The sequence below is a fragment of the Microbacterium sp. sgz311019 genome (assembly GCF_056135325.1).
Map to the genome: position 1 here is coordinate 284075 of NZ_JBWAXO010000001.1, position 56908 is coordinate 340982.

52 protein-coding genes and 4 tRNA genes are annotated in these 56908 nt (G+C 68.9%); 24 read left to right on the forward strand and 32 right to left on the reverse strand.

Annotated features, from left to right (window positions below):
• The first annotated feature begins 595 nt into the window (after positions 1-595).
• Positions 596-742, forward strand: coding sequence for a hypothetical protein (locus AC0NZN_RS01370; RefSeq protein WP_474590475.1), 147 nt, complete (start codon positions 596-598; stop codon positions 740-742).
• 56 nt (positions 743-798) lie between these two features.
• Positions 799-1008 carry a hypothetical protein gene (locus AC0NZN_RS01375; protein WP_474590476.1) on the forward strand — a complete coding sequence of 70 codons (210 nt, stop codon included), beginning with the start codon at positions 799-801 and terminating at the stop codon, positions 1006-1008.
• Positions 1009-1081: 73 nt separating this feature from the next.
• Here AC0NZN_RS01375 and AC0NZN_RS01380 read toward each other — a convergent pair.
• The 3 genes from AC0NZN_RS01380 to AC0NZN_RS01390 form a co-directional block, all read right to left on the reverse strand.
• Positions 1082-1156: transfer RNA gene (locus AC0NZN_RS01380), tRNA-Val, on the reverse strand.
• A gap of 38 nt (positions 1157-1194) precedes the next feature.
• Positions 1195-1268 (reverse strand) — tRNA-Cys (locus tag AC0NZN_RS01385).
• 51 nt (positions 1269-1319) lie between these two features.
• Positions 1320-1392: transfer RNA gene (locus AC0NZN_RS01390), tRNA-Gly, on the reverse strand.
• A gap of 151 nt (positions 1393-1543) precedes the next feature.
• Here AC0NZN_RS01390 and AC0NZN_RS01395 point away from each other — a divergent pair.
• The 4 genes from AC0NZN_RS01395 (at position 1544) to AC0NZN_RS01410 (ending at position 4001) form a co-directional block, all read left to right on the forward strand.
• Positions 1544-1619 (forward strand) — tRNA-Val (locus AC0NZN_RS01395).
• 122 nt (positions 1620-1741) lie between these two features.
• Entirely contained in the window at positions 1742-2146 is a 405-nt protein-coding gene (locus AC0NZN_RS01400; RefSeq protein ID WP_474590477.1) for a hypothetical protein, read from the forward strand.
• Positions 2143-3375 (forward strand): sensor histidine kinase, encoded by a 1233-nt coding sequence (locus AC0NZN_RS01405; RefSeq protein ID WP_474590478.1) that lies wholly within the window; start codon positions 2143-2145, stop codon positions 3373-3375. The genes AC0NZN_RS01400 and AC0NZN_RS01405 overlap by 4 nt, the downstream gene beginning before the upstream one ends.
• Positions 3372-4001 carry a response regulator gene (locus AC0NZN_RS01410; RefSeq protein ID WP_474590479.1) on the forward strand — a complete coding sequence of 210 codons (630 nt, stop codon included), beginning with the start codon at positions 3372-3374 and terminating at the stop codon, positions 3999-4001. Before AC0NZN_RS01405 ends, AC0NZN_RS01410 begins: the two co-directional genes overlap by 4 nt.
• A gap of 1 nt (position 4002) precedes the next feature.
• On the opposite strand, the gene AC0NZN_RS01415 is transcribed toward AC0NZN_RS01410, so the two are convergent.
• The 3 genes from AC0NZN_RS01415 to zapE form a co-directional block, all read right to left on the reverse strand.
• Positions 4003-4530 carry a type II toxin-antitoxin system PemK/MazF family toxin gene (locus tag AC0NZN_RS01415; RefSeq protein WP_474590480.1) on the reverse strand — a complete coding sequence of 176 codons (528 nt, stop codon included), beginning with the start codon at positions 4528-4530 and terminating at the stop codon, positions 4003-4005.
• A 92-nt stretch (positions 4531-4622) separates the two neighbouring features.
• A complete protein-coding gene (locus AC0NZN_RS01420; RefSeq protein WP_474590481.1) occupies positions 4623-5891 on the reverse strand; it encodes an ammonium transporter in 1269 nt (422 codons plus the stop codon).
• A gap of 166 nt (positions 5892-6057) precedes the next feature.
• The gene (zapE, locus tag AC0NZN_RS01425) at positions 6058-7101 is read right to left on the reverse strand and encodes a cell division protein ZapE (protein ID WP_474590482.1); all 1044 of its coding nucleotides are present in this window, start codon (positions 7099-7101) and stop codon (positions 6058-6060) included.
• Positions 7102-7216: 115 nt separating this feature from the next.
• Here zapE and AC0NZN_RS01430 point away from each other — a divergent pair, with 115 nt between their 5' ends.
• Positions 7217-8122, forward strand: coding sequence for a sulfurtransferase (locus tag AC0NZN_RS01430; protein ID WP_474590483.1), 906 nt, complete (start codon positions 7217-7219; stop codon positions 8120-8122).
• A gap of 39 nt (positions 8123-8161) precedes the next feature.
• Positions 8162-8605, forward strand: coding sequence for a SufE family protein (locus AC0NZN_RS01435; RefSeq protein WP_474590484.1), 444 nt, complete (start codon positions 8162-8164; stop codon positions 8603-8605).
• A gap of 22 nt (positions 8606-8627) precedes the next feature.
• Here the strand turns inward: AC0NZN_RS01435 and AC0NZN_RS01440 are convergent, their stop codons facing one another.
• The gene (locus AC0NZN_RS01440; protein ID WP_474590485.1) at positions 8628-9839 is read right to left on the reverse strand and encodes an alpha/beta hydrolase family protein; all 1212 of its coding nucleotides are present in this window, start codon (positions 9837-9839) and stop codon (positions 8628-8630) included.
• Between the two features lie 25 nt (positions 9840-9864).
• Between AC0NZN_RS01440 and AC0NZN_RS01445 the strand changes: the two genes are divergently transcribed.
• The 4 genes from AC0NZN_RS01445 (at position 9865) to AC0NZN_RS01460 (ending at position 15086) form a co-directional block, all read left to right on the forward strand.
• The gene (locus AC0NZN_RS01445; protein WP_474590486.1) at positions 9865-10446 is read left to right on the forward strand and encodes a DUF3000 domain-containing protein; all 582 of its coding nucleotides are present in this window, start codon (positions 9865-9867) and stop codon (positions 10444-10446) included.
• Complete coding sequence (locus AC0NZN_RS01450) at positions 10439-11635, forward strand: ribonuclease D (protein WP_474590487.1); 1197 nt, start codon at positions 10439-10441, stop codon at positions 11633-11635. The genes AC0NZN_RS01445 and AC0NZN_RS01450 overlap by 8 nt, the downstream gene beginning before the upstream one ends.
• Before the next feature lie 72 nt (positions 11636-11707).
• Entirely contained in the window at positions 11708-12913 is a 1206-nt protein-coding gene (locus tag AC0NZN_RS01455) for a thiolase family protein (protein ID WP_474590488.1), read from the forward strand.
• A 10-nt stretch (positions 12914-12923) separates the two neighbouring features.
• Positions 12924-15086: a 3-hydroxyacyl-CoA dehydrogenase NAD-binding domain-containing protein gene (locus AC0NZN_RS01460; RefSeq protein WP_474590489.1), complete on the forward strand. Its 2163-nt coding sequence runs from the start codon at positions 12924-12926 to the stop codon at positions 15084-15086.
• Between the two features lie 51 nt (positions 15087-15137).
• Here the strand turns inward: AC0NZN_RS01460 and dxs are convergent, their stop codons facing one another.
• From dxs to dut, 5 genes are all read right to left on the reverse strand, one after another.
• Positions 15138-17090, reverse strand: a complete 1953-nt coding sequence (gene dxs, locus AC0NZN_RS01465; protein WP_474590490.1) for a 1-deoxy-D-xylulose-5-phosphate synthase — start codon at positions 17088-17090, stop codon at positions 15138-15140.
• Positions 17091-17251: 161 nt separating this feature from the next.
• On the reverse strand, positions 17252-20062 hold the full coding sequence (gene acnA / locus AC0NZN_RS01470; RefSeq protein ID WP_474590491.1) for an aconitate hydratase AcnA: 2811 nt from the start codon (positions 20060-20062) through the stop codon (positions 17252-17254).
• A 139-nt stretch (positions 20063-20201) separates the two neighbouring features.
• Positions 20202-20945 (reverse strand): DUF3159 domain-containing protein, encoded by a 744-nt coding sequence (locus AC0NZN_RS01475; protein ID WP_474590492.1) that lies wholly within the window; start codon positions 20943-20945, stop codon positions 20202-20204.
• A complete protein-coding gene (locus tag AC0NZN_RS01480) occupies positions 20942-21541 on the reverse strand; it encodes a DUF3710 domain-containing protein (RefSeq protein ID WP_474590493.1) in 600 nt (199 codons plus the stop codon). The genes AC0NZN_RS01475 and AC0NZN_RS01480 overlap by 4 nt, the downstream gene beginning before the upstream one ends.
• Positions 21538-21993, reverse strand: coding sequence for a dUTP diphosphatase (dut, locus tag AC0NZN_RS01485; protein WP_474590494.1), 456 nt, complete (start codon positions 21991-21993; stop codon positions 21538-21540). The genes AC0NZN_RS01480 and dut overlap by 4 nt, the downstream gene beginning before the upstream one ends.
• Before the next feature lie 24 nt (positions 21994-22017).
• Between dut and AC0NZN_RS01490 the strand changes: the two genes are divergently transcribed.
• On the forward strand, positions 22018-22503 hold the full coding sequence (locus tag AC0NZN_RS01490; protein WP_474590495.1) for a DUF3093 domain-containing protein: 486 nt from the start codon (positions 22018-22020) through the stop codon (positions 22501-22503).
• Here the strand turns inward: AC0NZN_RS01490 and AC0NZN_RS01495 are convergent.
• The gene (locus tag AC0NZN_RS01495) at positions 22478-22771 is read right to left on the reverse strand and encodes a DUF4193 domain-containing protein (RefSeq protein WP_474590496.1); all 294 of its coding nucleotides are present in this window, start codon (positions 22769-22771) and stop codon (positions 22478-22480) included. The two genes, AC0NZN_RS01490 and AC0NZN_RS01495, sit on opposite strands and share 26 nt — an antisense overlap.
• A gap of 233 nt (positions 22772-23004) precedes the next feature.
• On the opposite strand from AC0NZN_RS01495, the gene sepH reads away from it, so the two are divergent.
• Positions 23005-24111 carry a septation protein SepH gene (sepH, locus tag AC0NZN_RS01500; protein ID WP_474590497.1) on the forward strand — a complete coding sequence of 369 codons (1107 nt, stop codon included), beginning with the start codon at positions 23005-23007 and terminating at the stop codon, positions 24109-24111.
• A 6-nt stretch (positions 24112-24117) separates the two neighbouring features.
• On the opposite strand, the gene AC0NZN_RS01505 is transcribed toward sepH, so the two are convergent.
• Positions 24118-25251: an alkaline phosphatase family protein gene (locus AC0NZN_RS01505; protein ID WP_474590498.1), complete on the reverse strand. Its 1134-nt coding sequence runs from the start codon at positions 25249-25251 to the stop codon at positions 24118-24120.
• Between the two features lie 61 nt (positions 25252-25312).
• On the opposite strand from AC0NZN_RS01505, the gene AC0NZN_RS01510 reads away from it, so the two are divergent.
• Positions 25313-27778 (forward strand): DNA gyrase/topoisomerase IV subunit A, encoded by a 2466-nt coding sequence (locus AC0NZN_RS01510; protein ID WP_474590499.1) that lies wholly within the window; start codon positions 25313-25315, stop codon positions 27776-27778.
• Between the two features lie 7 nt (positions 27779-27785).
• Here the strand turns inward: AC0NZN_RS01510 and AC0NZN_RS01515 are convergent, their stop codons facing one another.
• Positions 27786-28253, reverse strand: coding sequence for a GNAT family N-acetyltransferase (locus AC0NZN_RS01515; protein ID WP_474590500.1), 468 nt, complete (start codon positions 28251-28253; stop codon positions 27786-27788).
• Positions 28250-30322: a DNA gyrase/topoisomerase IV subunit B gene (locus tag AC0NZN_RS01520; protein WP_474590743.1), complete on the reverse strand. Its 2073-nt coding sequence runs from the start codon at positions 30320-30322 to the stop codon at positions 28250-28252. Before AC0NZN_RS01520 ends, AC0NZN_RS01515 begins: the two co-directional genes overlap by 4 nt.
• Before the next feature lie 165 nt (positions 30323-30487).
• Between AC0NZN_RS01520 and AC0NZN_RS01525 the strand changes: the two genes are divergently transcribed.
• Complete coding sequence (locus AC0NZN_RS01525; protein ID WP_320940705.1) at positions 30488-30712, forward strand: DUF7455 domain-containing protein; 225 nt, start codon at positions 30488-30490, stop codon at positions 30710-30712.
• A gap of 1 nt (position 30713) precedes the next feature.
• Here AC0NZN_RS01525 and AC0NZN_RS01530 read toward each other — a convergent pair whose 3' ends face one another.
• Entirely contained in the window at positions 30714-31751 is a 1038-nt protein-coding gene (locus AC0NZN_RS01530; protein ID WP_474590501.1) for an alanine racemase, read from the reverse strand.
• Positions 31748-32440, reverse strand: coding sequence for an alanine racemase (locus AC0NZN_RS01535; protein ID WP_474590502.1), 693 nt, complete (start codon positions 32438-32440; stop codon positions 31748-31750). The genes AC0NZN_RS01530 and AC0NZN_RS01535 overlap by 4 nt, the downstream gene beginning before the upstream one ends.
• A 47-nt stretch (positions 32441-32487) precedes the next feature.
• On the opposite strand from AC0NZN_RS01535, the gene AC0NZN_RS01540 reads away from it, so the two are divergent.
• On the forward strand, positions 32488-33510 hold the full coding sequence (locus AC0NZN_RS01540; RefSeq protein WP_474590503.1) for a sugar-transfer associated ATP-grasp domain-containing protein: 1023 nt from the start codon (positions 32488-32490) through the stop codon (positions 33508-33510).
• 46 nt (positions 33511-33556) lie between these two features.
• On the opposite strand, the gene AC0NZN_RS01545 is transcribed toward AC0NZN_RS01540, so the two are convergent.
• The 3 genes from AC0NZN_RS01545 to AC0NZN_RS01555 all read right to left on the reverse strand — a co-directional run bounded on the left by AC0NZN_RS01545 (position 33557) and on the right by AC0NZN_RS01555 (position 36730).
• Positions 33557-34255 carry a coenzyme F420-0:L-glutamate ligase gene (locus AC0NZN_RS01545; protein WP_474590504.1) on the reverse strand — a complete coding sequence of 233 codons (699 nt, stop codon included), beginning with the start codon at positions 34253-34255 and terminating at the stop codon, positions 33557-33559.
• A complete protein-coding gene (locus AC0NZN_RS01550) occupies positions 34252-35586 on the reverse strand; it encodes an RNA polymerase sigma factor (RefSeq protein WP_474590505.1) in 1335 nt (444 codons plus the stop codon). Before AC0NZN_RS01550 ends, AC0NZN_RS01545 begins: the two co-directional genes overlap by 4 nt.
• A 226-nt stretch (positions 35587-35812) precedes the next feature.
• Positions 35813-36730 (reverse strand): proteasome assembly chaperone family protein, encoded by a 918-nt coding sequence (locus tag AC0NZN_RS01555; RefSeq protein WP_474590506.1) that lies wholly within the window; start codon positions 36728-36730, stop codon positions 35813-35815.
• Positions 36731-36817: 87 nt separating this feature from the next.
• On the opposite strand from AC0NZN_RS01555, the gene AC0NZN_RS01560 reads away from it, so the two are divergent.
• Positions 36818-38311: a leucyl aminopeptidase gene (locus tag AC0NZN_RS01560; RefSeq protein ID WP_474590507.1), complete on the forward strand. Its 1494-nt coding sequence runs from the start codon at positions 36818-36820 to the stop codon at positions 38309-38311.
• Positions 38308-39681 carry a dihydrolipoyl dehydrogenase gene (gene lpdA / locus AC0NZN_RS01565; protein ID WP_474590508.1) on the forward strand — a complete coding sequence of 458 codons (1374 nt, stop codon included), beginning with the start codon at positions 38308-38310 and terminating at the stop codon, positions 39679-39681. The genes AC0NZN_RS01560 and lpdA overlap by 4 nt, the downstream gene beginning before the upstream one ends.
• Positions 39682-39783: 102 nt before the next feature.
• On the opposite strand, the gene AC0NZN_RS01570 is transcribed toward lpdA, so the two are convergent.
• The 9 genes from AC0NZN_RS01570 to AC0NZN_RS01610 all read right to left on the reverse strand — a co-directional run bounded on the left by AC0NZN_RS01570 (position 39784) and on the right by AC0NZN_RS01610 (position 49566).
• Complete coding sequence (locus AC0NZN_RS01570) at positions 39784-41226, reverse strand: aldehyde dehydrogenase (NADP(+)) (RefSeq protein WP_474590509.1); 1443 nt, start codon at positions 41224-41226, stop codon at positions 39784-39786.
• Positions 41227-41262: 36 nt separating this feature from the next.
• Positions 41263-42159, reverse strand: a complete 897-nt coding sequence (locus AC0NZN_RS01575; protein ID WP_474590510.1) for a fumarylacetoacetate hydrolase family protein — start codon at positions 42157-42159, stop codon at positions 41263-41265.
• A 38-nt stretch (positions 42160-42197) separates the two neighbouring features.
• A complete protein-coding gene (locus AC0NZN_RS01580; protein ID WP_474590511.1) occupies positions 42198-43055 on the reverse strand; it encodes an SMP-30/gluconolactonase/LRE family protein in 858 nt (285 codons plus the stop codon).
• Positions 43052-44116: a zinc-dependent alcohol dehydrogenase gene (locus tag AC0NZN_RS01585; protein ID WP_474590512.1), complete on the reverse strand. Its 1065-nt coding sequence runs from the start codon at positions 44114-44116 to the stop codon at positions 43052-43054. Before AC0NZN_RS01585 ends, AC0NZN_RS01580 begins: the two co-directional genes overlap by 4 nt.
• Entirely contained in the window at positions 44113-45315 is a 1203-nt protein-coding gene (locus tag AC0NZN_RS01590; protein ID WP_474590513.1) for a mandelate racemase/muconate lactonizing enzyme family protein, read from the reverse strand. Before AC0NZN_RS01590 ends, AC0NZN_RS01585 begins: the two co-directional genes overlap by 4 nt.
• 87 nt (positions 45316-45402) lie before the next feature.
• Positions 45403-46473, reverse strand: a complete 1071-nt coding sequence (locus AC0NZN_RS01595; protein ID WP_474590514.1) for a substrate-binding domain-containing protein — start codon at positions 46471-46473, stop codon at positions 45403-45405.
• Positions 46474-46540: 67 nt separating this feature from the next.
• Positions 46541-47566: an ABC transporter permease gene (locus tag AC0NZN_RS01600; protein WP_474590515.1), complete on the reverse strand. Its 1026-nt coding sequence runs from the start codon at positions 47564-47566 to the stop codon at positions 46541-46543.
• Positions 47563-48345 (reverse strand): ATP-binding cassette domain-containing protein, encoded by a 783-nt coding sequence (locus AC0NZN_RS01605; protein WP_474590516.1) that lies wholly within the window; start codon positions 48343-48345, stop codon positions 47563-47565. Before AC0NZN_RS01605 ends, AC0NZN_RS01600 begins: the two co-directional genes overlap by 4 nt.
• A gap of 399 nt (positions 48346-48744) precedes the next feature.
• Positions 48745-49566: a FadR/GntR family transcriptional regulator gene (locus tag AC0NZN_RS01610; protein WP_474590517.1), complete on the reverse strand. Its 822-nt coding sequence runs from the start codon at positions 49564-49566 to the stop codon at positions 48745-48747.
• Positions 49567-49678: 112 nt separating this feature from the next.
• Between AC0NZN_RS01610 and AC0NZN_RS01615 the strand changes: the two genes are divergently transcribed.
• From AC0NZN_RS01615 to sucB, 3 genes are all read left to right on the forward strand, one after another.
• Positions 49679-50446 (forward strand): SDR family NAD(P)-dependent oxidoreductase, encoded by a 768-nt coding sequence (locus AC0NZN_RS01615; protein ID WP_474590518.1) that lies wholly within the window; start codon positions 49679-49681, stop codon positions 50444-50446.
• 52 nt (positions 50447-50498) lie between these two features.
• Positions 50499-50720 (forward strand): Sec-independent protein translocase subunit TatA, encoded by a 222-nt coding sequence (gene tatA, locus AC0NZN_RS01620; RefSeq protein ID WP_474590519.1) that lies wholly within the window; start codon positions 50499-50501, stop codon positions 50718-50720.
• A gap of 148 nt (positions 50721-50868) precedes the next feature.
• A complete protein-coding gene (sucB, locus tag AC0NZN_RS01625) occupies positions 50869-52608 on the forward strand; it encodes a 2-oxoglutarate dehydrogenase, E2 component, dihydrolipoamide succinyltransferase (protein WP_474590520.1) in 1740 nt (579 codons plus the stop codon).
• A 9-nt stretch (positions 52609-52617) separates the two neighbouring features.
• Here sucB and AC0NZN_RS01630 read toward each other — a convergent pair whose 3' ends face one another.
• Positions 52618-54009, reverse strand: a complete 1392-nt coding sequence (locus AC0NZN_RS01630) for a hypothetical protein (protein WP_474590521.1) — start codon at positions 54007-54009, stop codon at positions 52618-52620.
• 121 nt (positions 54010-54130) lie between these two features.
• Between AC0NZN_RS01630 and AC0NZN_RS01635 the strand changes: the two genes are divergently transcribed.
• The gene (locus AC0NZN_RS01635; protein ID WP_474590522.1) at positions 54131-54841 is read left to right on the forward strand and encodes a DUF4191 domain-containing protein; all 711 of its coding nucleotides are present in this window, start codon (positions 54131-54133) and stop codon (positions 54839-54841) included.
• A 21-nt stretch (positions 54842-54862) separates the two neighbouring features.
• Here AC0NZN_RS01635 and AC0NZN_RS01640 read toward each other — a convergent pair whose 3' ends face one another.
• On the reverse strand, positions 54863-55264 hold the full coding sequence (locus AC0NZN_RS01640) for an RDD family protein (RefSeq protein ID WP_474590523.1): 402 nt from the start codon (positions 55262-55264) through the stop codon (positions 54863-54865).
• A gap of 130 nt (positions 55265-55394) precedes the next feature.
• Between AC0NZN_RS01640 and glnA the strand changes: the two genes are divergently transcribed.
• Positions 55395-56819, forward strand: coding sequence for a type I glutamate--ammonia ligase (gene glnA / locus AC0NZN_RS01645; RefSeq protein WP_474590524.1), 1425 nt, complete (start codon positions 55395-55397; stop codon positions 56817-56819).
• Positions 56820-56908: the final 89 nt, after the last annotated feature.

Genomic DNA, 56908 nt, shown 5'->3' on the forward strand with positions numbered 1-56908 from the left:
CAAACAAAAGCCCGTGTACGGGTCTGGGGCTCTTGAGGCGTACGGATGTTCGAGCCGAATGAACCGCGGCACAATGGACATTCGTGGGGACGAACAGACGCTACCCGCACCACGCGGGGCAACTCGCTGAGGAGCGGCAGCTACGCGAGGCAGCGCAGAGCGGCCCGATGCAGTCCCTCACACCCCGCCAGGTCCGGTACGGTGCGGTCCCGCTGACAACGGTCCCCGACCGCACAGACGTGTGGGGTCTTGCCTGGCTCCGCTTCGGGGACGCCGATGTCAGAGCGACCGTGAGGATCCGCCGCTGGACCGATAATGCGGTCGATGTGGTCGTGGACATCGACGGGCATGAGCACCGCGGATGGATCTGGAGGTCTGCGTGTGAACCGCTCAATGAGCGACGAGACGCCTGGTAGATCTCTACCTATCGCCGCTCCCAGCGCTTGTAACCCCCGGGGCAACCGCCAAGCCTCGAGACGGATCTCCTCCCCCGTCACATGATCCCCGACAGCCCCTGCTATGCGCGCCGGACCACGGAGACCCTCACCTACACTCCGAAACGACGGAGGAAGTACCTCCGTCAGGAAGGTGATCCATGATCACTGACGACGGAATCAGGAATGCGATCAATGCGCATACTCACTCGCGGGGCGACACCGCGTTCGCCGAAGCGCTCGTCGCGCTGCACGACCGCATCATCGCTCTCGAAGAGGCTCAGCAGCATGATGCGTGGCGCGCCTAGGTAGGAGCTTGGTTCATGCTGTCCGACGCTAGCCCGCCCCCTGTAGCGTCGGCGCCATGATCAACCCCAACGAAGTGCTCTGCTTCCAACAAGACGGCACGTCTCGGCGGATCCCGCGCTCACAGCTCCCCGCCGATGCACAAAACATGAACCTCGCGATCGGGGCCGCTTTCTACGAGGCGGGCGAACTCCACCACGCGATCGAGCGGTCCGGCGAACTCGAGGTGTGGGCCGCTGCCGGAGTGACGATCAGACCCCTTGCGTAAGACGCGCGCTATTGCACGTATATTGCACGTGTCATCCCGAAACGAGAAAACCCCCGGATTTCCGGGGGTTTCTTGGTGCGCGATACTGGGATCGAACCAGTGACCTCTTCCGTGTCAGGGAAGCGCGCTACCGCTGCGCCAATCGCGCCTGTACAGGCTGTTGAGTTGTCCGGTCATGACCGGGAGTGGAGGTGGCGACGGGATTCGAACCCGTGTAAACGGCTTTGCAGGCCGGTGCCTAGCCGCTCGGCCACGCCACCGCGTGTGGTGCGAACCCCACGGCGTGATCTCCGTGGAGATCCCCGCACTCGAGCGGATGACGAGACTCGAACTCGCGACCCTCACCTTGGCAAGGTGATGCGCTACCAACTGCGCTACATCCGCATTCTGTTTCCGACGTTTCCGCCGGGCACTTGTTTTACTTTAGACGATTCTCGCGTCGGCGCAAAACCGGACGCACCTCGCGCGTGTCTCACCCTCGGTTCGCGGCGGAGGATGACTTCGGGTAGCATCGAGTCTCGGCCCTGAGGGCCACGGGCGATTGGCGCAGTTGGTAGCGCGCTTCCTTCACACGGAAGAGGTCATCAGTTCGAGTCTGGTATCGCCCACCACTGAAACCCCCGGATGACCGGGGGTTTTGTCATTCCCCGCCTGGGCTCCATCAACCGATCGGTGGATGGCGTCGGGCCTTGTGGTCGATCCGATTCGGACGGTCGCTGTCGATGCTGGAGGCATGAACATCACCTCGCGCCTCTCGATCGCCCGCGCGCTCGTCGCCTGCTACGTCGTCCTGAGCCTGCTCGCCCTGGTCGTCCTCGGAATCCTGTCCTCTCTTGCACCTGCGCAGGCCGGCGCGGGTGCGTGGATCCGTGGCTCGATCGTCGCCGCGACCGGCATACTGATGTTCGTGTTCGCGACGCAGGCCGTCCGCGGCAGCTCTCCTGGCCTCCTCCGGTGGCGCATCGTCGTCATCGTCATGGTCGTCGCCATTGCGGTGGTGGTCTCGATCCCCGGCCTGCTGCCCCTGTGGTTCGTCGTCGAGCAGATCATGTGCGGACTGCTGCTCCTCGCCGTGTGCGTTCTCGTCCTGTCGCGTCGTGCGGCGGCATCCGTCGGCTCGCCGAAGGGAGAGGGATGACGTCGGTCCAGTATCTGAGCGGCGCACGCGGCGATCGCATGGGCCGGATCGTCGTCGAAGGCGTCCCCTACGTCATCGTGGCCGTCGTCGTCGGATTCACCCTCTCGGACGGATCCGCTACGCCGGCCACGTACGTGCTGCTCGCAGGCAGCCTGCTCTGGATGCTGGGCATGTTCACCCTCCCGCGCCGTCTGCGGACGAACCCCGGTGCGATGGGACTCTTCGTCGCGGGACTGTTTGCCCTGTTCTGCGCCCTCACCGCGATCGCCCCCTGGTACGGTTCCCTCGCGCTGGTGGGCTACGTGTACTCGTTCGCGGTCGTCGTCTGGCCGTGGCGTCTGGTCGCCGTCTCGGCGTTCGCGGTGCTGGCCGCAGTCGCCCAGGCGGACGGGCTGCGCGGTCCAGATGCCGCCCACCTTGCGGTCTCCGCGGCCATCTTGCTCGTGAACGTCGGCGGGATGTGCATTCTCGCCTGGGTTTACCAGAGCATGCGCTCTCTCGCGGATGAGCGGCGTCGCGCACTCGACGAGAACGAGCGCCTCCGGGAGCAGCTCATCGCCCAGGCGCGGGCGGAAGCGCGCACCGACGAACGTCAGCGCCTGGCCCGCGAGATCCACGACACCGTCGCCCAGGGCCTCGTCGGCGTGATCACCCAGCTCGACGCGATCTCCGGTTCGGACGAATGGATGCTGTCCCCCGACGACCGCCGGCATCTCGAACAGGCGGCAGCCATCGCGCGCGAGAGCCTGCGCGAGACCCGCCGTGCGGTCGTCGAGCTCGCACCTTCCGTCTTGGAAGGCGCGGACCTCACGGCCGCCGTTCGACGCACGACCGAGGACTGGGGCCTTCGCGCAGGGATCGCCACGCGCCTCTCGCTGCCCGACGCGACGGGCACGGCGGGCCCCGAGGTCGCGGCGGCGATCGTGCGCGTCCTGCAGGAGGCGCTCGCCAACGTCACGCGGCACGCTCACGCGAGCCTCGCATCGGTCACGCTGACGTGGTTCCCGGATGCTCTGGTCCTCGACGTGGCGGACGACGGCTGCGGATTCGATCCCTCGGCCACACACGGCCCGCACGCAGCGGGCGGCTACGGGCTCACGGCGATGAGAGACCGCATGGCGGCCGTCGGCGGCAGCGTCGACATCGAGAGCTCATCGCGTGGAACGGTCGTCACGGCACGCGCCCCTCTCGCTCCTCCGACGCCCCGAACCCGAAGGGCCGAACGATGACAGACGACATCCGCATCGTGGTCGTCGATGACCACCCGGTCGTCCGGGATGGGCTCGTCGGCATGCTCTCTGCCGCGACGGGCATCGAGGTGGTCGGCACGGGTGAGACCGGGTCGGATGCGGTCCACCTGGCGCGCACGCTGCGTCCGGACGCCCTCGTTCTCGATCTGCGTATGCCGCACATGACCGGGACCGAGGCGATCCGGGTTCTGCGCGCCGACGGTGATGACACGCCGATCCTGGTCCTGACCACCTTCGACTCCGACGACGAGGCGACCGCCGCGCTGCGAGCAGGGGCGACGGGGTATCTGCTCAAGGATGCGGGTCGCGACGAGCTCATCGCGGCCGTGCGCTCCACAGCACAACGGGCGCCCGTTCTGGCGCCCTCGATCGCGGCGATGCTCGTTCGCGGAGTGCATCCGGATCCCGCGGCCGACCTTCTGACCGAGCGGGAGTGCGAGGTGCTCCGCCTCGTGGCGGAGGGCAACACGAACGCCGCTGTCGGCCGTGCCCTCTTCATCGGGCAGTCGACCGTGAAAACGCATCTGCTCAACGTCTACGCGAAGCTCGGGGTATCCGACCGCGCGGCGGCGGTGGATGCGGCGCACCGCCGCGGCATCCTCTGAATCAGTTCCCCGCCGCCCAGCCGTACCGGCGATGGAGCTCGGCGGCGACGCGTGTGAACCGAGCGATGTCCAGGGCCGCGGCCTCGCGACGCATCCCCTGATTGTGCACGAGGTAGAACTGGTCGAGATCGACCCACGACGGTCGCCCCTGCGAGTCCCACGGTCCTGAGCCGATCGGCAGGAAGTCGCGCTGCCCGTCGTGCGCCTTGCTCGTGAGCTTCACGGCGTACACGGTGTCGGCGTCCCGTCGCCCGATCACGAGCACCGGACGGTCCTTCCCCCGTCCGTCGTCCTCGGCGTACGGGACCCAGGTCCACACCACTTCGCCGGCGTCGGGATCGGAGTCCCGCGCGGGCGCGTACGTGATGCGGAGCGCGGAGCGGCCCGGCGGAGCGATCTCGATCGTGGCAGACGGCCCGGAGCTGCCGGGAAGGTTCTCTCCCCACGGTGCCGTGGGCGCAGCCTGCCGCGATCCGCGTCGAGCGGGTCGGAAGAAGTCGGCGATCGCCGAGAGGATGCCACGGGCCACCAGTTCACGATATCGGCCGCGGCCGCCGGAACACGCGCGAGGGGCGCCGCGTCGGGTACGCAGCGCCCCTCGTCACGTCGAGGACAGAGACCTCACACGTTCGCGTCGAGCAGGTAGCCTTCCTCGCCGTGAACGACGGTGTCGACGCCGGCGATCTCGTCCTCGTTCGTGATGCGGAAGCCCATCGTCTTCTGGATGATCCACCCGATGACGTAGGCGAGGACGAAGGAGTAGATCATGACGCTGAAGGCGCCGATCGCCTGCACGCCGAGTTGCTGGAACGAACCGGTGTCCAGGAGGCCGATGCCGGCGCCGAAGATGCCGATGTACAGCGTGCCGATGACACCGCCGACCAGGTGGATGCCGACGACGTCGAGCGAGTCGTCGAAGCCGAGCTTCCACTTCATCTCGATGGCGATCGCGCAGATCGCACCCGTGATGAGGCCGAGGACCATCGCCCACCCGGGCGTCAGGATGTTACAGGCGGGGGTGATCGCGACGAGGCCCGCGACGGCACCGGATGCCGCACCGATCGAGGTGGGCTTGCCGTCCTTGATCTTCTCCACGATCAGCCAGCCGATCGTCGCCGCGGCGGGCGCCGCGAGTGTGTTGATCCAGGCGATCGCGGCGACGCCGTCGACAGCGGCCTCGGAGCCGGCGTTGAAGCCGAACCAGCCGAACCACAGGAGCGCGGCGCCGAGAAGCGTCAGCGGCACGTTGTGCGGCTTCTGGATGCCCTTCTGGAAGCCGACGCGCTTGCCGAGCACCAGTGCGAGTGCGAGGCCCGCCGCGCCGGCGTTGATGTGCACCGCCGTACCACCGGCGAAGTCGTTCACGTGCAGAACGCTGGCGAGCCACCCGTCCTGCAGGTTGAAGACCCAGAACGCGACCGGGAAGTAGACGACCGTGACCCAGATGCCGGCGAACACCATCCAGGCGCCGAACTTCGCACGGTCGGCGATCGCACCGGAGATCAGCGCGACGGTGATGATCGCGAACGTGGCCTGGAAGCCGACGAATGCGAGGGAATTCATGTCCGGGTTCATCGCACCGTCTGCGCCGATGCCGAGGAACTTCTGGAGCCCGATGAACCCGTCGAACGGGTTGCCGAGCACGTGAGGGATGAGCGGGGTGCCGAACGCCATTCCGTAGCCGTAGAGCATCCAGAGGACACCCACGAGCGCGATCGCGCCGAAGCTCATCATCATCATGGAGATGACGCTCTTCGCCTTGACCATGCCGCCGTAGAAGAACGCGACCCCGGGGGTCATGAGCAGTACGAGCGCCGCGGCGACGAGGAGCCACAGCGAGTTCACTGCGGTCTTGGCGTCGTAGGCGGCGGCTGCTGCCAGTAGATGCATCGGGAACTGCCTCTCAGGTGGATCTCGGGTAAACCACCGGGTGCGGGAGTCCGCGACCTGGTGATGCGAGTTTCCTGAGAGGAGGTTTCGAGTGGCCGGTGTCTGTGTTTCGGGCCGGTTACGAGACCCTCACATGTGTGAACATCCTGTTTCGCGGCCCCGCGCGTCAATCCAGCGTGAGGGCGACCAGACGCGAGATCGCGCGCAGATACTTCTTGCGGTAGCCGCCGCCGAGCATCTCCTCGCCGAACACGAGATCGAGGCTGGTTCCGGTGGCCCGGATCGGGATCTGCGCGTCGTACGCGCGATCGACGAAGGCGACGAACCTCAGCGCCGCGGACTGGTCGTCCAGCGGCGCGACGGCGCGCAGGCCGATGAGGTCCAGCCCGTCGAGCAGGCGGATGTAGCGCGACGGATGCACGCGAGCGAGGTGCGCGATCAGGTCGGCGAACGCGTCGTCGGATGCGAGACCGCGGGTGGCGGCATCCCCGATCGCCGTCTCGTACGCGGAGTCCTCGAGCACCGCCGCGTGTCCGTCCAGTGCACGGTGTCGGTAGTCGTTGCCGTCGATGCGGATCGTGTCGAAGTTCTCGGCCATCGCGTGGATCTCGCGCAGGAAGTCCTGCGCCGCGAACCGACCCTCGCCGAGGGCGTTCGGAGGGGTGTTGGATGTCGCGGCCAGGCGCGTCCCTGACGCGACGAGCTCGCCCAGCAGACGCGTCATGACCATCGTGTCGCCGGGGTCGTCGAGCTCGAACTCGTCGATGCACAGCAGATCGGAACCGCGGAACAGCTCGACCGTCTTCTGGTAGCCGAGCGCGCCCACCAGGGCCGTGTACTCGATGAACGAGCCGAAGTACTTCCGGCGTGCCGGCATCGCGTGGTAGATCGAGGCGAGCAGGTGCGTCTTGCCGACGCCGAAGCCGCCGTCGAGGTACACGCCGGGCTTGGGCGCGGGGTCCTTCTTCGCGCGGCGGAAGAACCCGCCCTTGGCGGGCTCGGCGCCCATCCCCGCGAAGCGCAGGAGGGTCTCCTTCGCCGACTGCTGCGAGGGGAATGCGGCGTCGGCGCGATACGACTCGAACGTCGCGTCGGCGAACTGGGGCGGCGGCACAAGCGATGCGATCATGTCCGCGCCGCCCAGCTGTGGCATGCGCTCGGCGAGGTGGACGACTCCGGCTTGTCCGGATGCTGCTGAGGCGCTGGCCATTCGTGTGACGCTGTTCTTAACGATCGGGCGCGACGCGCGCGCGGCGGAATAGGGTCGAGACGACGCCATCAACCCTAGCCGCGTCGCCCGTCAACCCGATCCGAGGAGCACCACCGTGACCGTCGATCTCGACACGTCGTCCGCCAAGTTCGCCGAGTACGCGCACCCCGAGCGTCTCGTCACGGCGGACTGGCTGGAGGCACGGCTCGGACAGCCCGGACTGGTCGTCGTCGAGTCCGACGAGGACGTCCTCCTGTACGAGACCGGGCACATCCCCGGAGCGGTGAAGGTCGACTGGCACACGGAGCTCAACGACCCGGTCGTCCGCGACTACGTCGACGGTGCGGGCTTCGCCGAGCTCTTCCGCCGCAAGGGCATCTCCCGCAACGACACGATCGTCGTGTACGGCGACAAGAACAACTGGTGGGCCGCGTACGCTCTGTGGGTCTTCTCGCTGTTCGATCACGAGGATGTGCGCCTGCTGGACGGCGGGCGCGACGGCTGGATCTCGGAGGGCCGCCCGATCACGACCGAGCCGACGGTGCGCGAGCGCACCGACTACCCGGTCGTCGAGCGCGACGCCAGCGTGCTCCGCGCCTATAAGGACGACGTCCTCGCGCATTTCGGCTCGCCGCTCATCGACGTGCGCTCCCCCGAGGAGTACACCGGCGAGCGCACTTCGGCGCCCGCGTACCCCGAAGAAGGAGCGCTCCGCGCCGGGCACATCCCCACGGCGCGCAGTGTCCCGTGGGGTCGCGCGGTGGCCGAGGACGGCACCTTCAAGAGCCGCGACGAGCTGGATGCGATCTACCGCGGCGAAGCCGGCCTCGCCGACGGCGACAGCGTCGTCGCCTACTGCCGGATCGGCGAGCGGTCGAGCCACACGTGGTTCGTGCTGCAGCATCTGCTCGGCTTCCACGACGTGCGCAACTACGACGGCTCCTGGACCGAGTGGGGCAGCGCGGTTCGCGTGCCGATCGCGACCGGTGCGGAGCCCGGCGAGGCTCCCGCTCGGCGCTGACCAGAGGCCTGCGTGGTGAGCCATGGGACAATGGCCGTGATGACCGCAACAGCGCTGCCCGCCTCGCTCGCCGAGATCCGCGACGAGTTCCTCGAACTCCCCGAGGGGGAGCGCCTGCAGCTGCTCCTGGAGTTCTCGAACGAGCTTCCTCCGGTCCCCGCCGAGTACGAAGGTCACCCGGAACTGCAGGAGCGCGTCGTGGAATGTCAGTCCCCGGTGTACATCATCGTGGACGTGGACGACGATGACATCGTCTCGATGCACGCCACGGCGCCGCGCGAGGCGCCGACGACGCGGGGCTTCGCCAGCATCCTCGCGCAGGGGATCACCGGTCTCACGGCCGACGAGGTGCTCGCCGTCCCGGACGACTACCCGCAGTCGATCGGGCTGACGCGCGCGGTGTCGCCGCTGCGCATCTCCGGGATGACCGGCATGCTCCTCCGCACCAAGCGCCAGGTCGCGGCCAAGCGTCACGCCGGCTGAGTCAGCTCCGCGGCTGAGCCCGCTATCCGTTCTGCGGGGCGAGCTCGTGACGGCGCAGCCAGGATGTGATCGCGCTGCTCCACCGATCCTGGTCGTAGTTCCACAGCTTCGTGTGGCGCGCGACGTCGAACGAGTCGAGCTCGACGAGATCGGGGCGGGCCTGCGCCAGGCGGTGCGAGGCATCGGAGGGCACGAAGCCGTCGTCGTCGCTGTGCAGGATCAGGATGGGATGCCGCAGCTCCGCCGCGCGCGCCACCACGTCGAGCCGGTCGAACGGGATGGCGCCTCCCGTCCGCGTGAGGGGCGAGGCCCACGGCGCCTTCAGCGCGCCGATCGCGATACCTGCGACGGAGTTCGGGATGTGGTTGAGCCGCGCCTGGTAGTCGAGGACGACGCGCCAGTCGACCACCGGCGACTCGAGGATGACGCCCGCGATGAGATCACGGTGCGCAGACCCGAGGGCCACCTGCAGCGAGATCGCGCCGCCCATCGACCAGCCCATGAGGATGACGCGCTTCGCTCCGCGGCGACGGGCGAAGCCGATCGCGGCATCCACGTCCCGCCACTCGGTGGCGCCGAGCGCGTAGGTCCCGGTTCGGCTTCGGGGGGCTTCCCCGTCGTTGCGATAGGAGACGATGATCGTCGTCATCCCCAGGCCGTGGAACACCGGCACCGCGCGCAGGCACTCCGCCCTGGTCGTGCCGCGACCGTGCACCTGCACGACCCAGGTGTCGCCGTCGCCTGCCGGAAACAGCCAGGCGGGGCACGGACCCACCCCCGAGCCGATCAGCTCGGACGAGTACGGGAGGTGCAGTTGCTCCGGTCGGTCGTAATACCACCCGCTGAAGGCCGCGTCCGCACCCAGGCGCGACTGCGCATCCACTTGGGTGAGCAGCTTGCGCTTGACGGTCGTCGCGTCCTGGGAGAGGACCGAGCCGAGCTTCACGTAGTTCTCCGTGCCGCTCGTGAACAGGCCGTAGCGACCGGGAAGCTCGGTGTCCGGGGTGCGCGAGAGCGTGATGGTCTGCGCGGCGACGTCGAGCTTCACGATCTTCGTGTCGGCCCGGCGCGGGGCCGGCGTCACGACATCGCGCGCCACCTTGAGCGACACGAGGGCGAAGGCTCCCAGCACCACTCCGAGCGCAGTGCTCAGGAGTGTCAGCGCGACGCGGATTCCGGCGACGAGGCCAGGGGCGGCGGCGTCGCGCGCCGCGGCGCGCCTGAGGGGCTTCATAGGGGCTTCACTCTAGTCTGTGCACGTGAGTGACGGCCGTCCGCCTGGCGAGGCATCGTTCGCCCGGGCTGAGGCAGAAGTGCGGGCCGCGGTGCTGCGCGCCGACCTGGCGGTCAGGGAGATCCCCGCTCCCACGGGGCTTGCGCCGTACGCGATCGCGCTCGCCGGCGACGTGCGTCCGGAGGGCGACGGCGACTCCCCCTTCGGCACGGGCCGGATCATCGTGCTCCACGACCCGGAGGAGCCCGATGCGTGGGACGGCGCGTGGCGCATCGTCTGCCTCGCGCAGGCGCCGCTCGAGCCCGAGATCGGCGTGGATCCGGTGCTCGCCGACGTGGCGTGGTCGTGGCTCGTCGATGCCCTGAGCGCGCACGGCGCGAAGTTCCACGCCGCCGCGGGCACGGCGACCAAGACCATCTCGAAGGGCTTCGGCTCGCTCGCCCACGAGGGCGACGGCTCGCAGATCGAGGTGCGCGCGTCCTGGTCGCCGGATGGCGGCATCACGGCTCATGTGGAAGCCTGGGCGGAGTTCGTCTGCATGCTGGCAGGGCTGCCGCCCGGATCGGAGGGCATCGAGGTGTTCGGCGCACGGAGGTCGCGTGGCTGAGTATGACGTGATCGTGGATGGCTCTGGCCTCCGCGATGCTTCATCGCGCCTGTCGGAGGGGGTGGGACCGGTGGCCGTGGATGTGGAGCGCGCATCCGGGTTCCGGTACTCGCAGAGGGCGTATCTGGTGCAGGTGTTCCGCCGCGGAGCCGGTGTCTTCCTCTTCGACCCGCCCGCGATCGGCGACTTCACCCCGCTCGAGGATGCCATCGGCGCTGAGGAGTGGGTCCTCCACGCGGCGAGTCAGGATCTCCCCTCGCTGCGGGAGCTCGGCCTGGAGCCCGCATCCATCTTCGACACGGAGCTGGCGTCTCGTCTCCTCGGTCACGCGAGGGTCGGACTCGGCGCCGTGGTCGAGGACACCCTCGGCATCACGCTGGCGAAGGAGCACTCCGCGTCCGACTGGTCGACGCGGCCGCTCCCCCAGAGCTGGCTGGAGTACGCGGCGCTGGACGTCGAGTACCTCGTCGATGTGCGGGATGCGCTGGAGCTCGAGCTCATCGAGCAGGGCAAGACGCTCATGGCGGGCGAGGAGTTCACGGCGGTGCTCGCACGCATTCCGAAGCCGCCGCGCGGCGACCCCTGGCGGCGCCTCAGCGGGCTGCACACCGTGCGTGGACGCCGCAACCTGGCCGTCGCGCGCGCTCTCTGGCTCGCTCGCGAGGAGTACGCCCGCGAGCAGGACATCGCACCGGGCCGACTCGTGCCCGATCGCGCGCTGGTGGCCGCGATCCGCGCCGAGCCCGCGACCAAGCGCGACCTGGCCGCGGTCAAGGAGTTCAATGGCCGCGCCTCGCGCACGCAGCTCGACCGGTGGTGGACGGCGATCGAGGAGGGCCGCGCCGCCATCGACCTTCCGGTGGAGCGCATCCCGAGCGACACTCCCCCGCCGCCGCGCGCCTGGGCGGACCGGAACCCCGAGGCGGACGCCCGCCTCAAGATCGCGCGTCCGCTCGTCGAGCAGCGCGCCGCCGAACTCAACATGCCGACGGAGAATCTGCTCACTCCCGAGCTGCTCCGTCGCGTCGCCTGGCAGCCGCCGGAGCCGGTGGATGCGGATTCCATCGGGCGCGCGCTCGCCGACCTTGGGGCTCGCGACTGGCAGATTGCGCAGACTGCACAGCTGATCGCCGATGCCTTTGTGGATTCCGTGCATGGCCTTGACGAGGCGACCGAAACCGCTTCGTAGGTTCGATCCAACCGATTCGAGGCGGTCGGACCGCACTCCTAGGCTGGCGTCATCCCTAGCTTTGGAGGCAGAGTGGCCGAGATTTCGGACGTCTTCTTCGTCGATGGAATGCGCACCCCCTTCGGGCGCGCCGGCGAGAAGGGCATGTACTGGAACACCCGCGCTGACGACCTCGTCGTCAAGTCGATCATCGGGCTCATGGCGCGCAACCCGAACGTCCCGGGCGAGCGCATCGACGACGTGGCGATCGCCGCGACGTCGCAGACGGGCGACCAGGGGCTCACCCTCGGCCGCTCCGCGGCGATCCTCGCCGGCTTGCCGATGACGGTGCCGGGCTTCGCCATCGACCGCATGTGCGCGGGCGCGATGACGAGCGTCACCACGATGGCGGGCTCGATCGGCGTCGGCATGTACGACCTCGCCCTCGCAGGCGGAGTCGAGCACATGGGGCGCCACCCCATCGGCGCCAACGCCGACCCCAACCCGCGCTTCGTCGCCGAGCGCATGGTCGACCCCGGTGCCCTCAACATGGGAGTCACGGCCGAACGCATCCACGACCGCTTCCCGCACCTGACCAAGGAGCGCGCAGACCGGTACGGCATGCTCAGCCAGCAGAAGGCGCAGGCCGCCTACGACGCCGGCAAGGTCCAGCCCGACCTCGTGCCCGTCGCGATCAAGGATGCCGACGGCGCCTGGGGCCTCGCCACCGAGGACGAGGGACGCCGGCCCGAGACGACGATGGAGGGTCTCGCCACGTTGAAGACGCCCTTCCGCCCGCACGGGCGGGTGACCGCGGGCACGTCCTCACCGCTGACCGACGGCGCCACGATCGGCCTGCTCGCCGGCGGCGCCGCCGTCAAGGAGCTCGGCCTGCGGCCCAAGATGCGTCTCGTCTCCTTCGCCTTCGCGGGCGTGCAGCCCGAGATCATGGGCATCGGCCCGATCCCCGCGACCGAGAAGGCCCTGAAGAAGGCGGGTCTCACGATCGAGGACATCGGTCTGTTCGAGCTCAACGAGGCCTTCGCCATCCAGGTGATCTCGCTGCTCGACCACTTCGGCATCGCCGACGACGACCCGCGCGTGAACCAGTGGGGCGGCGCGATCGCCCTCGGCCACCCGCTCGCCGCATCCGGCGTGCGCCTCATGATCCAGCTCGCGGCTCAGTTCGCCGAGCGCCCCGACGTCCGCTACGGCCTGACGGCGATGTGCGTCGGCCTCGGCCAGGGCGGCTCGGTCATCTGGGAGAACCCGCACTACAACGGCAAGCGGAAGAAGTAGAGAGCAGAGAATGACCAACACCGCTTCAGATCAGTACGCGCAGATCGACTTCTCGCCCATTCACGCCCTCACCGACGGGGAGGTGATCACGAATTCGGCGGTGCGCGACATCCGCCTCCCGTCGGGCAACGTGCTGGCACTGATCACGCTCGACAACGGTCGGGATCACACGCGCCCGAACACGCTGGGCCCAGCGACGATCACCCAGCTCGGCGAGACGCTGGCCGGCCTCAAGGCGCGCGCCGCGTCCGGCGAGATCCAGGCTGTCGGCATCACCGGCAAGCAGTACATCCTCGCTGCGGGCGCCGACCTCAGCGACATCGCCCGAGTCGGATCGAAGGAGAACGCCAAGCTCGTCGCGCAACTCGGGCACAAAGTGCTCGGCTCGCTGTCGGAGCTCGGGGTCCCCTCGTTCGCCTTCGTCAACGGGCTCGCGCTCGGCGGCGGCCTTGAGATCGCGCTCAACTCGACGTACCGGACCGTGGATGCCTCGGCCGCCGCGATCGCGCTGCCCGAGGTCTTCCTCGGCATCATCCCGGGCTGGGGCGGCGCGTATCTGCTGCCGAACCTCATCGGGATCGAGAACGCCCTCGAGGTCGTGATCTCGAACCCGCTGAAGCAGAACCGCATGCTGAAGCCGCAGCAGGCGTTCGACTACGGCATCTTCGACGCGATCTTCCCGCCGGCGACCTACCTTGAGGACTCGCTCCTGTGGGCCGACAAGGTGCTCGCGGGCACCCTCAAGGTCGAGCGCAAGAACGAGCCGGGCAAGATCGAACGCCTCACCAAGTGGCCGATCGCCATCAAGATGGCGCGTGGCATGCTCGAAAGTCGCATCGGCACGGTTCCCCGCTCGCCGTACGCGGCCCTCGAACTGCTCGACAAGGCGAAGGGCGGCACGAAGGCGGAGGGCTTCGCGCGCGAGGACGACGTGCTCGCCGACCTCGCGACCGGCGACCAGTTCGCCGCATCCATGTACGCGTTCGATCTCGTGCAGAAGCGCGCCAAGCGTCCGGTCGGCGCCCCCGATAAGACACTCGCCAAGAAGGTGACCAAGGTCGGCATCATCGGCGCGGGCCTCATGGCGAGCCAGTTCGCCCTGCTGTTCGTGCGGAAGCTCCAGGTGCCGGTGCTGATCACCGATCTCGATCAGGCGCGCGTCGACAAGGGCGTGGCCTACATCCACGACGAGATCGGCAAGCTCGAGGCCAAGGGGCGCCTCGACAGCGACTCGGCCAACAGGCTGCGCGCGCTCATCCACGGCACGACCGACAAGAGCGAGTACGCGGACTGCGACTTCGTCATCGAGGCCGTCTTCGAAGAGGTGGGCGTCAAGCAGCAGGTGTTCGCCGAGATCGAGCCGATCATCGCAGAGGACGCGATCCTGGCGACGAACACCTCGTCGCTCTCGGTCGAGGAGATCGGCGCGAAGCTCGCCCACCCCGAGCGGCTCGTCGGCTTCCACTTCTTCAACCCGGTGGCGCTCATGCCGCTGATCGAGATCGTGAAGACGCCGTCGACCACGGATGCGGCCCTCTCGACGGCATTCGTCGTGGCAAGGGGCCTCGGCAAGAACGCGGTGCTCACCGCCGACGCGCCCGGCTTCGTCGTGAACCGCCTCCTCGCGAAGGTCATGGGCGAGGCGGCGCGTGCGGTCTACGAGGGCACACCCCTGCTGACGGTCGAGAAGGCGTTCGCGCCGCTCGGACTGCCGATGACGCCGTTCCAGCTCATCGATCTCGTCGGGTGGAGGGTCGCGGCGCACGTCCAGGACACGATGGCGCACGCATTCCCCGACCGCTTCTACGCCAACGAGAACTTCCACGCGCTGGCCGAGCTGCCGGAGGTGGTCGAGAAGGACAAGAACGGCCGCGTCACCGGCTGGTCGAAGGCGGCGGAGAAGACGCTCAAGGGCGCCGTCGGCTCGACCCCCGCATCCGAGGCGGAGATCCTCTCTCGTGTGCAGGACGGACTCGCGCAGGAGATCAAGCTGATGCTCGACGAGGATGTCGTCCCCGAGGTCGAGGACATCGACCTCTGCCTCATCCTCGGCGCGGGCTGGCCATTCATCGACGGCGGCGCGTCGCCCTACCTCGATCGCGAGGGCGCGTCGGAGCGGGTCTTCGGCGACACGTTCCACCACCCGGTGATCCGGGGCGTCGCGAACAGCTGATCGGCGGAACGACGAAGGGCGGCTCCCCGCGGGGAGCCGCCCTTCGTCACGTCATTTACGCGGCTCGATCGGCCGGACCACCGGCAGTACGCCGGTGTCGCCGGAGACGCCGCGGGCGAAGGGCAGCTTGGCACCCAAGACCATGGCGGTGACGTCCCGTGCGATCTGCTGCGGCGTCAGGCCGACGCGAGCGAGGATGTCGCCGCGCGCGCCGTGCTCGAGGAACTCGTCCGGCAGTCCGAGCTCCGTGACGGCGGTGTCGACGCCCGCCTCACGCAGGTCCTGACGGATGCGGGTGCCGATGCCGCCGACGCGCACGCCGTCCTCGATCGACACGACGAGCCGATGCGCGGCGGACATCTCGACGACGCTGCGAGCGACGGGGACCACCCAGCGCGGATCGATCACCGTCGCGCCGATTCCCTGCGCGGCCAGGAGATCGGCGACCGCGAGACCGGTGACGGCCATGGGGCCGACGGTGACGATGAGCACGTCCTTCACATCGGCCTCGCGCAACACGTCGACGCCGTCGTCTGTGCGGCGGACGGCGGCCAGCTCTGCGCCGACGGCGCCCTTCGGGAAGCGGATCACCGTCGGGGCGTCCTGGACGACGACGGCCTCGGCGAGCTCCTCGACGATACGCTCGGCGTCGCGGGGAGCCGCGATGCGGATGCCCGGGACGACCTGCAGGATCGCGAGGTCCCACACACCGTGGTGGCTGGGCCCGTCTGGGCCGGTGACACCGGCACGGTCGAGGACGAAGGTGACCCCTGCGCGATGGAGCGCGACATCCATCAGAACCTGATCGAACGCGCGGTTGATGAAGGTGGCATAGACCGCGACGACGGGATGCAGCCCTCCGAACGCGAGTCCCGCGGCCGAGGTGACCGCGTGCTGCTCCGCGATGCCGACATCGAAGACACGGTCGGGAAAGCGCTCGGCCATGCGGTGCAGGCCCGTGGGCTGCAGCATGGCGGCCGTGATACCGACGAGCCGAGGATCCCGCTCGGCCTGCGTCACGAGGGCGTCGGCGAACACCGACGTCCACGACGGCGCCGAGGGCCCGTCGAGCGGCTCGCCCGTCTCCGGGTCGATGATACCGACGGCGTGGAACTGATCAGCTTCGTCCTGACGCGCCGGCTCGTAACCGCGGCCCTTCTCGGTGATCGCGTGGACGATCACAGGGGCTCCGTAGTTCTTCGCCTGGCGGAGCGCCGCCTCGAGGGCATGCTCGTCATGGCCGTCGACGGGTCCGACGTACTTGATGTCGAGGTTCGAGTAGAGCGCCTCGTTGTCGGTGAAGCGCGCGAGGAAGCCGTGGAGGCCGCCGCGCACGCCGTTGTAGAAGGCTTTGCCCGGGTCGCCGAGCCGCTCGAACGCGCGGCTGCTCGACAGGTGCAGATTGCGGTAGCTCTGCTTCGTGCGCACGGAGTTCAGGAACCGCGCCATGCCGCCGATGGTCGGCGCGTAGGAGCGTCCGTTGTCGTTCACGACGATGATCAGCTTGCGGGTGTTGTCGTCGGAGATGTTGTTTAGCGCTTCCCACGTCATTCCGCCCGTCAGGGCTCCGTCACCGACGACGGCGACCACGTGCCGGTCGGACTGCCCCGTCATCTCGAACGCCTTAGAGATGCCGTCGGCCCACGACAGCGAGCTCGAGGCATGCGACGACTCCACGATGTCGTGCACCGACTCCGAGCGCTGCGGATAGCCGGCGAGGCCACCGGTCTGGCGGAGCGTCGAGAAGTCCTGGCGGCCGGTGAGCAGCTTGTGCACGTACGACTGGTGGCCGGTATCGAAGACCACCGCATCGCGCGGCGAAGAGAAGACCCGATGGATGGCGAGGGTCAGCTCCACGACGCCGAGGTTGGGTCCGAGGTGGCCGCCCGTGCGTGCGACGTTGGCGACGAGGAAGGCCCGGATCTCGGCGGCGAGCAGATCCATCTGCTCATCTGAGAGTGCATCGAGGTCTCGGGGACCCGTGATCGTCTCGAGCAGGCTCATCCCTCGATTCTACGCGAGGCGGTCTCGAGCGAGCGGATCCTCCGGGGCCCGCCGAGCGCTTTGTCAGCGATCCGTGAGGCCCCTCGGATCTCCCGCGCTCTGAAGAGGACGGGGCCGGCGGCACGTGTGCGCCGCCGGCCCCGTTCTCCCGCCGTGAGTGCTCAGACGAGGGAGCGCAGCACGTACTGCAGGATGCCGCCGTTGCGGTAGTAGTCGGCCTCACCGGGGGTGTCGATGCGCACGACAGCGTCGAATTCGACGACCTGCTTGCCTTCGGGCGAGAACTCGCTCGGCTCGGCGACGACGTGCACCGTCTTCGGTGTGGTGCCCTCGTTCAGCTGCTCCAGACCGCTGATCGACACCACCTCGGTGCCGTCCAGGCCCAGCGAATCGGCTGACTCACCGGCCGGGAACTGCAGCGGGACGACGCCCATGCCGATGAGGTTCGAGCGGTGGATGCGCTCGAAGCTCTCAGAGATGACCGCCTTGACGCCGAGGAGGCTCGTGCCCTTGGCCGCCCAGTCGCGCGAGGAACCCGAGCCGTACTCCTTGCCGCCGAAGATGACGAGCGGCGTGCCCTGAGCCTGGTAGTTCTGCGACGCATCGTAGATGAACGACTGCGGGCCGCCCTCCTGGGTGAAATCACGCGTGTACCCGCCCTCGACGCCGTCGAGAAGCTGGTTCTTCAGGCGGATGTTCGCGAACGTGCCGCGGATCATCACCTCGTGGTTGCCGCGGCGCGAGCCGTACGAGTTGAAGTCCTTGCGATCGACGCCGTGCTCCGTGAGATAACGGCCCGCGGGGCTGTCCGCCTTGATCGAGCCGGCGGGCGAGATGTGGTCGGTCGTGACCGAGTCGCCGAGCTTGGCCAGCACGCGCGCCCCGGAGATGTCGCTGACCGGCGACGGCTCCATCGTCATACCCTCGAAGTACGGAGGACGCCGCACATAGGTGGAATGCGCATCCCACTCGAACGTCTTGCCCTCGGGAGTCGGCAGGGTGCGCCAGCGCTCATCGCCCGCGAAGACGCTCTCGTACTGCGTGACGAACATGTCCTTGTCGATCGACGAGTCGATCGTCGACTGCACCTCGGCCGCGTCGGGCCAGATGTCGCGGAGGAAGACGTCGTTGCCGTCCTGGTCGGTCCCGAGCGCGTCGACTTCGAAGTCGAAGTTCATCGAGCCGGCCAGCGCGTACGCGATGACGAGCGGCGGTGACGCGAGGTAGTTCATCTTCACGTCGGGGTTGATGCGGCCCTCGAAGTTGCGGTTGCCCGAGAGCACCGCTGTCACGGCCAGGTCGTTCTGGTTGATGGCCGCCGAGACCTCCTCGATGAGGGGGCCGGAGTTGCCGATGCACGTGGTGCAGCCGTAGCCGACCGTGTAGAAGCCGAGGTCCTCGAGGTCCTGTGTGAGGCCGGCCTTCTCGTAGTAGTCGGTGACGACCTTCGACCCGGGCGCGAGGGTGGTCTTGACCCAGGGCTTCGCCTTGAGGCCCTTCTTCACGGCGTTGCGCGCGAGCAGACCTGCGGCGAGCATGACCGACGGGTTCGACGTGTTGGTGCACGACGTGATGGCCGCGATGGTGACCGCGCCGTGATCGATCGTGTACTCCGTGCCGTCCGCCTGCACGACCTTGGTGGGCTTCGACGCCGTCGCGGGCGCGTGGCTGTGGTGGTGGTGCACGTGGATGCTGTTCGCATCGGCCGGCGAGTTGGCCGGCGGGTCCGATGCCGGGAACGACTCCGCGATCTCGAGGTCGACGAGGTCGTGCTCGACGTCGGCGTAGTTGCAGAGATCGCGCTCGAACTGCTCCTTCGAGCGCGTGAGCTCGATGCGGTCCTGGGGGCGCTTCGGGCCCGCGATCGACGGGACGACCGAGCCGAGGTCCAACTCCATGTACTCGCTGAACACCGGCTCGTGCGACGGGTCGTGCCAGAGGTGCTGCTGCTTCGCGTACTGCTCGACGAGAGCGACCTGCTCGTCGCTGCGGCCGGTGAGGCGAAGGTAGTCGACGGTCACGTCGTCGATCGGGAAGATCGCCGCCGTCGAGCCGAACTCCGGGCTCATGTTCCCGATGGTCGCGCGGTTGGCGAGCGGGACGGATGCCACGCCCTCGCCGTAGAACTCGACGAACTTGCCGACCACACCGTGCTTGCGGAGCATGTCGGTGATCGTGAGGACGACGTCGGTCGCCGTGACGCCCGTGGGGATGCTGCCGGTGAGCTTGAACCCGACGACCTTCGGGATGAGCATCGAGACGGGCTGGCCGAGCATGGCCGCCTCTGCCTCGATGCCGCCGACGCCCCAGCCGAGGACGCCGAGGCCGTTGACCATCGTCGTGTGGGAGTCCGTGCCGACGCACGTGTCGGGGTAGGCCCGCAGCACGCCGTCCACGTTCCGGTCGTAGATGACCTTGGCCAGGTGCTCGATGTTGACCTGGTGCACGATACCGGTGCCCGGCGGGACGACCTTGAAGTCGTCGAACGCCGTCTGGCCCCAGCGCAGGAACTGGTACCGCTCGCCGTTGCGCTCGTACTCGATCTCGACGTTGCGCTCCAGCGCGTCCTCCGAGCCGAAGAGATCGGCGATGACCGAGTGGTCGATCACCATCTCGGCGGGCGAGAGCGGGTTGATCTTCGTGGGGTCGCCGCCGAGGGCGGCCATCGCCTCGCGCATCGTGGCGAGGTCGACGATGCAGGGCACGCCGGTGAAGTCCTGCATGACCACGCGCGCGGGCGTGAACTGGATCTCGGTGTCGGGCTCTGCCGCCGCATCCCACGATCCGAGCGCCTGGATCTGCGCCTTCGTGACGTTCGCGCCGTCCTCCGTGCGCAGCAGGTTCTCCAGGAGGACCTTGAGGCTGAACGGGAGCTTCTCGTAGCCGTCGACCGAGTCGATGCGGAAGATCTCGTAGTCGGTGCTGCCGACCGTCAGGGTGCTTTTCGCACCGAAGCTGTCAACCGTGGACACGTGTCGTCTCCTTCATCGGCGGCGGGGAGCGGGCGCGACGCCCGCGATCCCCATCCTCCCCCGCTCGAGCGCCCTCGGCTAGTGAGGCTCGCCTAAGCGTCCGCGCGGGGAAATTTATCTTGATGTCGAGATAAATGTATCACTTCGCGCGGGCGGGATAGAGCGCCCGGACCGCGAGCCACGTCACCGCGACGAGCGGCGCGAACAACGGCAGGCCCATCAGGAGCTTGAGCGTTCCGAGCGCCGCGACGTTGCCCGCGAAATAGAGCGGGAGCTGCACGGCGAGACGCGCGGCGAAGAGCGCCGCCCACGCGATGGCGAGCCAGAAGAAGACGCGCCGTTTCCGCGCGCTCTGCCGCCAGGCGGTCCCCTCGTTCATGAGGAAGCCGGCCGCGAGCCCGATGAGCGACCAGCCGACCAGAGCGGAGACGAGGAACGCCGTGCCGTACGCGGCGTTCGTGATGAAGCCCCAGACGAAGTTGTCCTGCGCACGGCCAGTGAAAAGCGAGAGGGCCGCGGCTGCGACGACCGCGATGAGTCCGCCGAGCGCTGCGGCCACCGGCTGGCGCATGACGAGCCGGATCACCGTGAAGACGACGGCCAGACCGACGGAGATCGCCAGCGACAGCCAGAGGTTGCCCTGGTGCGTGGCTGGGTTGGTCGTCAGCGTGTACGCGATGAGGAAGGCGAGGCTCGGGAGGATGGACTCCAGGACGCCGCGCACGCCCCCCATCGCGTGCCACACGACGTGGCCGGTGCTGCGGGACTGCGCAGGATCCATGCCCGCGCGACGCGCGGCGCTGCCGAGGGCGGCGCCGATCAGGTCGGATGCCGAGGGCTGGGGCTCGGCATCCTTCGACGCTCCCGCGTCCGGATCGCTCACGCGACGCCCGGAGTCGAGGGCATCTTCAGCGGGATGAGGTCACGCGGGGGCATCGGGCTGCCGCCGCGCACCACGACGATCGACCGGAAGAGGTCCTCGACCTGCGCGGCGGCATCCATGTCGCTGGTCGCGGCCCCGCCGATGACGCCCCGGAGGAACCAGCGGGGCCCGTCCACGCCGACGAAGCGCGCGAGGCGCTTGCCCGCGGCGCCGTCCGCACCGGCGATCACCGGCACCTCGGCGAGCAGCTCGGGGCCGAGCGGGCCCTCGCGCTCCTCGACGCGGCCGCCCTGCTGGCGGATCTGCTGGCGGATCTGCTCGCGCGTCTCCTCCCACAGACCCGCCGTGCGCGGCGCCGCGAAGGGCTGCACCTGCAGCGTGGAGTCGGCGTAGTCGAGGCCGACGGCCACGATGCGCTTCGTCTGCTCCTCGACCTCGAGGCGCAGGTTCAGCCCTTCACGCGGCAACACCTTGATGCCGCCGAGGTCGATGTAAGGGCGGACGGGGTTCGCCTCCGAGTCGTCGAACGGACCGGCCGTGGCACGGTCCTCGGGCGCCGACTTGGCCTCTTCTGGTGTCGCAGACGCATCGGTCATGCGTTGGTCCCTTCGTGGTTCTGGTAGCCGGTCGAGCCGAACCCGCCGTGACCGCGCAGGCTGTCGGGGAGTTCGTCGACCGGGATGAAGCGCGCGCGCGGCACCGGCATCACGATGAGCTGGGCGATGCGATCGCCGACCGCGATCTCGTATGCCTCGCGTGCGTCGGTGTTCAACAGCGCGACCTTGATCTCACCGCGGTAGCCGGCGTCGATCGTCCCGGGCGAATTGACGATCGTGATGCCGTGCTTGGCGGCGAGTCCGCTCCGCGGGACCACGAAGGCGGCATGCCCCTCGGGGAGGGCGATGCGCACGCCGGTGCCCACGAGCGCCCGCTCGCCGGGCTCGAGACGCACTGCTTCGGCTGCGATCAGATCTGCCCCGGCATCTCCGGGGTGCGCGTAGGCCGGAAGCTCGGGGGCGATAATGAGGACGTCCACGGTTTCGGTCACGCATCGAGGGTAATGCAGAACACAATGAGCGGTGCTCCCGCCGACAGCGGCGTCATCTACCGCGAGAGACTCAGCCCATCGCTCTGGTTCCTGGCGGCCGCAGCCGTCTGCGGGCCCATGGCGGCACTCGTCCTCGCGCCCTTCGACACGACGGTCGCACTCATCGGCGGCGCAGTCGTCGGGGTGGGGATCGTCTGGCTTCTGGTCGCCGGGTCCCCCACCGTCGCCGTCAAGGACGGGGAGCTCGTCGCGGGCCGCGCGCACATCGACGCGCATCTGCTGGGCGAGCCGGAGATCCTCACCGGGGACGACGCCCGCGTCGCGCGCGGACGCGACCTCGACCCTCGGGCGTGGCACATCGTGCGGGGCGGCATCGACGGAGTGCTCCGCATCCCGGTCCATGACGAAGACGATCCGACGCCCATGTGGATCGTCTCCACTCGGACGCCGGATCGGCTTGCGGCGGCCATCCGCCGTGCGCAGGCTACGCCGCGCACTCCACGCAGATAGGGCCCGTCGCCGAGTCGTGATCGATCTGCGACCGGTGCTTCACGAGGAAGCAGCTGACGCACGTGAACTCGTCCTCCTGAGGGGGAAGGACCACCACATCGAGCTCGAGCTCCGACAGATCCGCGCCCGGCAGTTCGAAGCCCGAGGGGTTGTCGGCGTCCTCGGCGTCGATCGAAGCGGAGGAGCTGTCCGGGACGCGCTCCTTGAAGGCCTCGATCGACTCGCTCTCGTCCTCATTCTTGCGGGGTGCGTCGTAGTCCGTTGCCATGCCTGAGTTTCTCTACTTCCCTGAGTGCTGTCGCCCCCGGCGGTATGCGGGTCCGCCGGTACGGGCGGCCATAGTTTGCACGACCGTATGACATTTCGCAAATGTCCTCTGCGGATTCGCAGGTTGTCCGGAAACCGCGTAGACGAAACGGGCGGCGCGCGCGCGATATTCCCGGCCGCGCTGACGAGCCGTGTCACGATAGGGCAGGACCCCAGATCGGAGGCGCTCTCCCCATGGAACAGCTCAGAGTCGTCGGCGAGGAGGACGGAAAGCTCGTCCTCGCGACCGAGTCCGGGGAGAGGTTCACCCTCCCCGTGGACGACGTGCTGCGCGCCGAGCTGCGCCGCGCGCGCCGGGAGCGGGAGGCGGGCGACCGCGCCGCGCGCCCGAGTCCGCGTGAGGTGCAGGCGCACATCCGCGCCGGCCTGTCCACCGAGGAGGTCGCCGCGCTCCTCGGCGCCCGCATCGAGGATGTCGCGCGCTTCGAGGGCCCCGTCCTCGCCGAGCGCGAGCACGTCGTGGGCCAGGCGCTCGCGGTGCCCGTGCTGCTCGGGACGGATTTCGACAGCGACACGCCACCGACCTTCGGCTCTGCGGTGCGTGCGAAGCTCGCCGACGCCGGCGCCACCGGCGAGCGGTGGACCAGCTGGAAGGAGCACACCGGCTGGATCGTGAAGCTCGAGTTCACGGCGGCCGAGGTCGACCGCGACGCCCGCTGGGGCTTCGACCCGCGCCGCGGAGTGCTCTCCCCCCTGAATCCGGACGCCATACAGCTCTCGCGGCAGGGATCACTCCCCGACAGCCTGATTCCCCGGCTGCGCGCACTCGAGACACCGCTCAAGGACGACAGCCGCTTCGACAGCGGAGCTTTCGGGCCGCGACGGATGCCGGCCCCCGAGGCCGACCTCGAATCGCCGGCGGTCCACGAGCCGGCGCCTTCCGCCGTGCAGGACGCCGCCATGAAACGCGCTCCGGAGGCCAGTCAGACCTCGAGCCAGACGGCCGACCTCCTCGAGGCCCTGCGCCGGCGGCGCGGTCAGAGGGAGGCCATGCCCGAGGAGACGGACGAGGTCGAGCCACCGGCGACACACCGCCAGAACTCCCCCGTCGCCCTGTTCGACGCGCTCGAGCCGGGGTTCGACCCTGCACTCGACGCACCCGCATCCTCCCCCGCCGCGCCTGACCCCGCGCATCCGGCAGAGCCGGTCCGCGCGACCGCGGACGCGCCTCGGACCACGTCGGAGCCGGCCCGAGCGACAGCGGAATCCGGACGCCGGAAGGGCCGGACGTCGATGCCCTCCTGGGACGAGATCGTGTTCGGAGCGCGAACCGAGGAGTGACCGAGCTCAGCCCGCGAACGCGCCGAGGCGCAGCAGCGGGACGATCCGCTCCTCGTCGGTGAGCGAGCCGTGCTGGCCGACCATGCGCTGCGAACCCTTGTCGGCCACGCGGTCGTCGTAGTACGCGATGCCCGCCCGTGCGGCGACCACCACGTCGCCGATGCGGTCGCGCACCGTCGGGTCGACCACGGGCCCGAAGAGGCCGGCCGCGATCGCCTCGTCGCGCGAGGCGACCCATGAGCGGCCGGACTCCGATGAACGCCACGTGCTCAGCAGTGTGTCCGCGGCCCCAGGCTCGGCGTAGACGTGGAGCATGCGGGGCTCGCCCCCGATCATCGCCACCCCGTCGAGGACGGCGTCCCCTTCCTCGAGCAGCACCTGCCGGTGCTTCGGCACGTCGATCATCCCGTGGTCCGCTGTGACCACGACGCCGGTGCCGCCGTCGAGGGAGTCGCTCATCGACCGGGCCGCCGCATCCACCTTCTCCAGTGCGGCCGTCCAGCGGTCGGTCTCCCAGCCGTGCTTATGGCCGACGGAATCCAGGTCGGGGGCGTACAGGTAGACGAGAGCGCCCGGGTTCGACCCTGCGAGATCCGCCGCGAGGAGCGCACGATCCGCGATGTCGGCCGCCACGACGAACTCCGCGCCGCGCAGGATCGCCTCCGTGAAGCCCGTGCCGGCGTACTTCGCGTGGGACACCACGAAGCACGGCCGGCCCTGCGCGGCCTCGCGGGCGATGAGCGGCTCGAGCCGCTGCCACGAGTGCGGGTCGAGCCCGTCGGTCTCCCAGCCCTTCAGCTGGTTCACAGCGTCCGGCGCGCCCGGCACACGCACGCGATAGCCGACGATGCCGTGCTCACCGGGAGGGGCGCCGGTCAGGAGGCTGGTGAGCGCAGCCGCCGTCGTGGAGGGGAAGACCGTGCGCACGACATCCTTCTTGCCGCCGGCGCCCGCGAGGAAGCGCGCGTGCCCGCCACGGGCCGCAAGGTTCGCCGCGCCCAGACCGTCGACGACGAGCACGATCGCGCTGCGTACGGGGCGAAACCACGTCGATGAGCCCGACAGCGCGTCGATCACCTCGGGCAGGACACGGACCAGGCTCCGGGCGCGCGGCGGGTCCGCCGGTAGGCTGAGGGACATCGGTTCAGTGTCGCACATGCGTCCGAACCCAGCCCGCACATCCGAAGGTCCCGCACAGCACATGCCCTCATCGCGCTCCTCCTCGCCCACAGAAGACGCTCCCCTCGAACGCATCGAGGACGTCGACGTCTCGGCGGAGATGCAGGGCTCGTATCTCGAGTACGCCTATTCGGTGATCTACTCACGGGCGCTGCCCGATGCGCGCGACGGCCTCAAGCCGGTGCAGCGCCGCATCCTGTTCCAGATGGCTGACATGGGCCTGCGCCCCGACCGCGGCCACGTCAAGAGCGCGCGCGTCGTCGGCGAGGTGATGGGAAAGCTGCACCCGCACGGCGACACCGCAATCTACGACGCCCTGGTCCGGCTCGCACAGCCGTTCACCCTCCGAGTGCCGCTCGTGGACGGCCACGGCAACTTCGGCTCGCTGGACGACGGCCCCGCGGCACCGCGCTACACCGAGGCGCGCCTCGCGCCAGCCGCCCTGGCCCTCACGGAGAACCTCGACGAGGACGTCGTCGATTTCATCCCGAACTACGACGGCCAGTTCCAGCAGCCGGAGGTCCTTCCGGCCGCCTACCCCAACCTGCTCGTCAACGGCGCGGCCGGCATCGCGGTCGGCATGGCGACCAACATGGCCCCGCACAATCTCATCGAGGTCGTGGCCGCCGCCATCCATCTGCTCGACAATCCGGATGCGACGGTCGAAGAGCTCATGGAGTTCGTCCCGGGCCCCGATCTGCCCGGGGGCGGGATCATCGTGGGGCTCGACGGCATCAAGGACGCCTACGCGAACGGACGCGGCACCTTCCGCACCCGCGCGAAGGTCGCGGTCGAACAGCTCGGCCCGCGGCGCACAGGACTCGTCGTCACCGAGCTGCCGTACCTGGTCGGTCCCGAACGGATCATCGAGAAGATCAAGGATGCCGTCACCGCGAAGAAGCTGACGGGGATCTCGGACGTCACCGACCTCACCGACCGCCACAACGGCCTGAAGCTCGTCATCGGCATCAAGACCGGCTTCGATCCCAACGCCGTCCTGGAGCAGCTGTACCGCCTGACCCCGCTCGAGGACTCGTTCGGCATCAACAACGTCGCGCTCGTCGGCGGCCAGCCGCAGACGTTGGGGCTGCGGGAGATGCTGCGGGTCTACCTCGATCACCGCATCAGCGTGGTGACGCGGCGCAGCGAGTTCCGCCTCGCACGCCGACGCGAGCGACTGCATCTCGTCGAGGGTCTCCTCATCGCGATCCTCGATATCGACGAGGTCATCCAGGTCATCCGAACCTCCGACGACAGCGAGCAGGCGCGGGGGCGACTCCAGCAGGTGTTCGACCTCTCGCAGGTGCAGGCGGAGTACATCCTCGAGCTGCGCCTGCGCCGTCTCACGAAGTTCTCGCGCATCGAGCTGGAGGCGGAGCGCGACTCGCTGCAGGCGGAGATCGCCGCGCTCGTCGAACTGCTCGGCGACGACGCGCTCCTGCGCGCCCAGGTCGCACGGGAGCTCGACATCGCGGCCGAGGCCTACGGCACGCCGCGCCGCACGCTCCTTCTGAACGGCGGGCCGGTCCAGCCGCGCTCTCGGGCCGCCGCCATCGCCGCGGACCTTCAGATCGCCGATGCGCCCTGCCGCGTGTTCCTGTCGTCCACGGGACGCATGGTGCGCGCCGAGCTGGTGGCGGATGCACAGGGCAACGGCATCGTGCCTCCCGCGCGCCGGTCGAAGCACGACGCCATCCGGTCGGCCGTCGACACGACGACCCGCGGCGACATCGGCGCCGTCACGAGCGCCGGACGTCTCGTCCGCTTCTCCCCCGTCGATCTCCCCTCCGTTCCCGGCAACTCGGTGCAGCTCGCGGCCGGCACACGCGCCGACCAGTACCTGCCGCTCGAGAAGGGCGAGCACGTCGTGGCGATCGTTCCGATCATCGACGGGCCGCCGATCGCGCTGGGCACCGAGCAGGGCGTGGTCAAGCGCGTCGCCGCGAGCGAGCTCGGCAACAAGCACGACGTCGAGATCATCGCCCTGAAGGACGGCGACCGCGTCGTCGGCGCGGCCCCAGCCTCGGACGGCGCCGAGCTCGTGTTCGTCGCGAGCGACGCCCAGCTGCTGAGGTTCGACGCCTCATCCGTGCGCCCGCAGGGCCGGACGGCGGGCGGCATGGCCGGCATTCGCCTGTCCGACGGCGCGCGCGCGGTCGCATTCGATGTGGTCGGCCCGACCGACTTCGACGCGGTCGTCGTGACCGTCGCCGGATCCACCACGGCGCTCGCGGGAACGGATGCGGGTACCGCCAAGGTCTCCGCCTTCACGGAGTTCCCGGCGAAGGGCCGTGCGACCGGCGGAGTCCGCGCGCAACGATTCCTGCGCGGCGAGGACACCATCACGCTCGCCTGGGTGGGGTGCGAACCGCGCGCCGTCGGGACAGACGGCGCCACGCGTCACCTGCCCGCCGCAGGCGCCAAGCGCGATGCATCCGGTGCACCGCTCGACGCCGTCGTCGGCGCCGTCGGCACTGCCGTCCGCTGAGCGGGGCTCAGAAGCGACGTCCCAGCCGGGCGGGCCGGCGCATCCAGATGTCGACCGCGTCCCGCTCCTCGTCGACGAAACCGTGCCGCTCGTAGAGCCGGCGCGCCGAGGAGCCGACGAGGACCTGAAGTCGCAGTGGCCGATCGTCCGGCGCGTCGGCGAGCACGTTCCCCAGCACCGCCGTCCCGAAGCCGCGCCCCTGGTACGCCCCATCGATGTAGAACATCTCGAGCCAGAGCGCATCCGCATCCTCGCGAAGCGTGATCGTCCCGGCGACGGCACCGTCGACGAGGATCATCCGTGTGTGCTCCGTCGAGAAGTGCGCGATGACCCGCTCGCGGGAGCGCGCCGGGTCCCAGCCCTCGAGCGCCTCGAGCTCGGGTCGCAGCACCCGCTCCTTGAGAGCGACGACGGTCTCGATGTCATCCGTCGTCGCCGGCCGCAGAGACACGCCCTCGGGCAGTTCGGCGCTCACGCGTCGATGCGCTCGCGACCTAGACGATCGGCGGAGGTGACGATGAACTCGCGGCGCGGAGCGACGTCGTTGCCCATCAGCATCTCGAACACCGCGGTGGCCGCCTCCGCATCCTGGACGCCCACGCGCCGGAGCGTGCGTCCCGCGCGGTCCATCGTGGTGGAGGCGAGCTGCTCGGCATCCATCTCGCCCAGACCCTTGTAGCGCTGGATGGGCTCCTGCCAGCGCTTGCCCGCCTTCGTGAGCTTCGCCAGCAGCGTGTGGAGCTCTTGCTCGCTGTAGGTGTAGATCGTCTCGTTCGGCTTGGAGCCGGGGTTCATGACGATCACGCGATGCAGCGGCGGCACGGCCGCGAAGACACGGCCGGCCTCGATGAGCGGGCGCATGTAGCGGAAGAAGAGAGTCAGCAGGAGCGTGCGGATGTGCGCGCCGTCGACGTCGGCGTCGCTCATCAGGATGATCTTCCCGTAGCGGGCAGCATCCAGGTCGAACGTCCGGCCGGAACCCGCGCCCACGACCTGGATGATCGAGGCGCACTCGGCGTTGCCGAGCATGTCGCTGATCGACGCCTTCTGGACGTTGAGGATCTTGCCGCGGATCGGCAGGAGCGCCTGGTACTCGCTGTTGCGCGCGAGCTTCGCGGTGCCGAGCGCGGAGTCGCCCTCGACGATGAAGAGCTCGGAGTCCGAGACGTCGTTCGACCGGCAGTCCACGAGCTTGGCCGGCAGCGACGAAGACTCCAGCGCGTTCTTGCGGCGCTGCGTCTCCTTGTGCGTGCGGGCGGAGATGCGCGCCTTCATCTCGGCGACGATCTTGTCGAGGAGCAGCCCGGTCTGCGCCTTGTCGTCGCGCTTGGTCGAGGCGAAGCGGGCGGTCAGCTCCTGCGAGATGATGTTGGTGACGATCTGCCGCACCGCCGGCGTCCCGAGAACCTCCTTCGTCTGCCCTTCGAACTGCGGCTCGGGCAGGCGCACGGTGAGCACCGCGGTGAGCCCGGCGAGGATGTCGTCCTTCTCGAGCTTGTCCGTGCCGACCTTCAGGCGCCGGGCGTTCTGTTCCACCTGCGAGCGCAGGACCTTGACGAGCCCCTGCTCGAAGCCCTGCTGGTGGGTGCCGCCCTTCGGCGTCGAGATGATGTTGACGAACGACCGGCTGACGGTGTCATAGCCGGTGCCCCAGCGCAGGGCGATGTCGACGTGGCAGACCCGCTCGACCTCGGTCGGGACCATCGCCCCGTTGTCCTGCAGCACCGGGACGGTCTCGCGGAAGGTTCCTTCGCCCATCAGCCGCCACGTGTCGGTCACGGCACCGTCGGGGGCGAGGAAGTCGGCGAACTCCGAGATGCCGCCCTCGTACTTGTAGGACGTCGTGCGCGGCTCGCCCTCGCGCTCGTCGCGGATCACGATCTCGAGACCCGGGACCAGGAACGCGGTCTGGCGTGCGCGCTGTTCGAGTTCGTCGAGGGTGAACGTCGCATCCTTCGTGAAGATCTGCCGATCCGCCCAGTACCGGATGCGGGATCCTGTGACGCCCTTGGCGACCTTGCCCACCGTCCGCAGCTCGCTCGAGTTCAGGTACGGGGTGAAGCCCGAGTCCGGTGAGCCGTTTCCGAACACCCCGGGCTCGCCGCGGTGGAACGACATCGCCCAGGTCTTGCCGTCGCGGTCCACCTCGACGTCGAGTCGCTCGGAGAGGGCGTTGACGACGGATGCGCCCACTCCGTGCAGACCGCCGGATGCGGCGTACGACCCGCCGCCGAATTTGCCGCCCGCGTGGAGCTTCGTGAACACGACTTCGACGCCGGTGAGGCCGGTGCGCGGTTCGATGTCGACAGGGATGCCTCGCGCACGGTCGACGACCTCCACGCTGCCGTCGGAGTGCAGGATGACATCGATGCGGTCGCCGTGACCGGCGAGGGCCTCGTCGACGGAATTGTCGATGATCTCCCAGAGGCAGTGCATGAGCCCCCGCGAGTCCGTCGACCCGATGTACATACCGGGCCGCTTGCGCACGGCCTCGAGTCCCTCAAGGACCTGGAGGTGGTGCGCAGAGTATTCGGAGGTCACGATCTTCCAGCGTAATCGTGGGTGCCGACAGCTCCTGCCATGAACACGGCCCGGCGGGGCCGTCGTACGCGGTCAGCGAACTCACGGCCGATCGTGGCATTACCGCAACGTGCGCGTGGTTGTATGTGATGACCGGCCCCAGGACGACGACACGAGGAGGCAGACGAGATGACTACGCTATCGACACCGAACGAGCCCGCCGTCCTCGAGCGCCGTCTCACCGCAGCGGATCGCTGCGATGCGTGCGGGGCCCAGGCGTATATCATCGCCGTCGTCAACGGCAGCGAGCTGCTCTACTGCGCCCACCACGGACGCAAGTTCGAGGAGAAGCTTCGCGCGGTCGCCACGTCGTGGCACGACGAGAGCGATCGTCTGCACGAGACGAACGACTGATTCACCGCTCGCGGTAGACGCGCGGCACGAGCGGCGAGAGCCGCACGGCGATCTCCTCGCCGATGGAGTCGATGCGTTCGGCGTGAGTGGTCGCAGACGGCGCATCCCCTCCCCACACCGTCACGGTCTGCGGGGGCCCAGCATCAGTCCACGCCGCCACGGTCATCGTGTCCAGATCGACAGCGAGCACCTCACGCCGACCGGCGGGGGTCGCGACCTCGGTGCGACCCGCCAGCGAGGACGGGAATCCATCGAGCGCTCCGAGCCCCAGGACGACCCGGTCGCGTTCCACCGACTGCACATCCACCCGCACGGCGCCGATCGGACAGATGCCGAGTTCATCCTCTGCGGGGCCGCCCGCCGGACGGATGCCGTAGGCGAAGGCGCCGACGCGGGCCAGGTCGTACCGGAACTCGGGACGCGCGAACGACGCCGCGCTCGCCGCGAGGTGCCGCAGGCGCGGCTGCAGCCCCGCGCGCTCCGCACGCCGGACCGCGTCGTCGAACACGGCGCGCGCCGCATCGTCCTCGGCGTCGGACGCCTCGGCGATGTGGCTCCAGACACCCTCGACGACGATGGATGCCGCCTGCTCCAGCTCCGCGGCACGTGACACGGCCGCATCCCATTCCTCGGGACGGATGCCGTTGCGGTGCAGGCCCGTATCGATCTTGAGGTGCACGCGCGCCGGACGGCCGACCTCGCGCGCCGCGATCGCCACCTCCTCGAGGAGGGCCGCATCGCCGACCCCGAGGTCGAGATCGGCGTCGACGCCGGCCCGCGCGTCGTCGAGAGAACCGACGAGCCACGAGAAGACACGCGCGTCGGGCGCCTCGTCGCGCACGGCCAGCCCCGTGGGGATGTCGAAGGCGCCGAACCAGTGCACCCCCTCGGCCCGCGCCGCACGGACGATCGGCACGAGTCCGTGGCCGTACGCGTCGTCCTTCACGACCAGCATGTGCTCGGCCGGCGCGATCCGCTCGCGCACGACCCGCAGATTCGCGGCGAAGAGGCGGAGGTCGACGTCGAGCCGGGCGGTCATGCGGTCCATTCCCTCGTGGTGTTCAGGCCGACCGCGGTGAGGATCTCGGCGGCGGACAGGCCGGTGGCCGAGGTCCACTCGGCGACCGTCGGGCCGCCTGCGCCTCCGAAGAACGTGGCCGCCGCGCCACGCGGGATGTCGGCTTCCCCGATATCCACCACGCATACGTCCATGGCGACCCGTCCGACGATCGGGAGTCGACGTCCGGCGACGAGCACGGATGCGCGGCCGCCGAGCGAGCGGACCACGCCCTGTGCATAGCCGCCCGTGACGAGCGCGATGCGCGTGTCCGCCGTGGCGCGATGCAGATACCCGTACGAGACGCCCTCGCCCGCCCGAAGCGCCTTCGTCGAGAGCACCGTCCCCTCGAGCGTCATGACGGGACTCGTCCCGGGCGCGACGCCGTACACGGCGTCGCCGACGGCGGAACGGGTGAGGCGGGGCTCGAGTCCGGCCATCGCCACGGCATCCTCATCGCCCGCGTCGACGAGCGCCTCGCGCACCCCTGCGTCGACGAGCACCTCGGCGACGGCCAGGATACCGTGACCCCAGGCATCGCGGCGGAGATCGGCCGGACGGCTCCCCAGAGCCAGGGCGTTGCGATGCAGCGCGACGCGCGAGAGACGGACGCGGGGAGCGGATGCTCCGACGGCGTCGGGCGCGTCGTCGCCCAGGTTCACCGCCGTCACGCCCTCTAGACTATCCGGGTCCCCCGCCGCCCGACCCGGAGTACGACTTGCCTCAGAACGGCCTCGGCCTCACCCCCCGCCTCCGCTACCTCGCCGCTCGCGCCCGTCGCATCGACGTCGGATCGGTCGTGGAGCGCGCGAAGGAGGCCTCCGAGCAGCATGGCAAGTGGACCCCAGCCGTCATCGCCGACATGCTCTGGCAGGCAGGCTTCCGGAACGTGGGCTTCCAGGACTACATCGACTTCGACTTCGCCATCCTGAGCCGCGACGAGCGCGCGACCTACATGACCCATCCCGTCTCGAATCAGCTGTCGCAGCGCTACGACGACCCTGCGTTCCGCCATCTGTTCCACGACAAGGTCGCCTTCGACCGCGTCTTCACCGACTACCTGAAGCGCGAGTGGATGGTCGTCGCGGAAGGCAACGCGGACGAGGTGCGCGCCTTCACCGAGAGCCAGGGCACGATCGTGACGAAGGAGCCGGTGGGCCAGGCGGGAACGGGCGTGCACCGCTACCACGCGGCGGACGTCGAGGACTGGGACGGCTTCCATCGCGGTCTCCTCGAACGAGGCGAGATCCTCATCGAGGAGGTCATCGTGCAACACGCCGACCTCGCCGCGGTGTGCCCGGGCACGGTCAACACGACCCGCGTGACGGCGTTCTTCGACGGCGACCAGACGCACATCCTCGCGATGGCACAGAAGTTCGGCCGCGGCGCCGTCAGCGACCAGATGACGTTCGGCGGCTTCTACACGATGCTCGACGAGAACGGGCACGCCATGGGCGCCGGCTACGACTCGCACGCCCACGTGCACGAGTACCACCCGGACTCCGGCTTCCGGATCGCCGATTTCCAGCTGCCGATGGTCGAGGACGTCAAGGCGTTCGTCGACCAGGTCGCGCGGGTCGTCCCGCAGATGCAGTACGTCGGATGGGACATCGTCGTCACTCCCGACGGACCCGTGCTCGTAGAGGGCAACTGGGGTGCCGGCGTGTACGAGAACAAGCCGAGCGTGACCGGCATCCGCACCGGCAACAAGCCCCGCTACCGCGAGGCGATCGGGTTCTGAGACGACAACACCCCCGGCGGGAAGCCGGGGGCGTTCTCTGTGGGCTTCAGGCGGGACGGACGATGCCGAGCGGAGTCGACTGGTGCCCCTGGCCCAGCGGGTTGTCCTTCAGGATCGCGACGAGGCGCTTCTCCCCCGCCTTGTCGAGCGTCGACCCGAGGATGTTGCCGCCGAGGTCGTTGATGTCGACCACCGCCACGTCCGCGACGCCGCCGAGCAGCGCCTGCAGGCGCTGTGCGACCTCGCGAGGGCGCTCCGGGCCGAGAACCACAGCCTTGTTGTAAGGCGGGATCGTGCCGCTGGTCGGCCCGTCGATCGCGCGGGCCTTGTCGCCCGCGATGCGGTAGAAATCGCCCTTGCGCCCGAACGCCTTGGTCACGGCCGCCACGGCGGACGCGAAGAGGATGCGGAGAGTGCCGCACTCGCGCAGGGCCATCTCCATCGTCTCGGGCATGCCGAGCCCGATGCCGTGAGGCGTGCGAGTCACATACTTCGAGAGGAAGTAGGCGAGCCTGCGCGGCTTGATCTCCTCCACGAGGTACGACCTGCCCTGCGTGATCGCCACGATCTTCTCCGTCACGAAGAGGATGTCGCCGCCCTGCAGCTTGCCGTCGGCGTACTCGCGCACGAACGCGTCGAGATCATCGCCGGGCATGACGACGCGCGTCCGGATCGGGACCCGTGCATACTCGGTCCCGTCCAGAGTCGCGGTGAGCGCCTTGCCCTCGTTGGCCTCGTCGCTCACTCGAGGTAATCCCGCAGCGACTGCGAACGGGACGGGTGGCGGAGCTTCGCCATCGTCTTCGACTCGATCTGGCGGATCCGCTCGCGCGTCACGCCGAACGTGTCGCCGATCTGGTCGAGCGTCTTGGGCTGCCCGTCTCCGAGGCCGAACCGCATCCGGATCACCCCCGCCTCGCGCTCGCTCAGGGAGTCGAGCAGCGACTCGAGCTGACGCTGGAGCATCGTGAAGCCCACCGCATCCGCCGGGACGACGGCCTCGGTGTCCTCGATCAGGTCGCCGAACTCGCTGTCGCCGTCCTCTCCGAGCGGGGTGTGCAGCGAGATCGGCTCACGGCCGTACTTCTGCACCTCGATGACCTTCTCGGGGGTCATGTCCAGCTCGCGGCTGAGCTCCTCCGGCGTGGGCTCGCGGCCCAGGTCCTGCAGCATCTGGCGCTGGACACGGGCGAGCTTGTTGATGACCTCGACCATGTGCACCGGGATGCGGATGGTGCGCGCCTGGTCGGCCATCGCCCGGGTGATCGCCTGGCGGATCCACCACGTGGCATAGGTCGAGAACTTGAAGCCCTTTGTGTAGTCGAACTTCTCGACCGCGCGGATGAGGCCGAGGTTCCCCTCCTGAATGAGATCCAGGAACTGCATCCCGCGGCCCGTGTAGCGCTTGGCGAGCGACACGACGAGTCGGAGGTTGGCACCGAGCAGATGGCTCTTGGCGCGCTGGCCGTCGCGGGCCACCCACTGCAGATCGAGTCCGAGCTGCGACGACTTCTCCGCCGCCGACATGTGCGACAGTTTCTCCTCGGCGAACAGACCCGCCTCGATGCGCATCGCGAGCTCGACCTCTTCGGCCGCATTCAGGAGTGCGACCTTGCCGATCTGCTTCAGGTAGTCCTTGACGGGGTCGGCCGTGGCACCCGTGATCTGGGCGGAGTAGACCGGCACATCCTCGTCGTCGCTCGACGAGATGACGATGGCGCCGGTCGGCAACGGCTCCGAGAAGGCGGGCTTGGCAGGTCCATCCTCGTCGTCCTCGTCGTCGGACTCCTCCTTGGCCGCCGCCGGGGCCTCCTCGACGTCGCCCTCCGCATCCGCGGAGTCATCGGTCGCGATGTCCACGGCGAGGTCGTCGGCATCCAGCTCTTCGTCGTCGAGCTGTTCCTCGTCCTCGTCGGACTTCGCCTTGCGCTTCGGCGCGGCCTTGGCCGGCGCCTTCGCGGTCTTCGCCGCCGGCTTGCGCGCCGTCGTGCGCTTGGCCGGGGCCTTCGCCTCTGTCTCGGGGGTCTCCTCGGTCTCGGCGTCCTGCGCGCGGGTCTTGGTCTTCGCTGCGGTCACGTCTCGCCTTTCACCGGTACGAGCCGACCTCGCGGCGCCGGTTCGTTTCGGACACTAGTAAGACCCTTGTCAAGTCGGAGCGGCCGAGAATGCCTCGAACGCCCGCAGACAACGGGTCAGGTGCTCTATTGTCGCATACCCCGCCGGCCTCACGGACGAGGCGCGACCTTGCACCCTTGATACAACGGCACCACGCCCGTCGTATTCCACTGGGCGGACGGATGCCTCAGCCCCGTTTGTCGTCGTCGCTCGGTCGGTTCGCCAGGAAGCGCTCCAATTCGGCGGCCAGTTCGTCCGCGCTCGGCAGGTCGCCCGTGTGGATGATGGGCGTGGCCTGGGTCGATCCGGCCATGTACGAGTCGTATCGCTCCTCGAGGCCCTGGAGCATGCCCGTCAGCTCGTCGTTGCCGGACACCTGCTCTGTGACCTTGTCGAGGTACTCGCGGTTCTGGTCGCGCAGATCGTCGCCGGCGAACACCCGTCCCGTCGCCACCGCGATGCTGTCCAGCGCAGCGAGCACCGCCGCCGGGTACTCGGAGTCCGCCAGGTAGTGCGGCACCAGGAGGGCGAAGCCGGCGACCGGGAGACCCGCATCCGCCATCCGGAGTTCGAGCAGATGCGCGACGGTTCCTGGCACCTGGGTGCGCGGCCGCCACACGGAGTGCGCCGCCGTCAGCTCGTCGCGCGTGCCGCTGACAGTCGTCGGCACGGGCCGCGTGTGGGGCACGGGCATCGGGATGGCGTGCACCCATGTGACCGACGACACCGCGAGATTGGCGGCCAGCGACACGATCGCGTCGGCGAACGCATTCCACGCGAAGTCGGGCTCGTACCCGGCGAGCAGGAGGAACGGCTGTCCGAGCGTGTCGGAGGTGAGCGTGAGCTCGAGCCGCTGCGGGGTCCAGTCCGTGAGATGGTCCTCATCGAACGTGACGAGCGGCCGGCGGGCGCGGTAATCGAGGAGGATGTCGTTCTCGAACGTCGCGAGCTCGCGCGACGTCAGCTCGTCGCGCATGTAGTCGATGAGACCGGAGACGGCCCCGCCCGCATCCGTGAACCCCGTCAGCGCGATGACGAGCGGCAGTCCGGAGGCCACCGGCGGCGCAGACGTCGACCACTCGTAGAGCGGCAGGGAGAACGGCATGCATCCACTCTACGAGCCGCTCGCACCGCAAGCGCCCTGTGCCGCTGACAGCGAACAGACCCCTGGCACGTCCCTAGGATGGAGCCCATGCCGTTTCCCGAGCTCGCGCGCTCGAGCGCGCCGATCCGCGACTCCGAAGCCGACGCGATACTCATCGCCCTTCCTCCTCTGACCGAACCGGACCGCGAGGATGCGGACCCTCTGGAGGTCCCCGACTGGCCCGGGCTGGCAGGCGTCCTGCGCGCCGTGGGCTTCACCGGCGCGAACGGCGCCCTCGTGCGCGTGCCGCTCCCGGACGTCACGACGAAGCCGCTCGCCGTCGTCGGCACAGGTGCGTCCCCTGACCGGGATGCGATCCGGGATGCGGTGGGCGCCGGCATCCGTCAGCTCACCGGTTTCGAGAGCGTCGCGGTCACGCTCCCCCTCTGGGACGGTGCGCACGGCGCAGCCGCCGCGGAGGGAGCCGCGCTCGGAGGCTACGCGTTCGCGGACTACAAGACGTCAGAGCCTTCTCGCCGCGCGTCCCGAGTGGTGCTGCACGGAACCGATCTCGATGACCCGGGGCTCACGACCGCCACCGCCGCAGCATCCGCAGTGGCGCTCGTGAAGGACCTCGGCAGCACGCCGGCCGAGTGGCTCTCGCCCGCGCAGCTGGCCGACCGCGCCGTCGCCGAGATCGCCGACCTGCCGGTCGAGGTCACCGTCCTCGATGAGATCGCTCTGGCAGAGCAGGGCTACGGGGGGATCCTCGGCGTCGGCCAGGGATCGGATCGACCGCCGCGCCTCGTGCGCCTCGACTACGCGCCCGCGAACGCGCAACGCCACGTCGCGATCGTCGGCAAAGGGATCACGTTCGACACCGGCGGCCTGTCGCTCAAATCGCCGGCATCCATGGTGGGCATGAAGTACGACATGTGCGGCGCCGCGACGGTGCTGGCGGTCGTCCGCGCGGCCGCCGAACTGCGGCTGCCCGTCCACGTGACCGGATGGATGTGCGTCGCCGACAACATGCCGTCGGGTCGCGCCATCCGCCCGGGCGACGTGCTGCGGGCACTCGACGGGACGAGCATCGAAGTTCTCAACACCGACGCCGAAGGCCGGCTCGTTCTGGCCGACGGACTCGTCGCCGCCGGCCGGGAGCACCCGGACCTGCTCATCGACGTCGCGACCCTCACGGGTGCGATCCTCGTCGCCCTCGGCACGCGCCATACGGGTGTCATGGGCGAGGACGACGCCGTCGCCGAGTACCTCGCGGCAGCGCGCAGCGCCGGCGAGCTCGCCTGGCCCCTGCCGCTGCCCGACCACATGGAGGACGAGCTGGACTCCCAGATCGCCGACCTCCGCAACGCGAAGATCGGCGAGCCGGCGGGCGGATCGCTCTTCGCAGGGCTGTTCCTGCGACGCTTCGTCGGGCGCACCTCGGACGCCGAGGATGCGCCGCGCATCCCGTGGGTGCATCTGGACATCGCCGGCAGCGGCGACAACGACAAGGGCTCGGCATACGGGTTCACCGGCAAGGGACCGACGGGGGCGAGCGTGCGATCGCTCATCGCCCTCCTCAAGGGAGAGGACGCGGCATGACCGAGCAGACCTTCGACATCGTCATCCTGGGCGGCGGGAGCGGCGGATACGCCGCCGCGCTGCGCGCCGCCGAGCTCGGCAAGTCCGTCGCCCTGATCGAGAAGGACAAGGTCGGCGGCACCTGCCTTCATCGCGGCTGCATCCCGACGAAGGCGCTGCTGCACGCGGCGGAGGTCGCCGACCACACCAGGAGCGCCTCGCACGTGGGCGTTCGTGCCACGTTCGACGGCGTCGACCCCGAGGCGCTCCGCGCCTACCGCGAAGGCATCGTCGCCAAGAAGTTCAAAGGCCTCGAGGGGCTGGTCAGATCTCGTGGCATCACCACCGTCCACGGCACGGGCGTCCTCCAGTCCGACCGCTCGGTCCGCGTCGGCGACGACGTCTTCCGCGGCACCGACGTGATCCTCGCCACCGGCTCGTACAGCCGCAGCCTCCCCGGTCTCGAGATCGGCGGGCGCATCCTCGCGAGCGAGCAGGCGCTCGAACTCGCGGAGATCCCGGCGCGTGTCGTCATCCTCGGCGGCGGCGTCATCGGCGTGGAGTTCGCGAGCGTCTGGCGCTCGTTCGGCGCCGAGGTCACGATCGTCGAGGCGCTGGACCACCTGGTGCCCAACGAGGACCTCGCGCTCAGCAAGGGCCTCGAGCGCGCGTTCCGCAAGCGCGGCATCGCGTCATCCCTCGGTGTGCGGTTCGCGTCGGCCACGCAGACGGAGGATGCCGTCACCGTCACGCTCGAGGACGGAAAGACGTTCGAGGCCGACTACCTCCTCGTCGCGGTGGGTCGCGGCCCCGCAACCGACGGCACGGGCTTCGCCGAGTCCGGCGTGACGATGGAGCGCGGCTTCGTCATCACCGACGAACGTCTGCGGACGAACCTCCCGGGCGTGTGGGCGGTCGGCGACATCGTCCCGGGTCTGCAGCTCGCGCACCGGGGCTTCCAGCAGGGCATCTTCGTCGCCGAGGAGATCGCGGGCCTGCACCCGATCATCGTGCCGGAGACGCTCATCCCGAAGATCACGTACTCGAGCCCCGAAGTCGCATCGGTGGGGCTCACCGAGGCGAAGGCCGCGGCCGAGCACGGCGCGGAGCGGATCGTCGCCTTCGAGTACAACCTGGCGGGCAACGGGAAGAGCGAGATCATCGGCACCGCCGGCCTCGTCAAGGTCGTCCGGCTGAAGGACGGCCCCATCATCGGCGTCCACCTTCTCGGCGATCGGGTCGGCGAACTCCTCACCGAGGGCCAGCTGGCCGTCGGCTGGGAGGCGCATCCCGAGGACATCGCGCCCTTCATCCACGCGCACCCGACGCAGAGCGAAGCACTCGGCGAAGCGTTCCTCGCGCTCGCGGGCAAGCCCCTCCACGCGTCCTGATGCCGGCGGTGCGGGGTCGCCTCACTCCGCCGGGAGCGAGGCGACCCTGTCATTGCGACGCCCGGAGACCGCTGCCGTGGTGGCCCAGGACGGCGTGAGCGCTCAGACCTCGGTGCGCACGAGCCCCAGCGGGTTCCCATCGCGAAGCGCGGCAGGCAGCGCCGGGTCCGGCACGTTCTGGTATGACACGGGACGCTGGAAGCGCCGGATGGCGGTGACGCCGACCGACGTGTGCAGGGCATTCGAGGAGGACGGATACGGGCCGCCGTGGGTCATCGCCGGCGATACCGCGACACCGGTGGGCCAGCCGTTCCAGACGACGCGACCGGCGATGAGGGTGGCCTGATCGAGCGCGTCGGCGATGCCCGCGTCGTCGATGCCGACGGCATGGATCGTCACCGTCAGGCTGCCCTCGAACGGGTCGAGCAGCGTGGCGAGCGCCGCGCTGTCCGGGTATTCGACGAGGATGGCGCTGGGCCCGAAACGCTCCTCGAGGAGTGTTTCCCGGTGTGCCAACAGGTTCTCGAGCGAGCTGCGGAAGAGGCTCGGCGTCACGCCCCTCTCCGTCACCGCACCGAGGACGAGGGTGTCGACGCCGGGGACTCCGTGGAAATGCGATTCCGCCTCCGCGTAGGCATCGGTGATGCGGTCGTTGAGCAGCGCCTGCGCCGGGCCATCCGCCAGCGCGTTCCGGGCGAGCGCGGGAATCATCGAGCCCTCGGGCACGAAGACGACACCCGGCTTCGTGCAGAATTGCCCGCCCCCGAGTGTGAAGGACCCCGCCAGACCGACCGCGATCGCGTCGGCACCGGCCGCGGACGCCTCGCGGGACACGATCACGGGGTTGACGCTGCCGAGCTCTCCGTAGAACGGAATGGGTCGCGGACGTGCCGCGGCCACGTCGAAGAGCGCCCGTCCGGCCCAGGTCGAACCGGTGAAAGCCCCCGCAGCGACCCGCGGATCCTTCAGCAGGAGGACGCCCGCCTGCTGCCCGAACACCACGCCCAGCGTGCCGATCGGCGCGCCCGCCGAGCGGAGCGCCTCCTGCACGACGGCGACGGTGGCCGCCGACAGCTCGGGGTGACCCGAGTGCGCCTTGACGATCACGGGACAGCCCGCAGCCAGAGCCGAGGCGGTGTCGCCGCCCGCGACGCTGAACGCGAACGGGAAGTTGCTCGCCGAATACATCGCCACCGGACCGAGAGGAATGAGGTGCCGGCGCAGGTCCGGGGTCGGCCCGAGGGGCGTCTCGGATTTCGCGCGGTCGATTATCGCCTCGGAGAAGTCTCCCGCGCGCAGGAGCTCCGCGAACGACCGCAGCTGGTACGTCGTCCGGCCGAGTTCACCCGTCAGCCGTGCGAGCGGAAGGTGCGACTCCTCGTGGGCGAGGGGGACGAGAGTCGCCGCATTCGCCTCGAGGGCGGCAGCGATCGCGTCCAGGAGCACCGCGCGCTCGGTGGCATGCATGCGCCGGAGTCGATCGAACGCCCGGACGGCGGCATCCACCTGTGCGGTGACGTCCTGGGCTGTGGATGTCGTGGTCACGTCGTCTTTCCTCAGGTCGATGAGATGTCGAGGGGCTCAGGCGGCGAGGTCGCGGGAGACCTGCACGATTCCGGCGCCGAATCCGCGCTGCACATGATTGCGCAGCTCGCCGAGCGACTCGATTCCGACGCGCACGACGTCGCCGTGCTCGAGCGTGAACGGAAGATCGGGGACGAGGCAGGTCCCGGTGGCGAGCACGGCGCCGTCGGGGAACACGTTCTCTCGGAACAGGAAATCGGCGAGATCGGGAAGCGAGCGGTGCAGCAGGCTCGTCGAGGTCCGCCCCGTCCACTCGGCCTGGCCGTTGCGTTCGATCACGAGCTGGATGACAAGATCCGTGGGGTCGGCCACGTCGCTTGCGGGCACGAACCATGACGCGACCGCACACGCTCCCGCATATGCCTTCGCCTGCGGCAGGTACAGCGGATTCTCGCCCTCGATGCTCCGTGAGCTCACGTCGTCGCAGATCGTGTAGCCGACGATCTCGCCCCCCGAGTTCAGCACGAGAGCGAGCTCCGGCTCCGGCACGTCGATCTCCGAGTCGGCGCGCACCAGGATCGTCCCCTCACTGCCGACCACCCGCCACGCAGCGCCTTTGAAGAACAGCTCGGGACGATCCGCGTCGTAGATGCGGTCGTAGACGGATGCCGCCGTCTCGCTCTCCTCCATACGCGCATCGCGGGAGCGCTCGTAGGTGACCCCGGCCGCCCACACCTCGCCCCGGCCGTCGAGCAACGGCATCCGCTGGGCGAACGTCGTGGGGACGGATGCCTCGGCGACGCGGGCGGCCAGCTCGGTGCCGCTCCACGAGAGCACCTCCGCCATCGTTGCGGCGAGTGCGGCATCTCCGTCCGGTCGACGGAGGACGACTCCCGTATCGGTGCGGAAGATCGAGGTGGCCGGCGCGGCGATGGGGTCGAGGTTCTCGGGCATGCGTGTCTCCTGGTCGAGGGTCGGGTGCGGTGGGCGCGTCAGGCCCAGCGGAACGGGGTCGCTGGGCGCCCCGTGGTGTCGGTGGTCACCGCGAACAGAGCCCCGCCGAGAGCTTCGCGGTCGCGGAGGCCCATCGCGGCTGACGTCACGAAGAGGACACCGCGGGGCCCGAAAGCGCAGCTGGTGATCTGCGAAGCCGGGAAGGACACGACGGCGATCACGTCTCCGTCGGGGCTCACGCGCCGCACTTCGCCGCAGCCGAACATCGCGACCCACAGGCATCCTTCGTCGTCCACGCACAGTCCGTCGGGCAATTGCCCGGGCTGGAGATCGAACTGGATGAACGGACGCCGACCGGTCGCAGCGCCGGTTGCGACGTCGTAGTCGAATCGGTCTACTCGGTTCGTGAGGCTGTCGGTGAAGTACATGACGGCGCCATCGGGGCTCCAGCCAAGGCCGTTGCCGAGTCCGACCTCTGCTGCGACGGTCGTGACTTCGACCCCGTCGTAGCGGTAGAGCCCCGCCTGGCCGGGAGCGAGGTCGTACCGCATGGTGTCGGCGTACAGGCGCCCGCGGGGGTCGACCTTCGCATCGTTGAACCGGTTTCCGGGAAGGTCGGCCTCGATGTCGACGATGTGCGTCACCACCTCGTCGCGGAGGCGGGCGAGCCCGTTGGGGAGGGCGAGGATGAGCGACCCGTCGGTGGTCGGGAGCGCGGCGCCGACATCCGCGCCGACATCCACAGCGGTGTCCGCACCGGTGACCGGGTCGAAGGCGTGCACCGCGTGCGACAGGATGTCGACCCAGATCAGCCGCCCGGTCGCGGCATCCCAGCAGGGACCTTCGCCGACCTCCGCGGCGGCCGCGAGGGCGACATCGGCGGTATAGGTCTTCACGAGTGCTCCCTTGGGCTGATCAGCTGCTTGTAGATCGACGGGTCAGGGTGCGCGAGCACCGTCGCGGCGTCGTCGAGAGGCACGACATGCGTCGGCAGGACCGAGACGTCGACCACTCCCGAAGCGATGAGCTGCACCGCGGGCGCCACGTCGAGGTCCCACAGGTGCGCTGCTGTGCCGACGAGTCGCTTCTCTCCGAGGACGAAGGGGGCGATGTCGATCCCCGCGGTCCCGCCCGAGATCCCGACCTGCACCTGGGTGCCGCCGCGGCGCACGAGGTCCATCGATGCGGTGACCACCCGGCCCAACCCTGTGCACTCGAAGACCACATCCGCTCCGCGCCCGTCCGAGATGCGGTGCAGCAGCGGACCGAATCGGTCCGGCGTGTCTGTCTGGAAGCCTGCTCCCTGCGCCACCGCGATGCGGGCCTCGGATGCCTCGGAGCAGATCACCACCGCGCCCGCTGTCCGCGCCACCTGTGCGATGAGAAGCCCGATGGTTCCCGCGCCGATCACGGCGACGACCGAACCCTCTCCGAGGTCGCCTGCCGCGCGCACCGCGCGCACGGCGACCGCGACCGGCTCGGCGAAGGCCGCACGAGCGGCATCCACGGACGGCGGTACGACGACGAGCGTCGCCTCCGTGGCGATCATGAACTCGGCGAGGCCTCCATCGAGGTTGAATCCTCGCACCGCCTGACGCTCGCAGATGCTCTCCTCGTGGCGCGCGCACCACCAGCACTCGCCACAGCCCAAGACGACGTCGGGGATCACACGGGTGCCCACGGGGACGCGTGCGGGATCCACTCCCGGCCCGTGTGCGACCACGATGCCGACCACCTCGTGCCCGAGCGCAAGCGGTGCCTTCGTCCCCGTCATCGGGTGCGGTTCGACGTTGACCACGAGCGGTCCCTGGCGGAACTCCTCGACGTCCGTGCCGCAGATCCCGCAGTACTCGACGTCGACGAGCACCTCGCCCGGTCCCGGTACGGGCTTCGGCACCGATTCGATGCGGACGTCACCGCGGCCGTGGAACCGCGCAGCGCGCATGGTGTCGTTCACAGTGTGGTGGTGCGGCGGGTGACGTCCGCGCGCGTGACGAATTCGGGTCGCAGCTTCACCCCGTGACCCGGAGCCCGCGTCGGGCGGATCACCCCATCCACGGGCTCAGGATAGCCCGTGGTGAATTCGGGGTACCAGGTCGCGAGGAACGCACGCGCAGTCTCCTGGATGAGGCCGTTCGGCGCAGAGCAGACCAGATGCGTGTCGATCGCGAGCGACACCGGTCCTGTGCAGTCGTGGGGGGCGATCGGGGTCAGGTACGTGTCTGCGAGCGAAGCAAGCTTCCGCGCCTCCGTGATCCCTCCCGTCCAGCCGATATCGAGGGTGAGCACGTCCAGAGCACCCTGGGAGATGAGAGGCAGGAGACCACGGCGCCCCGTTCCCGTCTCGCCGAGAGCGACAGGGACATCCACGTCGCCACGCAGGCGGATCATCGCGTCGACGGCATCGACGCGAAGTGGGTCTTCGACCCAGAACGGGCGGTACGGCTCCAGTTCGCGCATGATCTGCCGAGCGGCGCGGGGATACCAGAGACCGTGCAGCTCGATCATGAGGTGCAGGTCCATGCCGACCTCGCTGCGGACCGCTTCCACGATGTCCAGTGCTGCACGCATCTCAGCCGCCGTGATCTCGAGACCGCCGCTGCGCTCGGCCGCGAGATCGAACGGCCAGATCTTCATGCCTTTGACGCCGCTGGCCTTGAGATCCCGGGCGAGTTCGGCTGGACGGTTGAAGAAGGCGTCGAGGTCCTGGAGTGCGTCGGCCGCGCCGCGCGCGGGAAGGCCCCAGTTGGAGATGCTCTGTCCGACGCCGTTCGACACGTAGCCCGGGCCGGCGCACGTGTTGTACACATCGATCTGGTCGCGCGCTGCGCCGCCGAACAGGTCGACCAAGGGCAGCCCGGCGCGCTGTCCCAGGATGTCCCACAGGGCGACGTCGATGGCGCCGTTGCCCCGTGTCTCCGCGCCGGATCCCTGGTAGCCGACGTAGGGCAGCAGAAGGGCAGCGACACGTTCCGGAGTCGGGTCGTCGATGCGGCGAAGCTTCGCGGCAGCGACGTCGTGGATGTACGACTCGACGCCGGAAGCCCCCATGAACGCCTCGCCGAGGCCGATCAGACCGGAGTCGGTGTGCAGCTGAACGAAGCACACGCTCTCCTGGGCGGCCGGCCGGAAGGTGTCGATGGCAATGATTTTCACTGAGTATCCCGTGGAAGAGGCGGACGCGGACGTGGTTCCGGGTGAGCGGCTGGGGCCCGCCCACCCGGAACCGGGAGCAAGTGCCGACTACGCGAACGCGGCTTCGCGCTTCTGCACGTCCTTGATGTTCGACGCGTCGACGATCTCGGCGCCGGTGTCGTAGGTGAACGCCGGGTAGCCGGGGTTGATCTCCATCGCCAGCAGCGCTCCGGCGATCCAGCCCTGCGCATAGGGGTTCTGACCGAGCGAGAAGTCAATGTCGCCGCTCTGAATGAGATCGAGCACCGGCTTGATGAGGTCGAATCCGCCGACCGCGAACTTGCCCACGAGGTTCTTCTGCTGGGCCCACTGGGCCACGTACTGGTGATCGAACGCCGACATCGCCCAGCCGACGATCTTGTCCCCGTCCGCGGTGTACTTCGCGGAGATCTTGCCGATGGCCTCGTTCGCGTCGAACGAGCTGACGAAGCTCTCGGCGGTGAAACTGGTGCCATTGGCCTTGTTGTACGCCTCGACACCCTGCTTGGTGCCTTGGATGCGCTGCTCGAGCGCCGAGTTGCCGGGAGCACCGTTGCCGCACACGATGGTGCCGTCCTTGCGCCCCAGCTTGGTGTGCGCGTACTTCGCGATCTCCTGACCGCAGATGCTGCCGGCAGCGACGAACTCCTGGCCGACGAAGCCGACACCGAGGTCCTGATAGCCGTCGCTCGCCACGTTCGACAGGACGACCTTGATGCCGCTGCTCTTGGCCTTGTCGATGTTGTCGTTGAAGGCACTCGGATCGATGCGCGTCATGATGATGCCGTCCGGCTTCGCCGATATCGCGTTCTGCTGGGCCGCGACGACGTCCGGGATCGCGTTCGACTTCGGCTCGACCCACTGGGCCTGCCAGCCGGCCGCTGCAGCGAACGACTCGAACCCTGCCTTCACGGGCGCGAAGAACGGATTCGTGTCGTGCACGACCATGATCACCTTCTTGCCCTTCTGCGGCCCTGCGCCGTTCCCCGCCAGGGCTGCCGCGCTCGCGGCCGGCGCCTTCTCACTCGTGCATCCGGTGAGCGTGAGCGCGCCGAGGATCGAGGCGGCGCCTGCGGTGGTCAGGAGCCCGCGGCGCGAGAATCCGCGCTTCGGCTCCTCGGGGGCGATGTTCTCTGACATGTATTCCTCCATTGGTGATACGGGTTTGTGAGGGACTGTTGAGCCGGCGAGGGCGTCCAGGATCGAGCTACTGACTCGCCCGCTTCGACACGGCCGTGTTGATGAGGACTGCGCCGAGGATGAGGAAGCCGGTGGCGATGAACTGCCAGCTGCTGTCCACGCCGAAGAGGACGAGGGCGTTGGCGATCATGCCGGTCAGGACGGCGCCGACGAACGATCCCCACACAGTGCCGATCCCGCCGTACAGGCTTGCGCCGCCGATCACCACCGCCGCGATGACGCTGAGCTCGAGACCCTGACCTGCGAGCGGCGTGGCGCTGCCGAGCAGTGCGACGGTCATCACGGCGGCGAGACCGCACAGGCCGCCCGTGATGGCGAACGCCTTGATCTTGATCAAGCCCGTGTTGATGCCCGCGCCCTGGGCGGCTTCGCGGTTGCCGCCGGTGCTGAACACGTCGCTGCCGAACTTGGTGCGCGAGAGCACGATCCCGCCGATGACGACGACGACGATCATCCAGACGGTCTGGGCCGACAGGTTGGGGAACGGGAATCCGGCGAAGACGGCCTTGAACTCAGGGATCTTCGACCCGAGCACGGGGAGACCGCCCGAGAGCAGGAGGCCGGCGCCCTTGTAGATGACGAGGCCCGCAAGCGTGACCACGAAGGACGGGATCTTGAACCGCACGGCGACCCAGCCGTTCAACGTGCCGAGGAGGATCCCCAACACGATCACGATCAGGAGGGCACCCCACACGGGAATACCCACTCCGGTCACCAGTCGTGCGAGGACGATTCCGAGCAGGCCGTACATCGACCCGACGGAGAGGTCGATCTCGCCGGCGACCATGATGTAGGTCATGCCCACCGCGACGACGCCGAGGATCGCGACCTGCTGCATGATCGTCAGAAGATTGTCTGCGGAGAGGAAGCCGTCCGCGAACACGGAGAAGATCGTGAAGAAGGCGGCGCAGACCAGGACCACGCCGAACTCCCGCGCCCGGACGATCCTCGCGACGATGGAGCCCGCTCCGTCGTCGACGACGAACGGAACAGCCCTCATGGACTCGGTGTTGGGGTCGACCAGCGTCGTCACTTCGCGTCCTCCTGGTTCAGGTCGGGCAGATGGTGGGTGGGGTCGAGGACCGCGGCCGCCGTATCGCCCAGGATCAGGCCGACGATCTCCGCAGCGCTGGTCTCGCTCACTCGTCGCTCTCCCTGCACACGCCCATTGCGCATGACGACGACGCGGTCGGCCACTGCCAGCACGTGATCCACGTTGTGCGAGACGACGACGACGGCTTTGCCGTGCCGACGAAGGTCGCGGATCACCTCGAGCACATTGGCCTGCTGCTCGGGACCGAGCGCAGCGGTCGGCTCGTCCAGGAGCACCAGATCGCCGCCCTGATGGACTGCGCGCGCGATCGCGATGCACTGGCGCTGACCACCCGACATCCTGCCGACGGACAGCCGCACTGAGGCGATTCGGATGCTGAGCTTGTCGATCGCCTGCCGGGCTTCGACGCGCATGCGCTTCTTGTCGAGGAAGGGGCCCTTGCGCAGCTCGCGCCCGAGGAAGACGTTCTCGGCGACCGTACGCTGGTCGATGAGCGCGAGATCCTGATAGACCGTGGCGATACCCGCGTCGCTCGCGTCCCGCGGGCTTCTGAAGGAGACCTGCTCGCCGCGAAGAAAGACCTCGCCCTCGTCGGGCCTGTTCACGCCGGCGATCGTCTTCATCAGGGTCGACTTGCCTGCACCGTTGTCGCCCATCAGGCCGACGACCTCGCCCGCGTCGACCGAGAACGAGACGCCCTTCAGCGCTTCCACCGCACCGAACCGCTTGCGCACGTTGCGAAGTTCGAATATTGGCACTGTCACGATCCTTACTGGTCTTACCACTCTTACCGGTAGTCTCCCGAGGACACCACAGGTTGTCAAGCTGGATTCCGCCTACCTCGCCGGCCGCACGTCGATCCGCGGCCTGCGCACACATCGCCCGGCCGGGCTCCCTGCAGTTCCCGGCCACTGCATCGACAGACCGACGGCTGCCCGTCTGCGACCCGAGGCGCTCAGCGCAAAGACCTTGTGCGGCGCCGGTGCGGCGCGGCGCAGTGCGGCGCGGCGCGCACAGCTGACTGCCAGAACGCGTGGAAACGCCGGTGGCGACGCCATCCTCCTGACCGCGGTCAGCCGGGCAGGAGTGTGGATCCGAACTGCCTCAGGCGGTCGAGCCGCATACCGGGTAGTTCCAGACCGAGACTGCGGTCGCTGCTACGGCGAAACCGAACCGGGTCGGTACGGCGAGGCCAGCGAGCGACCGACGCGGCGCAGGAGATCGGCGACCTCGGGGAGATCTTCCGCTCTTCCGTTCAGCACGCTCGCCACCGGACGATCGAGGTCCGAGCCGTACTGATCCAACGCGAGATCGAGGTGTTCCTCCATCGCGCGGCGCGCGGCGGCGACGTCGCGATCCTTCACCGCATTCAGCACGTGCCGGTGGATCGGCACCCCGTGCTGCCGGACGGCCCTGTCGGTCATGCTGCGATAGACCATTCCCACGACAAGACTGCGGATGTTGCCGAACATCATCTGGATCACCGGATTGCCCGACGCGACGGCGACGGCCTCGTGGAACGCGACGTCGAGTCCCGAGCAGACCTCGATGTTGTCAGCGACCTCGACACTGTCGAGTGCGTCGAGGATCTCGTACATGCGCACCAGGTCGGCATCGGTACGATGCTCGGCGGCCAGAGCGGCGGCTTCACTTTCGAGCATGCGCCGCGCGGTGATCAGGTGCCGGAAGGTGACGTCGCCCAGGTGGGCGAGCTGTTCGACGGAAGTCCCGCCCTTGGTCGGGTTCATCTCGGTCACGAAGCTGCCGCGGCCGGGGTGGATCACGATCAGTCCGCGCTCCTCCAGCCGGCGCAGGCTCTCACGCACGACGGGACGACTCACGTGGTACTCGTCGGCGAGCTGGCGCTCCGAGGGCAGACGCTGCCCCACAGCCCAGGTCTTCGTGAGGATCGTGGACTCGAGACGGTCGAGCAGCGCCTGCGTCGTCAACGGGATCGCCGTGCCCTCGTGATCTGCCATGATCACAGAATAGCCGTGCCACCGACCGACTGGTCAGACCAAATTGCGGACACACCGGTCATACCGGTATGTCATTGGTCTGGTAGCATCGACCGCGACGAAGGAGTTGCACATGTCGGTTCGGACCCGGGTGGCTGTGGTCACAGGTGCCGCGGGAGACATCGGTCGAGCGATATCGACGCGGCTCGCGCGTGACGGATTCACCGTCTACGTCTGCGACGCGATCGACGAAGCACTGATCTCCGCGGCGGCGGCGGAGATCGCGGACAACGCTGAGGTGGCTCCTGATCGAGTGGTGCCGGTACAGGCCGATGTGGTCGACCGCGGCGCCATGGAAGCGCTCTTCGCATCGCTCCCCCACCTCGACCTCGCCGTCGCGAACGCCGGAGTCGGGATCTCTGCTCCGGTGCTCGAGATCACTGCCGAGAACTGGCGGAAGCAGATCGACGTCAATCTCACCGGCGCCTTCAACACGGCGCAGCCGGCGGCGCGCCGGATGGTCGCCGACGGCACGCGCGGATTGCTCCTGTTCACCTCGTCGTGGATCGGACAGATCCCCTGGCCCGAAATGGGCGCCTACTCCGTGTCGAAGGCCGGACTGGAGATGCTCATGAAGTCGTTCGCGCGGGAGCTCGCGCCGCTGGGCGTCCGCGCGAACGCGGTGTCGCCGGGCATCGTCAGAGCCGGCCTCGCGAAGCACCAACTCGACACCGAACCGCAGTACGCCGCGCGCGTCGCCCGGGTCGTACCGATGGGTGAGTTGGGCACGCCGGATCAGATCGGGGATGCCGTCGGCTTCCTCGCATCAGAGCGCGCGACGTACATGACGGGAACGGTGCTCACTGTCGACGGCGGCTGCTCGCTGTACCAATTCGACTGAGGCCCGGCCCTTCGTCGACCACACTTCCGACCACATACCGAAGGAGCGCAACATGCTGGGCAACCTGAACGGCTGGCACCTGCTGATCGTCCTCGCCGTCATCGTGCTGCTGTTCGGCGCGGCGAAGCTTCCGGCTCTCGCGAAGAGCGTCGGCCAGTCGGCGCGGGTGTTCAAAGGCGAGATGAGGGCGATGAAGCACGATGGGGTCGAGAGCGCCTCGACGGACCTGGCCACGGCGGCTACGCGCGTCGAGGAATTCGAACCGGGCCGCTGATCATCTCGGCCGACGTCGCCGAGATGGCCTTCGGAGAGCCTGCGGAACCCCCTCGGCCCCCTCGGTCGGAGAACGCCCCCCGCCCTCGGGCCACATCGTGGATCGAGGCTAAGGTAGAAGACATCGGCATCCTGAAGGAGACAAGCCCATGAGCACTTCCGTGGTCCTTCCCGCGCTCGGTGAGAGCGTCACCGAGGGGACTGTCACCCGCTGGCTGAAGCAGGTGGGTGACACCGTCGACGCCGACGAGGGATTGCTGGAGATCTCCACAGACAAGGTCGACACCGAGATCCCGTCGCCCGTGGGCGGTGTGATCGAGGAGATTCTGGTCCAGGAGGACGAGACAGTCGAAGTCGGCGCCATCCTCGCCCGCATCGGCGACGGGAGCGGGACCACCAGTGCTCCCGCAGAGCCTCAGGCGGCAGCCGAGCCCGCACCGGCGGCGGCAGCTGTCGAGCCGGCTGCGGCACCGGCCCCGCAGACCGCGGCGGCCCCGCAGGCAACGGGCACGGGGAGTGCGGACGCACGGGAGGTCGTCCTTCCTGAGCTCGGGGAGAGCGTCACCGAGGGCACGGTCACCCGCTGGCTCAAGCAGGTCGGCGACGACGTCGCAGTGGATGAGCCGCTCCTCGAGATCTCGACGGACAAGGTCGACACGGAGATTCCGTCGCCTGTCGCCGGCACCTTGACCGAGATCCTCGTCGGCGAGGACGAGACGGTCGCCGTGGGCTCTCCGCTGGCGCGCATCGGAGCCGCCGGCGCCGCACCCGCAGCCCCGGCACCCGCAGCCCCGGCACCCGTCGCGCCGACGCCGTCTGTGCAGAGTGAGCCCGCCCCGGCCCCGCAAGCCGAGGCTCCCGCACAGACTGCTCCGCGACCGCAGGCGGCGCCGACGCCGCAGCCCGCGCCCGCTGCTGCAGCGGCCGCCCCGGCTGCGCCCGCCATCCCTTCGGCCGGATCGCTATCGGCTTCCGACGACGAAGGGCCGACCTACGTCACTCCCCTCGTCCGCCGCCTCGCACAGCAGCAGGGCATCGACCTCGCCTCTGTGAAGGGCACAGGTGTCGGTGGACGCATCCGCAAGGAGGATGTGCTCGCCGCTGCCGCCGCTCCCGCGGCCGTGCCCTCGGCCGAAGCAGCACCAGCGGCTCCCACGCCCATCGAGGTGTCACCGCTGCGCGGAACGACCCAGCCGATGTCGCGGCTGCGAAAGGTGCTGGCCGAACGTGCAGTGGCCTCCATGCAGAGCACAGCTCAGCTGACGACGGTCGTCGAGGTCGATGTCACCAAGCTGTCGAACCTGCGCGACAAGGTGAAGGGCGACTTCCTGGCCAAGACCGGCGACAAGCTGTCGTTCTTGCCGTTCTTCGCGCTGGCCGCGTCCGAGGCGCTCCAGGCGTACCCGGTCATCAACGCCACGGTGGACGGCGATCAGATCGTCTACCCTGCCGTCGAGAACCTCTCCATTGCGGTGGACACCGAGCGCGGCCTGCTCACCCCGGTCCTGCGCGACCCCGCGTCCAAGACGCTCGCGGCCATCGCCCACGAGATCGCCGACCTCGCAGCGCGCACCCGTCAGAACAAGCTGAAGCCCGACGAGCTTGCCGGCGGCACGTTCACGCTTACCAACACGGGTTCGCGCGGCGCGCTCTTCGACACGCCGGTCGTCTTCTTGCCTCAGTCCGCCATCCTCGGCACGGGCACGGTCGTGAAGCGCCCGGGTGTGGTCACTGTCGACGGCAAGGATGCGATCTCGGTCCGCTCTTACGTGTTCCTAGCGCTCTCCTACGACCACCGCATCGTCGATGGTGCGGATGCCGCCCGTTACCTCGCTGCCGTCAAGGCCCGCCTTGAAGCCGCAGCGTTCGAGGGCAATCTCGGCATCTGAGCGAATGACTCACGGCTGGTCCGCACCGTAGACGTCGCGGATCAGCCAACGCTCACCGTCCCGGACGACGACCACCAGCTGCGCGCCCGCTGCTTCGGCAGCGGGCGCGTCTGCGTCTTCGCGCGCGACAGCGCCTCGCCCACCCTGACCGCTCGCGGCGGGTGCGACCATGGCGACCGCCGCTCCCCCGAATGAATCCAGCAGAGTGATGCGGCGCTCACCGCTTCCGAGGTCGGCAGCACCGCGCGCGAAGCTTCGGCGCGGGTCCTCCTGGACGGCGGAGAGGCATGTCTCGTCTGCAGCGCACGCCGAACGCTTCGTGAGCAGTCTGTCCACCTCCCGTACGATCTCGGACGGTTCCTCCCGCACCGCGCCGAGCGACGGCGACGGCGTCGACGACGTCTCGATGCGAAGACGCGAGATGGCCGGACTCGGCGAACCGGATGGTGCGGGCGCGCCAGCCTGTGCGGGACTCGGGGCGCCGCCCGGCCATGCCATCCCGATGCCGACGACAGCCGCTGCCGCAGCACCGGCCAGCAGGAGCGGACCGCGCTTGTTCCGCCGCGGTCGTCGGACTGCGGGGGCATCGCCTGCACGGTGGAAGCGCCGCCAGACCGACGTCAGCACCTGTGAGACGGCATCCGCCAGATCCGCATCCACCAGCGGGGCGATCCGCGCCAGCAGACCGGCGCGCTCGGCCTGCGGGTCCTGCACGTCGAGTTCGTCCATGACGCGCAGGCTCTCGGGCTCCCGGGCCGGCTCGGCACCGGCTGTCGCCAGCGGCTCCGGCACCGCGCAGGCGAACAGCTCAGCCTCGAGCTCGTCGCCTTCGCGTGCCAACGCGCGCGGATGCTCCGACCGCGCAGCCGCGCGTGCCAGCACCAGACCGAGACCACCCTCGGCGCCGCCGCCCAGAGCACTCATCAGACGCGCCGTGGCGGCCGACGCGCTATCGACGGCATCCGCGTCGGGACCCGCCGCGAGGGCGATCACGGGGCGCCCGTCGGCGGTGAGCCACCAGCTGCCGCGGGGCTCCGGCGTCCGCTCGTGGGCGTCGCGGAGACCGCGAAGCAGGCTGATCGCGATCGTGACACGCTCCCCCGACGTCGGCGGAACACGCCGATCCCTGCGTCTCGCGAGGAACGCATCCAGACGCTCGGAGCAGGCAGGCAGCACGAGATCGTGCCCCTCCCTGCGCCGCACGATGTCCATCGGAGCCAAGACGTGGCCGGCGGGGTCGGCGTCCCAGCCCGCGAACCCGTCGAGGTCCGCCGCATCCACGAGGAGCAGCCCCTCGCCGTCGGCATCCCGAACGAGCATCCCCGGCCAGGGCGACTCCCCCGCGGTCACCTGACGCATCGGGTGGTAGCCCGCATCCATCGCCTTCGCTTCCTCACTCACCCGCCCAGTCTCGGCGGAGCGATGCGGTCGTCCCGGGGCGGCCGATGCCAGGGGGAATGCGACGCCGTGGTCGCGACTGTGCAGGAAACGCCGCAGCCGCCGGAAAGGTAGGCTGGATGCTATGGCATCGCGCACGACCACGGCCGAGAAGCGTCCCGGATTCTTCTCTCAGATCCGCTCCCTCTACACCTTCACGCAGAAGGAGTTCCGGTGGCTGCCGTGGCTGCTCGCCGGGATTCTCGTGGTCGGGGTCTGGGTGGGCGTGCTCATCGGATTCCTGATCCCGCCGGTCGCGATCTGGAGCATCGCCCTGTGGGGCGTCACCGGTCTCCTGCTCGGCATCCTCGCCGCGACGATGACGCTCACGCGACTGTCGACCAGCGCCATGTACATCAAGATCGACGGGATGCCGGGTGCCGCCGGCCAGGTCCTGTCCACGTCGCTCGGCCGCAACTGGCAGGGCAGCGAGATGCCGGTCGGGGTGAACCCCAAGACGCAGGAGGCGGTCTACCGCGCCGTCGGTCGCGGTGGTGTCGCCATCGTCGGCGAGGGCGCGCGGGGCCGTCTGACCCGCCTCATCAACGATGAGCGCTCGAAGGTCCAGCGTGTCGCCTCCGGCGTGCCCGTGACGGTCCTCTACGTGGGACACGGCGAAGGCGAGGTGCCGATCGATCAGCTCGCGAAGACGATCAAGAAGCTGCCCAAGAAGATCGACCGCGGCACGGAGGCCGCTGTCATCAAGCGCCTCGACTCCGTGTCGCAGTCGCTGGCATCGCTGCCCATCCCGAAGGGTATCGACCCCACGAAGGCCCGCGCGCCGCGCCCGCGGTGAGTCGCGCAGGCACGCAGCCGATCAGGACCTGACGAGGACCGTGCCGGCGATCTTGTCGTGCAGGCCCCGGTGGTCAGCGTCCCAGATGACCGCCGGGATGACGATGCACAGCAGGGCCGTACGCACGAGCGGCCGCCAGAGGCCCGGCCATCCGCCGTGGGCGAGTTGCAGGCGCATCCGCATGATGCGGTGACCCGGGCTGCCGCCGATCGTCGGGATAAAGACGATCTGCACGATGGCGAAGATGGTCAGCGTGGCGAAGCCGTCGTAGTGGAAGAACGCCAGCGACACGACGACCGCGCATGCCCAGTCGATCGCGATCGCGGCAATGCGACGTCCGAGACGCCCGACGCTTCCCGGCCCCGACTCCGGAAGGCCGAGGCGCTCGCCGGGATAGGAGCTGGTGATGTCGGAGTCGGCCATCCTTCGAGCCTAATGCGCCCGTGTAACATGCCCGAAACATGGGCGATACTGACGAGCAACGCCCCACGGCTAGTTTCAGTCAGGGCCTGCCCCTCGCAGGCGAGTTCCGCACCCCGATCCTGGAGACTCCATGTTCAAAGATTCATCCGAGGTGCTGAAGTTCATCAAGGATAACGATGTCAAGTTCCTCGACATCCGGTTCACCGACCTCCCTGGTGTGCAGCAGCACTTCAACATCCCGGCGGCCACTGTCGACGAGGAGTTCTTCACCGTCGGTCAGCTGTTCGACGGCTCCTCGATTCGCGGATTCGCCAGCATCCACGAGTCGGACATGCAGCTCATCCCGGATGTGACCACCGCGTACGTCGACCCGTTCCGCGAGGAGACCACGCTCATCATGGTCTTCGACATCTACAACCCGCGCACAGGCGAGATCTACGGCAAGGACCCGCGCCAGGTCGCCAAGAAGGCAGAGAAGTACCTCGCCTCCACGGGCATCGCCGACACGGCGTTCTTCGCGCCCGAGGCGGAGTTCTACATCTTCGACGACGTGCGCTACGAGGTGCGTCAGGGCAAGAGCTTCTACGAGGTCGACTCGGACGAGGCCGCCTGGAACTCGGGACGCAAGGAGGAGGGCGGAAACCTGGCGAACAAGACGCCTTTCAAGGGCGGCTACTTCCCGGTCTCGCCGGTCGACAAGCACGCCGACCTGCGCGACGACATCGTCCTCAAGCTCATCGATGCCGGCCTTGAGGTCGAGCGCTCGCACCACGAGGTCGGCACGGCCGGCCAGGGCGAGATCAACTACAAGTTCGACACGATGGTCCACGCCGCGGACGACATCCTGAAGTTCAAGTACATCGTGAAGAACACGGCCGAGCAGTGGGGCAAGACGGCTACGTTCATGCCGAAGCCGCTCTTCGGCGACAACGGCTCGGGGATGCACACGCACCAGTCGCTGTGGAGCGAGGGCAAGCCCCTGTTCTACGACGAGAAGGGCTACGGCGGGCTGTCGGACATCGCGCGCTGGTACATCGGCGGCATCCTCGCCCACGCTCCGGCGCTGCTGGCGTTCACCAACCCGACGCTGAACAGCTACCACCGTCTGGTGAAGGGCTTCGAGGCGCCGGTCAACCTCGTCTACTCGGCGGGCAACCGGTCGGCCGCGATCCGCATCCCGATCACGGGCACCAACCCCAAGGCGAAGCGCATCGAGTTCCGTGCTCCGGATGCCTCGGGCAACCCCTACCTGGCGTTCGCCGCCCAGCTCATGGCGGGCCTCGACGGCATCAAGAACCGTATCGAGCCGCACGAGCCGGTCGACAAGGACCTCTACGAGCTGCCCCCGGAGGAGGCGAAGAGCATCCCGCAGGTGCCGAACTCGCTGCAGGACTCACTCGACGCGCTCGACGCGGACCGCGAGTTCCTCATCGCCGGAGGCGTCTTCACGGATGATCTGATCGACACGTGGATCGCCTACAAGATCGAGAACGAGATCCAGCCGCTCGCGCAGCGTCCGCACCCGTTCGAGTTCGAGCTGTACTACGGCGTCTGACCCGTTCCAGCGGGTGGAGAGCCCTCCGAGCATCGCTCGGGGGGCTCTTCCCTTGAGGGCAGCCCTCCCCGCTGTCGTCCGTCGGTCGA

Excerpts from the sequence above, each read along its gene's own strand:
- AC0NZN_RS01400 (WP_474590477.1), top strand. The coding sequence starts at position 1,742 with ATGAACATCACCTCGCGCCTCTCGATCGCCCGCGCGCTCGTCGCCTGC.
- AC0NZN_RS01595 (WP_474590514.1), bottom strand. The coding sequence starts at position 46,473 with ATGTCAGAGAACATCGCCCCCGAGGAGCCGAAGCGCGGATTCTCGCGC.
- sepH (WP_474590497.1), top strand. The coding sequence starts at position 23,005 with ATGGAACAGCTCAGAGTCGTCGGCGAGGAGGACGGAAAGCTCGTCCTC.
- AC0NZN_RS01435 (WP_474590484.1), top strand. The coding sequence starts at position 8,162 with ATGACCGCAACAGCGCTGCCCGCCTCGCTCGCCGAGATCCGCGACGAG.
- AC0NZN_RS01615 (WP_474590518.1), top strand. The coding sequence starts at position 49,679 with ATGTCGGTTCGGACCCGGGTGGCTGTGGTCACAGGTGCCGCGGGAGAC.
- AC0NZN_RS01505 (WP_474590498.1), bottom strand. The coding sequence starts at position 25,251 with ATGTCCCTCAGCCTACCGGCGGACCCGCCGCGCGCCCGGAGCCTGGTC.
- dxs (WP_474590490.1), bottom strand. The coding sequence starts at position 17,090 with ATGAGCCTGCTCGAGACGATCACGGGTCCCCGAGACCTCGATGCACTC.
- AC0NZN_RS01530 (WP_474590501.1), bottom strand. The coding sequence starts at position 31,751 with ATGACCGCCCGGCTCGACGTCGACCTCCGCCTCTTCGCCGCGAATCTG.
- AC0NZN_RS01460 (WP_474590489.1), top strand. The coding sequence starts at position 12,924 with ATGACCAACACCGCTTCAGATCAGTACGCGCAGATCGACTTCTCGCCC.
- AC0NZN_RS01440 (WP_474590485.1), bottom strand. The coding sequence starts at position 9,839 with ATGAAGCCCCTCAGGCGCGCCGCGGCGCGCGACGCCGCCGCCCCTGGC.
- AC0NZN_RS01420 (WP_474590481.1), bottom strand. The coding sequence starts at position 5,891 with ATGCATCTACTGGCAGCAGCCGCCGCCTACGACGCCAAGACCGCAGTG.
- AC0NZN_RS01375 (WP_474590476.1), top strand. The coding sequence starts at position 799 with ATGATCAACCCCAACGAAGTGCTCTGCTTCCAACAAGACGGCACGTCT.
- AC0NZN_RS01575 (WP_474590510.1), bottom strand. The coding sequence starts at position 42,159 with ATGCCCGAGAACCTCGACCCCATCGCCGCGCCGGCCACCTCGATCTTC.
- AC0NZN_RS01370 (WP_474590475.1), top strand. The coding sequence starts at position 596 with ATGATCACTGACGACGGAATCAGGAATGCGATCAATGCGCATACTCAC.
- AC0NZN_RS01555 (WP_474590506.1), bottom strand. The coding sequence starts at position 36,730 with ATGCCGTTCTCCCTGCCGCTCTACGAGTGGTCGACGTCTGCGCCGCCG.
- AC0NZN_RS01490 (WP_474590495.1), top strand. The coding sequence starts at position 22,018 with ATGAGCGGTGCTCCCGCCGACAGCGGCGTCATCTACCGCGAGAGACTC.
- sucB (WP_474590520.1), top strand. The coding sequence starts at position 50,869 with ATGAGCACTTCCGTGGTCCTTCCCGCGCTCGGTGAGAGCGTCACCGAG.
- AC0NZN_RS01405 (WP_474590478.1), top strand. The coding sequence starts at position 2,143 with ATGACGTCGGTCCAGTATCTGAGCGGCGCACGCGGCGATCGCATGGGC.
- AC0NZN_RS01525 (WP_320940705.1), top strand. The coding sequence starts at position 30,488 with ATGACTACGCTATCGACACCGAACGAGCCCGCCGTCCTCGAGCGCCGT.
- AC0NZN_RS01560 (WP_474590507.1), top strand. The coding sequence starts at position 36,818 with ATGCCGTTTCCCGAGCTCGCGCGCTCGAGCGCGCCGATCCGCGACTCC.
- AC0NZN_RS01640 (WP_474590523.1), bottom strand. The coding sequence starts at position 55,264 with ATGGCCGACTCCGACATCACCAGCTCCTATCCCGGCGAGCGCCTCGGC.
- AC0NZN_RS01480 (WP_474590493.1), bottom strand. The coding sequence starts at position 21,541 with ATGACCGATGCGTCTGCGACACCAGAAGAGGCCAAGTCGGCGCCCGAG.
- AC0NZN_RS01495 (WP_474590496.1), bottom strand. The coding sequence starts at position 22,771 with ATGGCAACGGACTACGACGCACCCCGCAAGAATGAGGACGAGAGCGAG.
- AC0NZN_RS01510 (WP_474590499.1), top strand. The coding sequence starts at position 25,313 with ATGCCCTCATCGCGCTCCTCCTCGCCCACAGAAGACGCTCCCCTCGAA.
- AC0NZN_RS01410 (WP_474590479.1), top strand. The coding sequence starts at position 3,372 with ATGACAGACGACATCCGCATCGTGGTCGTCGATGACCACCCGGTCGTC.
- lpdA (WP_474590508.1), top strand. The coding sequence starts at position 38,308 with ATGACCGAGCAGACCTTCGACATCGTCATCCTGGGCGGCGGGAGCGGC.
- glnA (WP_474590524.1), top strand. The coding sequence starts at position 55,395 with ATGTTCAAAGATTCATCCGAGGTGCTGAAGTTCATCAAGGATAACGAT.
- AC0NZN_RS01610 (WP_474590517.1), bottom strand. The coding sequence starts at position 49,566 with ATGGCAGATCACGAGGGCACGGCGATCCCGTTGACGACGCAGGCGCTG.
- zapE (WP_474590482.1), bottom strand. The coding sequence starts at position 7,101 with ATGGCCAGCGCCTCAGCAGCATCCGGACAAGCCGGAGTCGTCCACCTC.
- tatA (WP_474590519.1), top strand. The coding sequence starts at position 50,499 with ATGCTGGGCAACCTGAACGGCTGGCACCTGCTGATCGTCCTCGCCGTC.
- AC0NZN_RS01635 (WP_474590522.1), top strand. The coding sequence starts at position 54,131 with ATGGCATCGCGCACGACCACGGCCGAGAAGCGTCCCGGATTCTTCTCT.